This is a genomic window from Streptomyces sp. ADI95-16, from assembly GCF_003721495.1.
Lineage (GTDB): Bacteria > Actinomycetota > Actinomycetes > Streptomycetales > Streptomycetaceae > Streptomyces > Streptomyces goshikiensis.
Map to the genome: position 1 here is coordinate 3249577 of NZ_CP033581.1, position 55168 is coordinate 3304744.

58 protein-coding genes, 2 tRNA genes, 1 pseudogene and 1 riboswitch (1 of these 62 cut by a window edge) are annotated in these 55168 nt (G+C 72.3%); of the genes and pseudogenes, 16 read left to right on the top strand and 45 right to left on the bottom strand.

What is annotated here, in order from left to right; translation table 11 throughout:
• Positions 1 to 135 precede the first annotated feature (135 nt).
• Positions 136 to 1026 (bottom strand): annotated as a pseudogene (locus tag EES41_RS14215) (SPFH domain-containing protein); the annotation flags it as partial.
• 2543 nt (positions 1027 to 3569) lie between these two features.
• The gene (locus EES41_RS14220) at positions 3570 to 4895 is read right to left on the bottom strand and encodes a peptidoglycan-binding protein (protein ID WP_123082451.1); all 1326 of its coding nucleotides are present in this window, start codon (positions 4893 to 4895) and stop codon (positions 3570 to 3572) included.
• 226 nt (positions 4896 to 5121) lie between these two features.
• On the opposite strand from EES41_RS14220, the gene EES41_RS14225 reads away from it, so the two are divergent.
• Positions 5122 to 5195: transfer RNA gene (locus tag EES41_RS14225), tRNA-Lys, on the top strand.
• Positions 5196 to 5258: 63 nt separating this feature from the next.
• Here the strand turns inward: EES41_RS14225 and EES41_RS14230 are convergent.
• From EES41_RS14230 to EES41_RS14290, 13 genes are all read right to left on the bottom strand, one after another.
• The gene (locus tag EES41_RS14230; RefSeq protein WP_123078546.1) at positions 5259 to 5939 is read right to left on the bottom strand and encodes a class F sortase; all 681 of its coding nucleotides are present in this window, start codon (positions 5937 to 5939) and stop codon (positions 5259 to 5261) included.
• A 10-nt stretch (positions 5940 to 5949) separates the two neighbouring features.
• Entirely contained in the window at positions 5950 to 6651 is a 702-nt protein-coding gene (locus EES41_RS14235) for a hypothetical protein (RefSeq protein WP_123078548.1), read from the bottom strand.
• Between the two features lie 104 nt (positions 6652 to 6755).
• Positions 6756 to 7535 (bottom strand): HAD-IIA family hydrolase, encoded by a 780-nt coding sequence (locus EES41_RS14240; RefSeq protein WP_037797633.1) that lies wholly within the window; start codon positions 7533 to 7535, stop codon positions 6756 to 6758.
• Positions 7536 to 7671: 136 nt separating this feature from the next.
• Positions 7672 to 9210 (bottom strand): alkaline phosphatase family protein, encoded by a 1539-nt coding sequence (locus tag EES41_RS14245; protein ID WP_367995775.1) that lies wholly within the window; start codon positions 9208 to 9210, stop codon positions 7672 to 7674.
• A gap of 133 nt (positions 9211 to 9343) precedes the next feature.
• The gene (locus tag EES41_RS14250; RefSeq protein WP_123078552.1) at positions 9344 to 10420 is read right to left on the bottom strand and encodes a 2-aminoethylphosphonate ABC transporter substrate-binding protein; all 1077 of its coding nucleotides are present in this window, start codon (positions 10418 to 10420) and stop codon (positions 9344 to 9346) included.
• A gap of 25 nt (positions 10421 to 10445) precedes the next feature.
• The gene (locus tag EES41_RS14255) at positions 10446 to 11243 is read right to left on the bottom strand and encodes an ABC transporter permease (protein ID WP_123078554.1); all 798 of its coding nucleotides are present in this window, start codon (positions 11241 to 11243) and stop codon (positions 10446 to 10448) included.
• Complete coding sequence (locus tag EES41_RS14260) at positions 11230 to 12318, bottom strand: 2-aminoethylphosphonate ABC transporter permease subunit (RefSeq protein WP_254211439.1); 1089 nt, start codon at positions 12316 to 12318, stop codon at positions 11230 to 11232. Before EES41_RS14260 ends, EES41_RS14255 begins: the two co-directional genes overlap by 14 nt.
• Positions 12311 to 13360: an ABC transporter ATP-binding protein gene (locus tag EES41_RS14265; protein ID WP_123078556.1), complete on the bottom strand. Its 1050-nt coding sequence runs from the start codon at positions 13358 to 13360 to the stop codon at positions 12311 to 12313. Before EES41_RS14265 ends, EES41_RS14260 begins: the two co-directional genes overlap by 8 nt.
• Positions 13357 to 14067, bottom strand: a complete 711-nt coding sequence (locus EES41_RS14270; RefSeq protein ID WP_123078558.1) for a phosphonatase-like hydrolase — start codon at positions 14065 to 14067, stop codon at positions 13357 to 13359. Before EES41_RS14270 ends, EES41_RS14265 begins: the two co-directional genes overlap by 4 nt.
• Positions 14068 to 14072: 5 nt before the next feature.
• Positions 14073 to 15194 (bottom strand): TIGR03364 family FAD-dependent oxidoreductase, encoded by a 1122-nt coding sequence (locus EES41_RS14275; protein ID WP_123082453.1) that lies wholly within the window; start codon positions 15192 to 15194, stop codon positions 14073 to 14075.
• Positions 15195 to 15351: 157 nt separating this feature from the next.
• Positions 15352 to 16116: a GntR family transcriptional regulator gene (locus EES41_RS14280; RefSeq protein WP_123078560.1), complete on the bottom strand. Its 765-nt coding sequence runs from the start codon at positions 16114 to 16116 to the stop codon at positions 15352 to 15354.
• Between the two features lie 33 nt (positions 16117 to 16149).
• Positions 16150 to 16890 carry a hypothetical protein gene (locus tag EES41_RS41410; RefSeq protein WP_164495832.1) on the bottom strand — a complete coding sequence of 247 codons (741 nt, stop codon included), beginning with the start codon at positions 16888 to 16890 and terminating at the stop codon, positions 16150 to 16152.
• 524 nt (positions 16891 to 17414) lie between these two features.
• A complete protein-coding gene (locus tag EES41_RS14290) occupies positions 17415 to 18551 on the bottom strand; it encodes an ROK family transcriptional regulator (RefSeq protein WP_254211440.1) in 1137 nt (378 codons plus the stop codon).
• A 55-nt stretch (positions 18552 to 18606) separates the two neighbouring features.
• On the opposite strand from EES41_RS14290, the gene EES41_RS14295 reads away from it, so the two are divergent.
• A complete protein-coding gene (locus EES41_RS14295; RefSeq protein WP_123078564.1) occupies positions 18607 to 19734 on the top strand; it encodes a Gfo/Idh/MocA family oxidoreductase in 1128 nt (375 codons plus the stop codon).
• Between the two features lie 164 nt (positions 19735 to 19898).
• On the opposite strand, the gene EES41_RS14300 is transcribed toward EES41_RS14295, so the two are convergent.
• From EES41_RS14300 to EES41_RS14315, 4 genes are all read right to left on the bottom strand, one after another.
• The gene (locus EES41_RS14300) at positions 19899 to 20756 is read right to left on the bottom strand and encodes a fumarylacetoacetate hydrolase family protein (protein WP_123078566.1); all 858 of its coding nucleotides are present in this window, start codon (positions 20754 to 20756) and stop codon (positions 19899 to 19901) included.
• A 121-nt stretch (positions 20757 to 20877) separates the two neighbouring features.
• Positions 20878 to 21567 carry a YidC/Oxa1 family membrane protein insertase gene (locus EES41_RS14305; protein WP_123078568.1) on the bottom strand — a complete coding sequence of 230 codons (690 nt, stop codon included), beginning with the start codon at positions 21565 to 21567 and terminating at the stop codon, positions 20878 to 20880.
• A gap of 116 nt (positions 21568 to 21683) precedes the next feature.
• Complete coding sequence (locus EES41_RS14310) at positions 21684 to 21974, bottom strand: DUF6412 domain-containing protein (RefSeq protein ID WP_254211758.1); 291 nt, start codon at positions 21972 to 21974, stop codon at positions 21684 to 21686.
• A gap of 102 nt (positions 21975 to 22076) precedes the next feature.
• Entirely contained in the window at positions 22077 to 22904 is an 828-nt protein-coding gene (locus EES41_RS14315; RefSeq protein ID WP_123082456.1) for a class E sortase, read from the bottom strand.
• 56 nt (positions 22905 to 22960) lie between these two features.
• On the opposite strand from EES41_RS14315, the gene EES41_RS14320 reads away from it, so the two are divergent.
• A complete protein-coding gene (locus EES41_RS14320; protein WP_123078570.1) occupies positions 22961 to 23962 on the top strand; it encodes an SEC-C domain-containing protein in 1002 nt (333 codons plus the stop codon).
• Here EES41_RS14320 and EES41_RS14325 read toward each other — a convergent pair.
• From EES41_RS14325 to EES41_RS14335, 3 genes are all read right to left on the bottom strand, one after another.
• Positions 23959 to 24384: a very short patch repair endonuclease gene (locus EES41_RS14325; protein ID WP_123078572.1), complete on the bottom strand. Its 426-nt coding sequence runs from the start codon at positions 24382 to 24384 to the stop codon at positions 23959 to 23961. The genes EES41_RS14320 and EES41_RS14325 overlap by 4 nt on opposite strands.
• Positions 24385 to 24394: 10 nt before the next feature.
• The gene (locus EES41_RS14330) at positions 24395 to 25417 is read right to left on the bottom strand and encodes a hypothetical protein (protein ID WP_123078574.1); all 1023 of its coding nucleotides are present in this window, start codon (positions 25415 to 25417) and stop codon (positions 24395 to 24397) included.
• A gap of 71 nt (positions 25418 to 25488) precedes the next feature.
• Entirely contained in the window at positions 25489 to 26025 is a 537-nt protein-coding gene (locus EES41_RS14335; RefSeq protein ID WP_254211441.1) for an N-acetyltransferase, read from the bottom strand.
• Positions 26026 to 26197: 172 nt separating this feature from the next.
• Between EES41_RS14335 and EES41_RS41415 the strand changes: the two genes are divergently transcribed.
• Together EES41_RS41415 and EES41_RS14340 are read left to right on the top strand one after the other, a co-directional pair.
• Positions 26198 to 26374, top strand: a complete 177-nt coding sequence (locus EES41_RS41415) for a hypothetical protein (RefSeq protein WP_164495833.1) — start codon at positions 26198 to 26200, stop codon at positions 26372 to 26374.
• Positions 26375 to 26419: 45 nt separating this feature from the next.
• Positions 26420 to 26719 carry a hypothetical protein gene (locus EES41_RS14340; RefSeq protein WP_123078576.1) on the top strand — a complete coding sequence of 100 codons (300 nt, stop codon included), beginning with the start codon at positions 26420 to 26422 and terminating at the stop codon, positions 26717 to 26719.
• A gap of 46 nt (positions 26720 to 26765) precedes the next feature.
• Here the strand turns inward: EES41_RS14340 and EES41_RS14345 are convergent, their stop codons facing one another.
• From EES41_RS14345 to EES41_RS14370, 6 genes are all read right to left on the bottom strand, one after another.
• Positions 26766 to 27719, bottom strand: a complete 954-nt coding sequence (locus EES41_RS14345; RefSeq protein ID WP_123082183.1) for an IS481 family transposase — start codon at positions 27717 to 27719, stop codon at positions 26766 to 26768.
• Between the two features lie 123 nt (positions 27720 to 27842).
• Complete coding sequence (locus EES41_RS14350; RefSeq protein WP_254211759.1) at positions 27843 to 29099, bottom strand: DUF445 domain-containing protein; 1257 nt, start codon at positions 29097 to 29099, stop codon at positions 27843 to 27845.
• A gap of 572 nt (positions 29100 to 29671) precedes the next feature.
• Positions 29672 to 30478 (bottom strand): DUF1707 domain-containing protein, encoded by an 807-nt coding sequence (locus tag EES41_RS14355; RefSeq protein ID WP_123078580.1) that lies wholly within the window; start codon positions 30476 to 30478, stop codon positions 29672 to 29674.
• 81 nt (positions 30479 to 30559) lie between these two features.
• A complete protein-coding gene (locus tag EES41_RS14360; protein ID WP_123078582.1) occupies positions 30560 to 31552 on the bottom strand; it encodes an ATP-binding cassette domain-containing protein in 993 nt (330 codons plus the stop codon).
• Between the two features lie 15 nt (positions 31553 to 31567).
• On the bottom strand, positions 31568 to 32437 hold the full coding sequence (locus EES41_RS14365) for an ABC transporter permease (protein ID WP_254211760.1): 870 nt from the start codon (positions 32435 to 32437) through the stop codon (positions 31568 to 31570).
• 25 nt (positions 32438 to 32462) lie between these two features.
• The gene (locus tag EES41_RS14370) at positions 32463 to 33278 is read right to left on the bottom strand and encodes an ABC-2 family transporter protein (protein WP_123078586.1); all 816 of its coding nucleotides are present in this window, start codon (positions 33276 to 33278) and stop codon (positions 32463 to 32465) included.
• 175 nt (positions 33279 to 33453) lie between these two features.
• Between EES41_RS14370 and EES41_RS14375 the strand changes: the two genes are divergently transcribed.
• Positions 33454 to 35940 carry a transglycosylase domain-containing protein gene (locus tag EES41_RS14375; RefSeq protein ID WP_254211442.1) on the top strand — a complete coding sequence of 829 codons (2487 nt, stop codon included), beginning with the start codon at positions 33454 to 33456 and terminating at the stop codon, positions 35938 to 35940.
• Between the two features lie 22 nt (positions 35941 to 35962).
• Here the strand turns inward: EES41_RS14375 and EES41_RS14380 are convergent, their stop codons facing one another.
• The 3 genes from EES41_RS14380 to EES41_RS14390 all read right to left on the bottom strand — a co-directional run bounded on the left by EES41_RS14380 (position 35963) and on the right by EES41_RS14390 (position 37162).
• Positions 35963 to 36283, bottom strand: a complete 321-nt coding sequence (locus tag EES41_RS14380) for a multidrug efflux SMR transporter (RefSeq protein WP_030158619.1) — start codon at positions 36281 to 36283, stop codon at positions 35963 to 35965.
• A 35-nt stretch (positions 36284 to 36318) separates the two neighbouring features.
• Positions 36319 to 36398, bottom strand: a riboswitch (guanidine-III (ykkC-III) riboswitch).
• Between the two features lie 55 nt (positions 36399 to 36453).
• Complete coding sequence (locus tag EES41_RS14385; protein WP_123078588.1) at positions 36454 to 36798, bottom strand: co-chaperone GroES; 345 nt, start codon at positions 36796 to 36798, stop codon at positions 36454 to 36456.
• Positions 36799 to 36844: 46 nt separating this feature from the next.
• Positions 36845 to 37162 (bottom strand): DUF3618 domain-containing protein, encoded by a 318-nt coding sequence (locus tag EES41_RS14390; RefSeq protein ID WP_123078590.1) that lies wholly within the window; start codon positions 37160 to 37162, stop codon positions 36845 to 36847.
• Between the two features lie 118 nt (positions 37163 to 37280).
• On the opposite strand from EES41_RS14390, the gene bcp reads away from it, so the two are divergent.
• The 4 genes from bcp (at position 37281) to EES41_RS14410 (ending at position 39289) form a co-directional block, all read left to right on the top strand.
• Entirely contained in the window at positions 37281 to 37748 is a 468-nt protein-coding gene (gene bcp, locus EES41_RS14395) for a thioredoxin-dependent thiol peroxidase (protein ID WP_008742592.1), read from the top strand.
• Positions 37749 to 37877: 129 nt separating this feature from the next.
• Entirely contained in the window at positions 37878 to 38525 is a 648-nt protein-coding gene (locus EES41_RS14400; RefSeq protein ID WP_123078592.1) for an HNH endonuclease signature motif containing protein, read from the top strand.
• 293 nt (positions 38526 to 38818) lie between these two features.
• Positions 38819 to 39202, top strand: a complete 384-nt coding sequence (locus EES41_RS44175; RefSeq protein ID WP_355795918.1) for an HNH endonuclease — start codon at positions 38819 to 38821, stop codon at positions 39200 to 39202.
• A 12-nt stretch (positions 39203 to 39214) separates the two neighbouring features.
• Positions 39215 to 39289 (top strand) — tRNA-Leu (locus EES41_RS14410).
• 60 nt (positions 39290 to 39349) lie between these two features.
• Here EES41_RS14410 and rdgB read toward each other — a convergent pair.
• The 4 genes from rdgB to EES41_RS14430 all read right to left on the bottom strand — a co-directional run bounded on the left by rdgB (position 39350) and on the right by EES41_RS14430 (position 41581).
• Complete coding sequence (gene rdgB, locus EES41_RS14415) at positions 39350 to 39958, bottom strand: RdgB/HAM1 family non-canonical purine NTP pyrophosphatase (RefSeq protein WP_123078596.1); 609 nt, start codon at positions 39956 to 39958, stop codon at positions 39350 to 39352.
• A gap of 29 nt (positions 39959 to 39987) precedes the next feature.
• Positions 39988 to 40368, bottom strand: coding sequence for a hypothetical protein (locus EES41_RS14420; RefSeq protein WP_008742594.1), 381 nt, complete (start codon positions 40366 to 40368; stop codon positions 39988 to 39990).
• 144 nt (positions 40369 to 40512) lie between these two features.
• Positions 40513 to 41247 carry a ribonuclease PH gene (gene rph / locus EES41_RS14425; protein ID WP_123078598.1) on the bottom strand — a complete coding sequence of 245 codons (735 nt, stop codon included), beginning with the start codon at positions 41245 to 41247 and terminating at the stop codon, positions 40513 to 40515.
• Between the two features lie 100 nt (positions 41248 to 41347).
• A complete protein-coding gene (locus tag EES41_RS14430) occupies positions 41348 to 41581 on the bottom strand; it encodes a glucose PTS transporter subunit EIIB (RefSeq protein WP_073799335.1) in 234 nt (77 codons plus the stop codon).
• 227 nt (positions 41582 to 41808) lie between these two features.
• Here EES41_RS14430 and EES41_RS14435 point away from each other — a divergent pair, with 227 nt between their 5' ends.
• On the top strand, positions 41809 to 43110 hold the full coding sequence (locus tag EES41_RS14435; protein ID WP_123078600.1) for a PTS transporter subunit EIIC: 1302 nt from the start codon (positions 41809 to 41811) through the stop codon (positions 43108 to 43110).
• Positions 43111 to 43390: 280 nt separating this feature from the next.
• Positions 43391 to 44665 carry a PTS transporter subunit EIIC gene (locus EES41_RS14440; RefSeq protein ID WP_123078602.1) on the top strand — a complete coding sequence of 425 codons (1275 nt, stop codon included), beginning with the start codon at positions 43391 to 43393 and terminating at the stop codon, positions 44663 to 44665.
• Between the two features lie 62 nt (positions 44666 to 44727).
• Here the strand turns inward: EES41_RS14440 and EES41_RS14445 are convergent, their stop codons facing one another.
• Entirely contained in the window at positions 44728 to 45480 is a 753-nt protein-coding gene (locus EES41_RS14445; RefSeq protein ID WP_123078604.1) for an MBL fold metallo-hydrolase, read from the bottom strand.
• A 206-nt stretch (positions 45481 to 45686) separates the two neighbouring features.
• Here EES41_RS14445 and EES41_RS14450 point away from each other — a divergent pair, with 206 nt between their 5' ends.
• Positions 45687 to 46106: a hypothetical protein gene (locus EES41_RS14450; protein WP_123078606.1), complete on the top strand. Its 420-nt coding sequence runs from the start codon at positions 45687 to 45689 to the stop codon at positions 46104 to 46106.
• Entirely contained in the window at positions 46106 to 46468 is a 363-nt protein-coding gene (locus EES41_RS14455; protein WP_164495834.1) for a DUF488 domain-containing protein, read from the top strand. Before EES41_RS14450 ends, EES41_RS14455 begins: the two co-directional genes overlap by 1 nt.
• Before the next feature lie 105 nt (positions 46469 to 46573).
• Here EES41_RS14455 and EES41_RS14460 read toward each other — a convergent pair whose 3' ends face one another.
• From EES41_RS14460 to clpS, 7 genes are all read right to left on the bottom strand, one after another.
• Positions 46574 to 47524 (bottom strand): PLP-dependent cysteine synthase family protein, encoded by a 951-nt coding sequence (locus EES41_RS14460; RefSeq protein ID WP_123078610.1) that lies wholly within the window; start codon positions 47522 to 47524, stop codon positions 46574 to 46576.
• Positions 47524 to 47811: a MoaD/ThiS family protein gene (locus EES41_RS14465; protein WP_123078612.1), complete on the bottom strand. Its 288-nt coding sequence runs from the start codon at positions 47809 to 47811 to the stop codon at positions 47524 to 47526. Before EES41_RS14465 ends, EES41_RS14460 begins: the two co-directional genes overlap by 1 nt.
• 78 nt (positions 47812 to 47889) lie before the next feature.
• A complete protein-coding gene (locus EES41_RS44180) occupies positions 47890 to 48000 on the bottom strand; it encodes a putative leader peptide (RefSeq protein ID WP_008742605.1) in 111 nt (36 codons plus the stop codon).
• Between the two features lie 77 nt (positions 48001 to 48077).
• Positions 48078 to 48500, bottom strand: a complete 423-nt coding sequence (locus EES41_RS14470) for a Mov34/MPN/PAD-1 family protein (RefSeq protein ID WP_123078614.1) — start codon at positions 48498 to 48500, stop codon at positions 48078 to 48080.
• 117 nt (positions 48501 to 48617) lie between these two features.
• On the bottom strand, positions 48618 to 50075 hold the full coding sequence (locus EES41_RS14475; RefSeq protein WP_123078616.1) for an amino acid permease: 1458 nt from the start codon (positions 50073 to 50075) through the stop codon (positions 48618 to 48620).
• 332 nt (positions 50076 to 50407) lie between these two features.
• Positions 50408 to 51010 carry a DUF2017 domain-containing protein gene (locus EES41_RS14480; protein WP_123078618.1) on the bottom strand — a complete coding sequence of 201 codons (603 nt, stop codon included), beginning with the start codon at positions 51008 to 51010 and terminating at the stop codon, positions 50408 to 50410.
• Entirely contained in the window at positions 51010 to 51324 is a 315-nt protein-coding gene (clpS, locus tag EES41_RS14485) for an ATP-dependent Clp protease adapter ClpS (RefSeq protein WP_123078620.1), read from the bottom strand. The genes EES41_RS14480 and clpS overlap by 1 nt, the downstream gene beginning before the upstream one ends.
• Before the next feature lie 81 nt (positions 51325 to 51405).
• Between clpS and EES41_RS14490 the strand changes: the two genes are divergently transcribed.
• Together EES41_RS14490 and EES41_RS14495 are read left to right on the top strand one after the other, a co-directional pair.
• Positions 51406 to 52734, top strand: a complete 1329-nt coding sequence (locus EES41_RS14490) for a nicotinate phosphoribosyltransferase (RefSeq protein WP_123078622.1) — start codon at positions 51406 to 51408, stop codon at positions 52732 to 52734.
• A 146-nt stretch (positions 52735 to 52880) separates the two neighbouring features.
• Positions 52881 to 53480 carry a nicotinamidase gene (locus EES41_RS14495; RefSeq protein WP_123078624.1) on the top strand — a complete coding sequence of 200 codons (600 nt, stop codon included), beginning with the start codon at positions 52881 to 52883 and terminating at the stop codon, positions 53478 to 53480.
• Positions 53481 to 53510: 30 nt separating this feature from the next.
• On the opposite strand, the gene EES41_RS14500 is transcribed toward EES41_RS14495, so the two are convergent.
• Positions 53511 to 53816 (bottom strand): hypothetical protein, encoded by a 306-nt coding sequence (locus EES41_RS14500; protein ID WP_037794252.1) that lies wholly within the window; start codon positions 53814 to 53816, stop codon positions 53511 to 53513.
• A 112-nt stretch (positions 53817 to 53928) separates the two neighbouring features.
• Positions 53929 to 55168 carry the 3' portion of an immune inhibitor A domain-containing protein gene (locus tag EES41_RS14505; RefSeq protein WP_123082459.1) on the bottom strand. 1118 nt of this gene lie beyond the right edge of the window, so the window shows 1240 of its 2358 coding nt (coding positions 1119-2358); its start codon lies off the right edge, out of view — the gene reads right to left on this strand; it ends in the stop codon at positions 53929 to 53931.

Genomic DNA, 55168 nt, shown 5'->3' on the forward strand with positions numbered 1-55168 from the left:
CCAGGTCTAGACCAAGTACCACAGTATTGACGGGAGTTGGCCGTGTCTAGACCAATGCGAGAACGGGTGGTCCGGTCGGTCCCGGCCACCCGTTCGTTCGCTCGCCGCGCTCCCGCGCTCCCGCTCGTCGGCGCCCTACTCGGGGCGGCCCGTGTAGAAGGCGACGGTGAGGTCCTTCACCAGGGCCTTGCGCTCGTAGTCGTCCAGCTCCACGAGCCCGCGCGAGGTCAGCCGGTGCACGGTGTCGTCCACCGCGTCCACGACCGAGGTCAGCACGGCGTCCCGGTGCTTGGCGTCGATCGCCGCGACCCGGCGGCGGCGCATCGCCTCCGCGACCTCGGGCGCGTACTCGATGCGGGTCGGCTGCGCCGAGTACACCTCGATCCCCACCGCCTCCGTCTCGGCGGCCAGCATCCTGGTCAGCGCGTCGCCGACGGCCTCGGCGTCGCGCAGGGTCGGGGCGTCCTCGTGGAAGGCGTCGGCCGGGAGCCGGGACAGGACCCGGGCCATGGCCGATTCCACCTGCTCGGCGAGGTACTCGATGTGGTCCTCGACGGCGAGCGTGGCCCGGGCGGTGTCCTTCACCTGCCAGACGACCTGCACGACGGCCCGCAGGGCGAGGCCGCCGGCGTCCACGGCCGGCATGGGGTCGCTGCGCCAGTGGCGCAGCCGGACGTCGACGCGGCGGCGCAGCAGGAGGGGGCTGACCCAGGTGAGCCCGGTACGGCGGACCGTGCCGCGGTAGCGGCCGAACAGGGTGAGCACCCAGGCGTGACCGGCCCTGGCGCGGCCGAGACCGCCGAGGGCGACCAGCGCGACGACGCCGAGGAAGGCGAGCGGGGGCCAGTGCGTGACGCGGAGCCCCTGGTAGGCGCGGGGCGTCGCCCCGAAGGCCGCGACGACGACGGCCGGGACGACACCGGCCCGCCAGAGCACGGCCGCGCAGCCGGTGAGGGCGAGGGCGCCGACGAGCACGGCCACCCAGCCGGGCAGGACGGGCCCGCGGTGCTCCCGGAGCCGGTCGTCCCCGCGGGGGACGCGGCGGCCGGCGCCGGCACGCGGGCGCGCCGGCGCGGCGGGCCGGGGGGCCACGGGCGGCCGCGGCTGCGGCTGCGCCCGGAACGGGAGGCGTACGGGCACCTCCGCGACCCCGCTCCCACGGCCGGACCGGAGCCGGCTCCCGTCCCGGCCGTCCGCCACCTCCGGGTCCCTGATCCCCCGGGCCACGGCCCGCGCGACCAGGTCGACGACCCCGGGCCGGGGCGCGTCGACCCGGGCGGCCGGTACGTCACCCCGACCCGCCTCGTCCCCGTCCCGCGTATGCGGCACGCCCACCGCCGCCACCGCCCGCCCCTCCCCGACGACCGACGCCTCCCCCGACCCCTCGACCTCGACCCCGGTGGCCGACCCCTCCGACACCCCGACCTCGGCCCCGGAGGCGAAAGCCCCGGCCCGAACCTCCGCCGCAGGAGCCGGGACAGCGGCCCGGCCGCCCGGCACAGCGGCCTCGGCCCACCGCTGAGAATCGGCCTCGGCCCGGACATCAGCCCGGTCGTCCGGCACGCCAACCTCGGCCCACCGGCTGGACCCGTCCTCGGCCCGAACCTCCGACAGGCCGGCTTCCGCCCCGGGGGCCGGGACAGCGGCCCGGCCGTCCGGTACAGCAGCCTCGACCCACCGCTCGGAATCGACCTCGGCCCGAACCTCCGACACGCCGAGCTCCACCCCGGGGGCCGGGACAGCGGTCCGGCCGTCCGGTACAGCAGCCTCGGCCCACCGCTCGGAATCGACCTCGGCCCGAACCTCCGACACGCCGAGCTCCACCCCGGGGGCCGGGACAGCGGCCCGGCCGTCCGGTACGCCATCCTCGGCCCGGCTGGACCCGTCCTCGGCCCGGACATCCGACAGGCCGACTTCCGCCCCGGGAACCGGGACACCAGCCCGGCCGTTCGGCACGACCGCCTCGGCCCACCGCTCGGAATCGACCTCGGCCCGAACCTCCGACACGGGGGCCGGGGCCTCAGCCCGGCCGTCCGGTAGAGCGGTCTCGGCCTGGACATCCGCCACGGGGGCCGGGGCAGCGGGCTCCGGCCAATGGCAGGGACCGACCTCGCCCAGGGGCTCCGGGCCGCCCACCGGGGCCAACTGCCCTGGGTGGGAAGCCGGGGGGGCTTCCTCAGCCCACCGGCCGTGGCCGGGCTCGGCCTCCGGCCCGCCGACGGCGGCCAGCTGCCCCGGGCGGGACGCCTGGGCCTCCGCCGCAGGCCGTACGCCGACTACCTCCGCCCCGCGTCCGTGGCCGGGCTCCGCAACCGGCTCGGGGTGCTCACCCCGTGCCTCCGGCACGTCGGCCTCGGTCCGGGCGTCCGGCCGTCGGCCGGAACCGGACTCGGCTGCGGGCTCCCAGCGGCCGTGGCCGGGCTCGGCCTCCGCCACCGGGTGCTCGCCCCGGACTTCCGAACCGCCCACCGCGTCCGGCTGCGCCCCGGCCGCACCCCATCCGGCCGAGCCGTGCTCGGCCTCCGGTCCGCCGACGGCGGCCAGTCGCGCCGGGCGGGGCGCGGCAGTCTCAGTCCACGAGCCGGTACCCGATTCGGGCGCGACCGTCGGAGCGGGGACCTCGCCCCGGACTTCCGCCGGCTGCGCCGGGTGGGGCGCCGGGGTGTTGGCCGTAGGCCACATCGTGCCGACCTCCGCCCAGTGCCCCGGCTGGGAGGCCGGGGCCTGCCCCGCAGGAGTCCACGAGCCGGCGGGGCCGGGCTCGGCCGCCTCGACGGGGTCCGGGTGCTCGCTCCGCACCTCCGGCCCGCCAACGGCGGCCAGCCGCGCGGCATCGGCCACGGGGGCCGGCTCCGCCGCGCGCGACGGAGCGGCGGCCTCGGTCCACGGGCCCGGGCCCGACTCGGGCGCCGCCGCAGGGGCGGGGATCTCACCCCGGGCTCCCGGCGCGGACACCGGGGCCGGGTGAGCGCCACGGGCCTCCGCCGCGGGCAGCGGAACAGCGGCCTCGGTCCACGGGTCGGGCGCCGCCGCCGGAGGCCGGGCCTCGACCCGGGCGTCCCGCGCGGCGGACTCCGCCCAGCGGCCGGGGGCGGCCTCGGCTACGGAAGCCGGGTACCCGGGGCTGCCCTCCGCCGCGCGCGGCGGGGCGGGGTCGGGGTCGGCCCCGGTCTCCAGGGCCGGGTGGCCGCCCCGGGTCTCAGCCCACGGGGCAGGGACCTCGCGCCGGGTTTCCGGCGCGGCGGACCACGCCGGGACGCCGGCGCCCGCCACCGGCGACAGCGCGGCGGAGTCGGGCTCGGGCGCGGGCCCGGGCACCGGCGCCGCGGGCAGGGCATCGGCGGCCGCCGATACCGCCGCAGGTGACAGCGCGGCGGAGTCGGGCTCGGGCTCGGGCGCGGGCGCGGGGACCGCGTCGACCCAGCGTCCGGGGCGGGGGGCCGGCGACGGCTGGGGCGATGGCGGGAGGGTGCCCACCTCCTGCCAGCGGCCCGGGCGGGAGACGCGTGGGGGGACGGCGAAGGTTCCCGTCGCGAACGTGGTGCGGGTGGGGTACATGGTTGCCTCCGTCATGCGAACAGCCGGCGCCAGGTTTCCGGGCCCGGATAGCCGTCGGCCTCGGCGCCGCGCCAGCCCTGCGCGCGCTGGAACGCCTCGACGGCACGGCGGTCGGCCTCGCTCCAGCGCGAACCCGGGCCGGACGTGTAGTACTTGCCGAAGCCCTTCTGCGCCAGCCGGCGGCCGAGGGCGGTGATGGCCGCGTGGGACGTGCCCGGGCGGAAGACCGCCGCGCCCGGGTAGGCCCGTACCCCGCCCGGCCCGGCCGCGCCGCCGGCCGTCGGGCGGATGTCGCTGCCCGTCTTCTCCACCAGCAGCTGCCAGGTGTGCGCGCCCGGGATCCCGTCCGCGTCGGCGCCCGTCCAGCCCTGCGCCTGCTGGAACGCCTGCGTGGCCAGCTTGTCCGCGTCGCTCCACTTGGCGTGCGCGCCCTTGGGGTAGAAGCGGAGCCCGCCCCGGTCGATCAGCATCTCGCCGAGCTGCTTGACGTACTCGTTGTTCGCGCCCGGCCCGAACTTCGCGACGCCCGGGAACACCGTCGAGGTGCCCGGCTTCGCGCCCCCGGCCGGGTCGTCGGGAACGATGCCTCCCGTGACCCCGTTGAACCGGTACGGCAGGTACTTCGTCGCGTTGGTCCAGTACCCGTACGGCGTAGCCAGCTTGCGGGTGTTCGGCCGGGTCTGCTCGTAGGCGATGTAGTGCGTCTGCGTCTCGTCGGCCCAGCCGCCGAAGATGACGACGTGCGAGCCGTTGGTGGGGTCCGAGGGGTTGTGGAACAGCAGCATGTCCCCCGGCAGCAGCTCGGCCTTGGTGATCTTCGTGGCGAACGTGTCGAGGCTGCCGGTCCACTCGTTCGAACCGAGGTTCCAGGCCATCGAGACGTAGCCCGAGCAGTCCTGCCGGTAGCCGTCCGTCCAGTACTCGGACATGCTGTACGGGACCTCCGCGTCCAGCCACAGCTTCGCCCGGTTGATGATCGTCGCCCGGTCGATCCGCTTCACGGCGGGCGCCCCGGGTGCCCCGGGCACACCGCCCGGCTTGCCCTTCGGCCCGTGCAGCGGAGCACGGCCGCCCTGCGGGGTGCCGGGGGCGTCGTGCTCGACCGGGCCGGGAGCCGGGACCGGGCCGGCCGTCGCGAGCGCGACGCCGCCCCCGCTGAGGACCACTCCGGCGGCGGTGGCGAGCACCAGCGCCCGGCGGGCACCGCGCGCGGCCGGGTGGCCGCCGTCCCGGAGCGGTATGGCCCGCGCGCGGGCGAGGGTGCGACGGCGCTGCGCACACCCCGGGCACACGCAGTCGCCGGCGGGCTCGTACTCCTGGAAGACCGGCACAGGCATGGGCATCGGCGTCTGCACATGCGTCGGAGGCTGCATCGTCATGCGGTTCCGTCCACTCCCCTGCTCGTCCATTGATCGGCCTGCACGAATCTGGCGGGGCATCAGATTGCGCTCAGCCAGACATATCGTGCACGATAATCCCCTTAAACATGGGTTAATCGGACAAGGTGGGCGTGGCTGGTCACGAGCACCTCCACGGGTGGGGTAGAGTTTTCCCTGTCACCAAGCGCCGCTAGCTCAGTTGGTTAGAGCAGCTGACTCTTAATCAGCGGGTCCGGGGTTCGAGTCCCTGGCGGCGCACAGACGGAAGAAGCCCCTCGCAGCGAAAGCTGCGAGGGGCTTCTTCGTTGTCCCGGCATCCCGTCATACCGAGGCTCCGGTCCGGGCCCCCTCCCCCGTCAGGTACGCCGAGACCACCACGTTCGCCGAGTACTGCTTGGCCGCCTTGTCGTACGTTCCGCCGCAGGTCACCAGCCGTAGCTCGGCCCGGCCCGGGACCCGCGGCCCGTACGCCTTGTGGGGGTCGAAGCCCGCGCGCTCGTAGACCTGGACGTCCTCGACGGTGAACTCGGCGACGGTCCCGTCCGCGCGCACCACCCGTACAGAGTCGCCCGGTTTGGCGGAGCTCAGCCCGTAGAAGACGGCCGGCTTGGAGGCGGTGTCCACGTGGCCGACCAGCAGCGCGGTCCCGGCCGTGCCGGGCTGGGGGCCTCCGCCCCACCAGCCCACCGTGCCCGGCCGGTCGTACGGGGGCGGGTCGATCGCGCCGTCCTTGTCCAGGCCCCGGGAGACCACCGGGGCCTGGATGCCTATGGAGGGCACGTCGACACGGGCGGGCGGGGCCGCGCCGAGCGGGGTGTGCGCCGCGGGCAGCCGCAGGCCGGGCGCGCCGGCGACCGCGCCGCCGCCCAGACCGGGGAGCGGGGCGGGAACCCCGGTGATCTCCCGGCCCCACAGCCACAGGCCCAGGACCAGCACCGACCAGGCGGCGAAGGTCAGCAGCTTCGCGCCGCCGCTGGACCTCGGCTCGCCGGAGGCCGTCACCGGCCGGTCCTCACTCGCCGCTGCGGCGCCGGCGCAGGGTGAGCGCCCGGCCCGCGACCGCGAGCGTGGCAGCGGCGGCCAGGGCGGCGCCGATCAGCGTGTGCGGCAGGCCCGGGGCGCCTTCGCCGTGGTGCTTCTTCGCCGCCGCGGCCTCGGCCGGCGGGGCCGGCGGCGCGGCGAGCTCGGCGGCCATCCCGCCGCCGCCCGCGTGGACCGGCCAGACGGGGGTGTGGTGCGGGTAGGGGCGGGACGGTTCCCGGCGGTGGTGGCTGATCTGGATCGAGCCGCGCACCGCGCCTTCCCTGCCGTCGCACTTGACCCGGATGTCGTGCCAGCCCGGCTCGGCGCGGGAGCTGATCAGGGCGTCGCCGGTGAGCCCGCGACCGCCGTCACGGCCACCGTCACGACCGCCGTCCCTACCGCCGTCACGACCACCGTCCCTACCGCCGTCGCGACCGCCGTCCCTACCGCCGTCGCGGCCGGTCAGGTTGACGTCCGCCACGAACACGGCGGACTTGGCCGACGCCCAGTGGCCGCTACAGCCCTGAACGCGCAGCGTGACCCGCGCCCCCGGCTCCGCCGGATTCGGGTCTGCCGAGACGCTGCCGCGGTCGTCTTCACCGGCGAGGGCGACGGGCGCGGTCACGGCGGAGACGGCCGTCAAGGCGACGGCCACCCCGACGGCACGGAGAGCGATGAGAGCACTGCGCATGGTGAACCTCCTCAACAAGGAGCCTCACGCGCGGCGCGCCGCTCCGCATCCGGAGCGGCGCGCGCTTGGCCCGTACGTGTCGGAAGGTCGGACGGGCCGGAAGGTCAGACCAGATCGACGAGGTCCGCGATCGAGTCCACCGTCCTGGTGGGCCGGTACGGGAACTTCTCGGTATCGGCGACCGAGGTCAGGCCGGTCAGCACGAGGAACGTCTGCATGCCCGCCTCCAGTCCGGCGAGCACGTCGGTGTCCATCCGGTCGCCGATCATGGCGCTGCTCTCGGAGTGCGCGCCGATGGCGTTCAGCCCGGTCCGCATCATCAGCGGGTTGGGCTTGCCGGCGAAGTACGGCTGCTTGCCGGTCGCCTTGGTGATCAGCGCGGCTACGGCGCCGGTGGCCGGGAGCGGGCCCTCGGTGGAGGGGCCGGTCTCGTCGGGGTTGGTGCAGATGAAGCGGGCGCCGCCGTTGATCAGGCGGACGGCCTTCGTCATCGCCTCGAAGCTGTACGTCCGGGTCTCGCCCAGGACCACGTAGTCGGGCTCGTGGTCGGTCAGGATGTAGCCGATGTCGTGCAGGGCGGTGGTCAGTCCGGCCTCGCCGATGACGTACGCGGTGCCGCCCGGGCGCTGGTCGTCGAGGAACTTGGCGGTGGCGAGCGCCGAGGTCCAGATGTTCTCGACGGGGACGTCGAGGCCCATCCGGTGGAGCCGCGCCTGGAGGTCGCGCGGGGTGTAGATGGAGTTGTTGGTCAGCACCAGGAAGGGCTTGCCGGACTCGCGCAGCCGCTTGATGAAGGCATCGGCGCCGGGGATGGGGGTGCCCTCGTGGATGAGGACCCCGTCCATGTCGGTGAGCCAGGATTCGATCGGCTTGCGCTCTGCCACTGGACTGTTCTCCGCTCTCGGTGGTCAGACCTCTGACCTGTGACCTGTGGTCTCTACCACCCTATCGGGGCCGGGCTGTGGACGCGGAGGGCGTCCACAGCCCGGACCACGAGACGCCGGTCAGCCGGTGGGGCGGTCAGCCGAGGCGGACGTTGTCGACGGCCCAGAACCAGTTGTTGTTCCCGCTGTAGCGGAAGCGGATCTGGACGTCGGTGGCGCCGGCCGGGACCTGGAGGGTCAGGGCCTCGCTCTTGGCGAGCGCGTCGGCGGTGTAGGTCTTGACGACGGCCGGGGCGCCGCCGTCGTACGAGACCAGGACCTGGGCGGTCTGGCCCGCCTCGTGGCGGTAGTGCGACTGGTAGGTCAGCGTCTTCGTGCCGCCGCCGGTCACCGGCCACCTGGGCGTGACCAGGGTGGAGTCGAAGGTACCGGTGTGGCTCTTGTCGTCCCACTCGTCGGAGTCGGCGACGGCGAACACGTCACGGGAGCGGACGTTCAGCTCGCGCCACTGGTCGCGCTGCGACTGGCTCCAGAACTCGTCCGTCGCGAAGGCCCAGCCGGCCCACTCGGTGACGCCGCCGGTGCCCATCTTCGAGTTGTCCACGGCCCAGCCGGCCGGCGGGGTGTGCGTGAAGCCCTTGACGCCCGCCGGGATGCCCGTCTCGTCCACGCGCGCCCGGAGGTCCGGGCGCACGGTGTCGAACGGGTCGTTGTCGTCCGGCGCGTTCACCGGGACGCCGTCGATGGCGGAGCCGGGGTTGACTCCGAGCTGGGCGAGCGCGGTCGCGGCGACGTCGGTGAGCTTGACGTCCTCGCGTACCGAACCGGCGGGAATGCCGGCGCCCTTGGCGATGACGAAGGTGCCGCGCTCCTGGAGGGTGGAGCCGCCGTGGCCGCCGGCGTCGGTGTGGCCGTGGTCGGTGGTGACCAGGATCTTCCAGTTCTCCTGGGCGTACGTCGGGCGGCTCTGGACGGCGGTGAGCAGCTGGCCGACCAGGGCGTCGACGCGGCCGATGGCATCGAGGTACTGCTGGCTGGCGGCGCCGTAGGAGTGTCCGGCAGAGTCGACCTGGCCGAGGTAGACGAAGGAGGCGTCCGGGTTCTGGTCCCGCAGTTCGGCGGCGGCCGCGGTGGCGATCTTCGGGTCCTCGGCGCCGTAGCCGTCACGGTCGCCCTTGAGGCTCAGGCGCTTGTCGACCTTGGCGGAGAAGATCGGGCCGTTCTGGTCGGTGGAGGTGATGGGCTCCCAGTCGGCGGCCGCGTAGGTGTTGAGGGACGGCTTGGCGTTCTCGGCGCGGGTCAGGAAGTCCGGGTGGGCCGTGTAGTTCTTGCCGGTGAAGGAGTTGTCCTTCACGCCGTGCTTGTCGGGCCAGACGCCGGTGGCGATGGTGGACCAGCCGGGGCCCGAGGAGGTGGCGGCCATCGGGTTCGCGTACAGGGTGCTCTTCGCGGTCAGCCCCTGGGCCATCAGGCCCTTCAGGTGGGGGGCGTTGGCGGCCTTGACGCGGTCGAGGACCACGCCGTCCAGGCCGATGACGAGGACCTTGTCGGTGCCGGCCGCGGCGGCGGCGGTGGTGGTGGCGCCGGCGGCGGTCTGGGTGGCGAGTGCGGTGGCGAGCAGGGCCGTGGCGGTGGCGGTCACGGCGAGGGCGCGTCCTGACAGGACAGTGGGCACGTACTCCTCCGGGAGTAATCGTGGGAATGCGCGAGTGGACATGCGCCGGGGCCGGACCGAAGGTGCGGTCTTCGGTCCATACCCGTTATGCAAGTGTCACTGTCGCGGCCGAGAGTGGCCGCCGGGTTAAGGCTCAGCTGCCGGTCGCGGACTTCCACGCGTCGACGTAGCCGGTGAGGTTCTTGTCGATGTCGGCCCAGTCGGGCTCGAAGATCTCGACACCGGTCATCAGCTTGGTGAGTTCGACGGCGTTGGCGTCGGTCGGCTTGACGTCGGAGCGCGCCGGGAAGCCGCCGCCGACCTCGCTGACCAGCTTCTGGGCGTCCTCGCTGAGCAGGTAGTCGAGGAGCTTCTTGCCGTTCTCGGTGTGCGGGGCCTTGTCGACCAGGCCGGCGGCGTACGGGAGGGCGAAGCTGGTGGGCTTGGCGCCGTCCTTGGCGGGGAACCAGATGCCCAGGTTCGGCATGGACTTGGACTGCGCGAAGTTCATCTGGACGTCGCCGTTGGCGACGAGCAGCTCACCCTTGTCGGTCTTCGGCGCGAGCTTGCTGGTGGAGGAGGACGGGCCGACGTTGTTGGCCTGGAGCTTCCTCAGGTACTCCATCGCCGGCTCCTTCCCGCCGAAGTCGTGCATCGCCTTGACGAGCACGGCGGTGCCGTCGCCCGCGACGCCCGGGGTGGAGTACTGGAGCTTGCCCTTGAACCTGCCGTCCAGCAGCTCCTCCCAGGTCTTGGGGGCCTCGGGGAGCTCCTTCTTGTTGTGGACGAAGCCGAAGTAGTTGTTGACGACCGAGGTCCACTTGCCGTCGGCGGCCTTGTCGCCGCCCTTGACCTGGTCCGAGCCTTGCGGCTTGTAGGCCTGGAGCAGCCCCTTGCCGTCGGCCTGCTGGATGAACGGCGGCAGCGTGATCAGCACGTCCGCCTGGGTGTTGCTCTTCTCGCGCACGGCACGCTGCACCATCTCGCCGGAGCCGCCCTCGACGTACTTGACCTCTATACCGGTCTTCTTGGTGAAGGCGGCGAAGACCTTGTCGTACCAGCCGTCGCCCTTGTCGCTCTTGAGGCCGTCGGCGCTGTAGACGGTGACGACCTTCTCGGCGCCCTTGGAGTCGGCGGCGTTGGAGGAGCCGCCGCAGGCGGTGAGGCCGGTGGTGAGGGCGAGGCCGCCGGTGACGGCGGCCGTGAGGCGCAGGTACTTGTTGCTCGGCATGGAACTTCCTTACGGGGAAAGGGAGTCAGCGGTACGTGGCTCTGGTGCGGATGCGGGAGACGGCCAGCAGGACCAGCAGGGTGGCGGCCATCAGGACCACGGCGACGGCGGAGCCGCTGAAGAGCGAACCGCGGTCGGTGGCGGTGAAGATCCGGACCGGGAGGGGCATCCAGTCCGGCGGGTAGAGCATCATCGTGGCGCTCAGCTCGCCCATGGACAGGGCGAAGCAGAGTCCGGCCGCCGCGGTGAGGGACGGCAGCAGGAGGGGGAGCTTGACCCGCCACAGCACGTACGCGGGGCGGGCCCCCAGGGAGGCGGCCGCCTGTTCGTACGCGGGGTCGAGACGGACGATCGCAGCCGAAACCGACTGGTAGGCGAACGCCGTGACAAGAATGGTGTGCGCCAGGATCACGATCGAGCTCGTGCCGTTGAGCAGCAGCGGGGGCTTGCTGAACGCGACCAGCACGGCGAGGCCGACGACCACGGACGGCACGGCGACCGGGAGCATGAACAGGGCGTCCAGGCAACGCTTCCCGCGCCTCTTGAGCCCGGCGGCGGCCAGCGCCGCCCAGCTGCCGACGGTGAGCGCGAGCAGGCTGGCGACCAGGGCGGTGACCAGCGAGGTCGTCAGGGCCTGGAGGGACTCGCCGCGCACGGCGGAGGCGTAGTTCCCGGCGGTCGGGCCGGAGGGGAAGGCCCCGGACCAGTGGGTGGCGAAGGAGGCGGCCACCACGACGAGCAGCGGCAGCGCGAACAGGGGCAGGAAGAGGAGGCCGAAGAGGCTCCAGGCGGCCCAGCGGCCGGTCTTGCTATGCACCAGCACGCTTGCTCACCACCCGGTAGAGGCCGAACAGGCCGACGGAGATCGCGATGTTGACGACGGCGACCACGCAGGCGGCCGAGTAGTCGGATTCGAGGATCGCCTTGCCGTAGACGAGCATCGGAAGCGTGGTGACGTCCTTGGCCCCGGTGAACAGGACGATGCCGAACTCGTTGAGGCACATCACGAGGACGAGACTCCCGCCGGCGGCGAGGGCCGGCAGGGCCTCGGGGAGGATGACCCGCCGGATGATCCGGGCGGGCTTCGCGCCGAGGGAGGAGGCCACCTCCAGCTGGGCGGTGTCCAGCTGGGAGAAGGCGGCGAGCAGCGGGCGCATCACGAAGGGCGTGAAGTACGTGATCTCCGCGAGCAGGACGCCCCAGGGGGTGGCGAGGAAGTGGAACGGGCCGTCGGCGGCGCCGGTCAGATCGCTCCAGACCCCGTTGGCCATGCCCACCGTCCCGTAGATGAAGAGGAGGGCGAGGGTGATGAGGAAGGAGGGGAAGGAGAGGAAGACATCGATGAACTTCGCGACGCCCTTGGCCCCGGGGAAGGGGACGAAGGCGATGACCAGGGCGAGCGCGAATCCGAGGGCGAGGCAGCCGACGGTGGCGCCGACGGCCAGCCAGACCGTGGTCCCGAGGGCCTCGCGGAAACCGTGGGAGGCGAAGACGGAGGCGTAGGCGTCGAAGGCCCCGCCGCCGCCCCCGTTCTCGGGGGTGAGGGACTGCTGGACGACCAGCGCGAGGGGATAGAGGAACACCAGCGCGAGCACGACCACGGGCGGCACCCCCCACAGCCACGACGGCACGGCACGAGCCCCCGCGCGGGCGCGGCCCGTGGTGGCGTCGGCGGCGGCGCGGCCCGTAGCGGCGTCGGCGCCTCGGGCGGCGGGGCGATCCGTGGCGGCGGGGCCGCCGGGGCGGCCCGTGACGCCGAGGGCAGCCGCCGTCCCGGCGGCGGCGCGGCCCGTGGGCGCGGCGGCGCCGGGGGTGAATGGCCCGTCGGTGTGCGACGGGGCGGACGCGCCCGGGGCGGCCACCGCCCCGGGCGCGTCCAGGCGCGGGGCCTCAGCCATCCGACACCCCTGCGGCCAGCAGCACGGCGTCGCGGGGTTCGAAGTGCAAGGTCACCTCGTCGCCCAGCGCCGGGGTCTCGCGCAGCTCGGGCAGGTCCGCCTTGACCCGGTGGCCGTCGACGTTCACGTACAGCCGGTGCGTGGAGCCGCGCCACTGGACCTCGGCGATCGTGCCGCGCAGGGCGTTGGGGCCCTCGCCGAGGCCGATCAGGTGCGGCCGTACGCACAGCGTGGCGCGGGCCCCCGGCGCGGCGCCGCCCCGGTCGACCTCCAGGCCGCGGCCCTCGAACACCGCGCCGCCGTCGGCCACGGTCACCGGGAGCAGGTTGGCGTTGCCGACGAAGGAGGCGGTGAACTCGGTGCGCGGGGACCGGTACAGCTCCTGCGGGGTCCCGCAGTCCCGCAGCCGGGCCCGGTCCATGACGGCGATCCGGTCGGCCAGGGTGAGCGCCTCCACCTGGTCGTGCGTGACGTACAGGATCGACACGTCGGGCAGTTCGCGGTGCAGCCGGGCCAGTTCGGCGAGCATCCCGGAGCGCAGCTGCGCGTCGAGCGCGGAGAGCGGCTCGTCGAGCAGGAGCACCCCGGGGCGGATGGCGAGCGCGCGGGCGATGGCCACGCGCTGCTGCTGGCCGCCGGAGAGCTCGCGCGGGTAGCGCCCGGCGTAGGACGCCATCCCGGTCATCTCCAGGGCCTCGGCGACCCGGCCCGGGATCTCGGCCTTGGGGGCCTTCTGCGCCTTGAGGCCGAAGGCGACGTTCTCCTCGACCCGCATGTGCGGGAACAGCGCGTACTGCTGGACGACCATCCCGATGCCGCGCTTGTGCGGCGGGAGCGCGGTGACGTCCCGGCCGCCGATGAGCACCCGGCCGGCGACGGGCCGGACGAACCCGGCGACCGCGCGCAGCGCCGTGGTCTTGCCGGAGCCGGAGGGCCCCAGCAGCGCCATGACCTCGCCCGGCTCGACGGTCAGGTCGAGGGAGTCCAGGACGGTGTTGCCGGCGTAGGCGACCGATACGGAGTCGAAGCGGATCCCGCTCACGCGCCGGGCTCCCCCGCCAGCAGCGCGGGCAGGTCGGCGATGGAGGCGAGGACGTGGGTCGCGCCGTGCCCGTCGAGGGTCTCGCGGCCGTGGGCGCCGGTGAGGACGCCGGCCACGATCCCGGCTCCGGCGCGGCGGCCGCTGAGCATGTCGTACGCCGTGTCGCCCGACACCACGACCTCGCGGACGTCGGCGGCGGCGCCGGTGCGCAGGAACGCGGCGAGCACCATGTCCGGGTACGGTCGGCCGCGGCCGCCCGCGTCGGCGGGGCACAGCGTCAGGTCGGCCAGCCCCTGCCAGCCGAGGGCGTCGAGGATGGCGTCCTGGGTGACGCGGGCGAACCCGGTGGTCAGAACGACGGTGCGGCCTTCGGCGCGGAGCTTCTCGATGGCCTCGCGGGCGCCGGGTATCGGGGCGATCAGGCCGCCGTCGACGAGCTCCCCGTAGGCCTGCTCGAAGGCGGAGTTGGCGCGCCGGGCGAGTTCCTCCGTACCGAAGAGGTGGCGGAAGACCGAGATCTTCGACTCGCCCATGGTGTCGCGGACGTACTGGAGCTTGGCGGCGTGGTCGGCGCTGCCGGGCTCGACGCCGAGGCGTTCTGCGGCGCGCTCGAAGGCGCGCTCGACGAGGCCGCCGTCGGCGACGGTGGTGCCGGCCATGTCGAGGACGATCAGCGTGCGGGTGGTGTTGGCGGTGAGGTCGGTCATGTCTGTTACCAGCCCAGTTCGTTCGCGGTGGTCTCGGCTATGGCGGGCGAGCAGGTCATCCCGCGCCCGCCGGGTCCGGTCACCAGCCAGATGCCGTCGGCCACCTGCTGGCGGTGGACGACGCGGGTGGTGTCGGTGCACTGCGCGTACACGCCCGCCCAGCGGTGCCGGATCTTCGGCAGGGGGCGGCCCAGGAAGGACTCGACCACCCCGGTGAGGTGCTCGTAGGGGTCTTCGAGGGTGTCGAACGCGAAGGGGTGCTCGTACTCGTGGGTGTCGCCGATGGTCAGTCCGCCGTCCAGGCGCTGGACCATCAGGAGCTGCATCTTGTGCGCGGCGGCGGTCGGCGCCTGTGCCTGCTCGGCGTTGAGCTCGTCGAGGGCTCCGCTCCGGTACGCCGGGTAGTAGCGGAAGCTGTCGGCGTCGGCGACCGAGGTGGTCAGCGACTCGCCGAGCGGGGCGGTCTGCATCATCTGGAGCCGGACGCGGCGCACGGGCAGGTCGGGGACCAGCTCGCGGACCAGGCCGGACAGCCAGGCGCCGGTGGCGAGGACGACGGCGTCGCCGCGGTGGACGTCACCGTGGTCGTCGCGGACGGCGCCGGGGCCGACGACCTCGCGGACCTCGCGCCCGGGGAGGAAGGTGTACCGGCCGGTGGCGCGCAGGGCCTCGCGCAGGTGGAGCTGGGCGGTGCGCGGTTCTACGGCCGCGTCCCGCTCGCACCACAGGGCGGCCTCGAAGGCGCCGCGCAGCGCCGGGTTGATCTCCCGCGCCTCCGCGGCGCTGACCAGTTTGTAGCCGCGGGCGGCGGCGTCCGGGCAGGCGACGGCCGCCTCGGCGACCGCGTACTCGCGGGCACTGCGCACCGGGGTGAGGGAGCCGATGGCGCGGAAGCCCAGGCCGGGCACCTCCGCGCCGATGCGCTCCCACAGCTCACGGGCCCGCAGGGCGGTGTCGAGCTCCTCGCCCCCGGCCCGCCCGCTGACCCAGATCTGGCCGAAATTGCGCAGCGACGCGCCGCGGGCCTCCGCTTCTCGCTCGATCTGGACGACCTCGTGGCCGCGTTCGACTGCTTGCCAGGCGTGCATGGTGCCGACCACGCCGCCTCCGACGACTATGACTCTCACGGCGTCCACGGTGGGCGCGGTCGGTGACCCGAGGGGATCGGGGTGGCAACGGGCCGGTGAACAGCCCCCAACGCTTGGACTAGACCCGTTATCTTTTTGTGATGACATTGCGCCCCTTTTCATAGGTTTTGGGTGTGCCGGCTGTTCCTGCGCCCGGCTACTCCGACCTCAGGTGGGTCGTGAAACTGAACCGGTCACCACGATAAAGCGAACGCACCCGCTCCAGGGGACGGCCCTCCTGATCCCGCGAGAAACGGTGGATCAGCAGCATCGGCAGGGCCGGCGGGGTGCCGATCAGCAGGGCCTCTCGCGGGGTGGCCAGTACGGTCTCCAGCTTCTCGTCCGCGTCCCCGAAGGAAATGCCGAGGCTGTCGCGGAGGTAGCCGTAGAAGGAGGAATCCGGCTGGAAGTCGCGGTCCAGGCGGGGTGCCCGGGCCACCCGGATGTACGTGCTCTCCAGACCGACCCGCTCGTCGTCGGCCAGCAGGACGCGCTCCAGGTGCCAGACGGGCTCGCCCGCCTCCGCCCCGATGCCCCGGGCCAGCTCCGGCGGGCACGGGAACCGCTCCAGGCCGATCAGGTTCCGGCCGGGGCGGCGGCCCTGGCGGCGCACGCCCTCGGTGTAGCTCGCCAGCGCCAGCGGCTGCTCCAGCTTCGGCCCCGCGACGACGGTGCCCCGCCCGGCGCGGCGCAGCCGTCCCTCCAGGAGCAGCTCGCGCAGGGCCTGCCGTACGGTCTCGCGGGACACCTCGTACCGCTCGGCGAGGTCGCGCTCGGTGGGGAGCAGGCCGCCCTCGCCGAGTTCGTCGAGGAGCTCCGCGATACGGGCCTTGACGGCGTAGTACTTCGGGACGCGGCCATGCTCGGGGATGCCGGAACGGACGGGCGAGCCGGGGCGGTGAGGCTGGATCTGTTCTTCCACGCTCGGACCTTACGCGGGCCGGGTGAACGGAGATCAGCGCAGGCGGCGCGCCCCGAGCAGCAGCCCGCCGCCGGCGGCGAGGGCGGCGAGGGCGGCGCTCCCGTACGCCCACTCGCGGGGGCCGGTGTGGGCCAGGGCCCCCGCCTCGCCCGACGACTCCTCGTCCGGGCCCTCGACCGAGAAGAGGTAGCCGCCGGCCTCGCCGACCCAGTCGCCGTCGTCGCCCTTGCGCTGGACGAGCGCGGCGTCGGCGACGACCTCGCCGTGCGGGGCGTCGGGGGAGAACGCGAGGCGCACCTTGACGGTCAGCGAACCGCCGGCGCCGACGGAGAAGCCGGGGAAGGCGTCGCCGCCGTCGAACACGGCGATGATCTCGTCGCGGTCGGTCCGCTCCAGGCTGACGGGGAAGCTGCCGCCGGGGGCCTCGAACTCCATCCGGAGGTGGGCGGGGCGCAGGGCGTGGGCCTTGTCGGTGAACACGACGACCGGGTGGATGGCCGTGCAGGCGGAGCCGGTGGTGTTGGTCAGGTCCAGGAACCAGGTCTGCGCCCCGCCGCCGGTCCGGTAGACGGCCGGGCCGCCGCGGATCCGGGCCCCGATGGGGAACGCGGTGTTCTTCCCGTCCCCGCAGCTGGCCCGCGCCCGCGAGGGCAACGCGGGCGCGGGCCGGGCGCCGCCGCCGGTACCGATGTCCGCGGCGGCGCCGGGCGCGGTGGCGGCGAGGAGGACGCCGGAGAGGACGGCCGAGAGGGCAAGGGCTTTGCGCAGTCGCATGGAAGACCTTCGCTTGCTCGCCGGACGATGGACGGTTCGGGACGACCGGTCCCGGGACCGGGCCCGGCCCCTGAACCCGGGGGCCGCTGGCCGCGTAACGGGCCGGATAACCATGGGACACCACACAACCGGTATGACGAAATGAAGATCACCCCGGCCTTGCCCGCACCCTCCCACGCCCCCTCCCCACCCCCCACCCCACCACGCCCACCCCACCCCCCTTTACGCCTGATCGGCGCACCCCCAACCCCCCAGCGACGCCACTCCAGCCCCTTTCCAGCCTCGCCGGCGTTTGAGGCGCGGTGGTCCGGGGGCTGGCCCCCGGCAACGGCGCCGCACCCGGGCACGGACGCCGACCCAATCCAGCCCCGCAGGCGCTCAAGGCGCGAGGGCCCCGGGGCCGCACCCAACCCAGCCCCGCCGGCGTTTGAGGCGCGGGGGTCCGGGGGCTGGCCCCCGGCAACGGCGCCGCACCCGCCCGACCAGCCCGGGCGAAAACCGCGAGGCCCGGCCCCGCCCCAGGGTCAGGCCGGGCGGCCGAAGAACGGGCCCAGGACCAGCTCCGCCGCCCCTTCGGCCACCCCCCGCCCGGCCAGGGCAACGGTCGCGACGGCCCCCCGCCCCGCCAGCGCCCCCGCGACGCCCTCCACGAACACCCCCGCCGCCTCCTCAACGACGCGCCCGCCCAGCACCACCCGGTCCACGTCCAGCAGCGCGACCAGGTTCGCCGCCGCCTCCCCCAGCACCCGCGCCGCCTCCGCCAGGTCCCCCCGCGCCACCGCGTCCAGGCACAGCACCTCCACGCACCCCCGCCCCCCGCACCGGCACACCGGCCCGTCCAGCATCAGCACCTGGTGCCCGAACTCCCCGGCCGCCGACCGCACCCCCCGGTACACCTCGCCGTTCAGCCGCAGCCCCGCCCCGAGCCCGGTGCCGACGTGGAGGTACACCGAGGCCCCGAAATCCCCACCCCCACCCCCGCCGGCCCCGCCCGCACCCGCATTCGTGTCCTTGTCCAAGACCACCGCCACCCCCAACCGCCCCGCCAGCTCCTCCCGCAACGGGAACCCCTCCCACTCCGGGAACCCCGTCACCCGCCCCAGCACCCCGGTCCTCCAGTCGAGCGGGCCCGGCGCGGCGATTCCCACCCCCAGCACCGGCGACGCCCCCGCACCGGACTCCGGGTGCGCGAAGGCCCGTACGACCGTGTCCGCCACCGCATCGAGGACCGCCCCCGGCCCGGCGCCGAAGTCCAGCGGCTCCCGCCAGTCGGCGGTGACACGGCCGGCCAGGTCCACCCGGACCACCCGCAGCTCGTCGCGGTCGATGTGCGCCCCCACCGCGCACCGCGCCTCCGGCACCAGCCTCAGCAGCGTCCGCGGCTTGCCCCCGGTCGACGCGCCCCGGCCGGCCTCCGCGACCAGCCCCTCGCCGCGCAACCGCGCCGTGATCTTGCTGACGGCCTGCGGCGTCAGCCCCGTACGCTCCGCCAGCTCCGACCGCCCCAGCCCCGACGGCCCCGCCCCGCGCAGCAGGTGCAGCACCAGCGCGTCGTTGTGCCCGCGCAGCGCCGGCAGATTGACCCCGCCGCGCACCCCGCCGCGCACCCCGCCGTTCGCCGTCGCCGATTTCGCCGTGATCGCCCTGCTGACCGTGTCCACCCGCCCATTTTCCACCCTCCTTGCACTTAAGCAACACTGTTGCCAAAGTAGAGCCATGAACGCCATCGCCCCCGGTACCCCCCTCCGCGTCGGCCTCGTCGGCTACGGACTCGCCGGTTCCGTCTTCCACGCCCCCCTGGTCACCGCCACCCCCGGGCTCGTCCTCGACACGGTCGTCACCTCCGACCCCGGCCGCCAGGCCCAGGCGCGCGAGGCCCACCCCGGTGTCCGGATCTCGGCCGACGCCGCCGAGCTGTGGGAGGGGCCGGGCCGGCGCGTGGACCTCGTCGTCATCGCGTCCCCCAACAAGACCCACGTCCCCCTGGCCACCGCCGCGCTCACCGCCGGCGTCCCCGTCGTCGTGGACAAGCCGCTCGCCGCCACCGCAGCCGAGGCCGACGCGCTCGCCGACCTCTCCGAGCGGACCGGGACCTTCCTCTCCGTCTTCCAGAACCGCCGCTGGGACAACGACTTCCTCACCCTGCGCCGGCTCATCGCGGACGGCGAGCTCGGCGAGATCCAGCGCTTCGAGTCCCGCTTCGAGCGGTGGCGGCCGCAGCTGAAGGGCGGCTGGCGCGAGTCCGGCGCCCCGGAGGAGATCGGCGGCCTGCTGTACGACCTCGGCAGCCACGTCGTGGACCAGGCACTGGTGCTGTTCGGACCGGCGGTACGGGTCTACGCGGAGGCCGACGTACGCCGTCCGGGCGCCGAGACCGACGACGACACCTTCATCGCCCTCACCCACGCGAGCGGGGTCCGCTCCCACCTCTACGTCAGCGCGACCACCGCCCAGCTCGGCCCCCGCTTCCGCGCACTCGGCTCCCGGGCGGGCTACGTGAAGTACGGTCTCGACCCGCAGGAGGCCGCCCTGCGCGACGGGCTGCGGCCGGGCTCAGGCGCGGGTTCCGGCGCGGGCTCCGACCAGCCGTGGGGCGAGGAGCCGGAGCACCTGTGGGGGCGGATCGGCTCCGGGGAGTCGCCGCTGACCGGCGGCGGGACACCGGTGCCGACCCTCGCGGGCGACTACCCCGCGTACTACGCGGCGGTGGCGGCCGCCCTGCGCGAGGGCGGGCCGGCCCCGGTGGGCGCGCGCGAGGCGGCGCGCTGCCTGGCGGTGCTGGAGGCGGCGCGGATCTCCTCGCGCGACGGGGTGAGCGTGGACCTGCGCCCCGGCGGGGCGTAGTACGACGGGTGAGGGGCCGGCGCCGCTCCCCCGGCGGCCCCGCCCCCTCACCCCTCGCCCCTGCCCCTCGCGTCGCGGCGCCTGAACCGCGCCGACGCGAACGCCGGCGCGACCCCCCGGGACGCCGGACGCAAGACGCAGGACGCAGTACGCAGTACGGACGGTCAGACGCTCTTGAACTCCTGGCGCTGACGACCGAGGCCCTCGATCTCCACCTCGACGACGGCGCCGGCCCGCAGGAACGGCTTCGGCTCCGGCTGCCCCGCGGCCACACCGGCCGGGGTGCCGGTGACGATGACATCGCCCGGGTGGAGGGTCATGAAGTGGCTCAGGTACCGCACGACCTCGCCGACCGGGAAGATCTGGTCCGAGGTGTGGCCGTCCTGCTTGAGTTCGCCGTTGACCCAGAGCCGCACGTCCAGCGCCTGCGGATCCGGTACCTCGTCGGCCGTGACCAGCCACGGACCGAGCGGGGTGAAGGTCTCGCAGTTCTTGCCCTTGTCCCAGGTGCCGCCGCGCTCGTTCTGGAACGCGCGCTCCGTGACGTCGTTCGCCAGTACGTAGCCGGCGACGTGCGCGAGACCCTGCGCGGCGGAGTCCAGGTAGCGGGCGGTGGCACCGATGACGACGCCGAGCTCGGCCTCCCAGTCGGTCTTCACGCTGCCGCGCGGGATCAGCACGGTGTCGTCCGGGCCGACCACGGTGTCCGGGGCCTTCAGGAACAGGATCGGCTCGGCCGGCGCCTGCGCGCCGACCTCCGCCGCGTGCCCGTGGTAGTTCAGCCCGATGCCCACGATCTTGCCGATCCGGCCGACCGGGGCGCCGATGCGCAGTCCCTCCGCGTCGAGGACCGGGAGCTCTCCGGACTCGGCCGCGTCCCGTACCCGGGACAGCACGGAGTCGTCGGCGAGCAGGGCGCCGTCCACATCCGTGACCAGGGCGGAGAGGTCGCGGAGGGTGCCGTCCTGGTCGAGCAGCGCGGGGCGCTCGGCGCCGATCGGTCCGACACGCAGCAGCTTCATGGGCGTTCTCCCGTGGTCGTGGGTGGTCGGCCCATGGGCGTGCCCAGGGCCGGCCGATGGGTTGCGGCCATCGGAGATTGGTTGATCCTCCAAGAACTCCGATCAATCCGCAAGACCCTGTTCACAGACTGGAACGCACGCCCTCGCCCGCGCGGTCCTTGCGGTGCTGGAGCCAGGCCCGCTCCGCCACCGACCAGGCGGTGGTGGTCAGCAGGTAGAGCCCGGCGGCCAGCGGCACCACGGCGGCGGTGACCAGCGTCCCGAACGACAGCAGCGGCAGCACGCCGCCCAGCTTGCGCATCGCCTCCACCTGCTCGGGACTCACCACGGCCTGCGCCGCCCCGCCCTTGCCGGCCAGGGCCGCGGGCAGCACGGGGGCCGGGACCGGGGCGTTCGCCGCGGCGCGCCGCCCCCGTACCGCGCTCCACGCGGCCACGACCCCGATCGCCGCGAACAGCCCCAGGAACACCAGCCCCTGCGCTCCGAACAGGCCGCCGTCCCCCAGGGCCTCGGTCCACCGGGCCCCGAGCGGCGCGGCGAAGAGCCGGTGCCCGAGCAGCTCGTTCGCCGCCCCGCCGACCTCCGCGGAGGAGAACGCCCGGTACATGACGAAGAACACCGGCAGCTGGAGCAGGACCGGCAGGCACCCGGCGACCGGGGTCGCGCCCCGGAACGCCGCACGGCTCAGCGGGTGCAGGGCGAGCCGTACGAGCACGGTGAACAGCACGATCGCGGCAGCGGTCGCGGACTCGGCCAGCACCGGCTCCAGGAGCCGGCCCAGCTGGGCAACAAGATGAGTGAAAACGGACACGCGGGCCCTCCGAGGGGTCTCGTCGAACGTCGAAAGAAATGCGTTTCGGCGCGACGACCCGCGAGGGGCGACGACAGTGATCAGAGATGTGGTACGTGCGGAAGTACTGCGCGCCCCTACGCGGCCGTCAGGACGAGACGGCCGGGTGCCCTCGGCCGCGACCGGCCCGAGGCGTCGGGATCGCGCTGCGGCAGGAAGGCCGTGCGCTGCTCGCGATCACGGATCGCGGTGCGTATTCGGTGCGGCGGCACAGGCCGTACGAGACGGGCCGCCAGAGCGGCCGTGCCCACGGCGACGGTGGCGGCGAGGACGACCACGGCGGCGGCCAGCCCGCTCTCCCCCAGAATCAGCCCGAGGAACCCGCCGAGCAGAAGCAGCGAAACGAGAAGGGAGCCAAGAGGGCCCAGGGATCCCGGGGAACTCACGGAAAACCGCGAAACGCGCAGCCCGCCCATCGGTCCCTCCCCCTTCCACACGAACTCGTGCTCGATCCTGCTTCTGCCCCGATCCTAACCGCCCCCACTGACAGAGCGGGTGGGCAGCCGGCTCTTGAGAGTGCCCCACACCACGAGCCGGTACCGGGAGCTGTACTCGGGCGTGCAGGTGGTGAGCGTGATGTACGCGCCGGGCTCGCCGTACCCGGCGTCCGGCTTCACGAGGCTGCGCGGCACCGGCGCGATCACCCCGGTGTCCCGCTCGGTCGTCTGCGCCAGCGTCTTGCCCACGACGTACACGAAGCGCTGCCCCCTGACGTCGACGATCAGCTCGTCCCCCGCCCGCAGCCGGTTCACGTACCGGAACGGCTCCCCGTGGGTGTTGCGGTGCCCGGCCAGCGCGAAGTTCCCCGGCGCCCCGGGCGCCGCCGTCCCCGGGTAGTGCCCGGCGTACCCCTTGTCGAGGACGCCCCGCTTGTCGATCCCCTGCGCGACGGGCACGACCAGTCCGAGACGCGGGACACGCAGCACGGCGTACGCGTCGCCGCCGACGGCCCGCGCCGGAGCCTCCCGGGGCACGCCCCCGGCCGTCCGGCTCCCGCCCGAAGGCACCCCCGGGGACTCCGCCACCACCCCACCACCCTCAAGATCACCATCCCCAGAAACCGGAGCCTCAGCCTCAGCCTCAGCTTCAGCCCACTGACTCTCCAGCTCCTGAACCTCCTCCCGGGCGGCAGCCGCGGCCTGCCGGTTCGTCCACCACACCTGGTGCACCACCAGCAACAACACCACCACGCCCACCGTGACCGTCAGCTCGGCGGCGGCCCACAGCACCCGCGCGAGCCCGGCCCCGCGCCCCCGCCGGCCACCCCCCTGCACCACCACCCGCACCTGATCGCGCACGGGCGGCACCCTAAGTCCTCCCCCGTCAACTGACCAGCAGCAGTACGGTGTGAACCATGCGCCCCGACACGCCTGCCGAGCACATCGCCGAAGCCGAACGCCTCATCCGCACGGCGACCCGCTACCCCGAGGACCAGGAGCCATTGCTCCTCCAGGCCGCGGCCCACCTCGAACTGGGCGACGCACGCGAACGGGCGAGTACGCTCTACGACCAACTCCTCGCCGGCGAACCGGCGGACCCGCACCTCATCAAGGCCCTACAGGCCGCGAACCTGTGGGAGTACGGCCACGAGGCCGAGGCCCGCGCCCTCATCCAGGGCATCCGCGCGGCGGCCCCCGCCGACCCGGCCCCCTGGGAGGTCATCGCGGAGGCCCTCGAAGCGCACGACGAGTTGACCCTCTCCGAGGAGTGCTTCACCGAGGCCGTCGTCCTCCTCATCCCGGACAGCACGCCCCTCACCCAGTCCACCACCGCGCTCCTGACGGGCCGCCACCGCGTCCGCCGCCTCCTCGGGCTGCCGCACGACGACTGGGACATGGTCGCCGACACCCGCCACATCGGCCCGATCCCGCTGGACGAGCTCCACGACCCCAAGCGCATCTGGGCCCTCGGCTCCGACGACCCGGCCGAACTCCGCGCCGAGATCGCCCGCCTCCGCGCCGAACTCGGCGACCGCCGCGCCGCCCTCTCCCGCCCGTTCCCGGTGGCCGTCCTCCACTGGCCCCAGCGCGAACTGGCGGAACTCGTCACCTCGTACCCGACCCTGGCGGCCGAGTACGCCTCGCACGAATCCCACCTCCGGGACATCGAAACGTCCCTCCGCGCCCTCGCCGCCTCCGGCACCACCAACCTCGGCATCGTCACGGCGAGCGTCCCCAGCTACGAGGCCTTCGCCGCCTCGGAGAAGACCTCCCCGGCCTCCCCGTCCCTCCTGGCCGAATACGCCACCACCCTCGCCGCCCGCGGCAAAGCCACCCCCTGGCCCCCCACCCCCAACTCCCCCTGCTGGTGCACCTCAGGCAAGCCCTACTCGGAGTGCCACGGCACCGCCCACTAGGAAGCCGGAGTTCGACGCGCCAGCACGATCCGGCGTACGCGCACCGCGGCTTCGTCCACGGCCTCGTGTTCCCAGACACGGACGGCCAGCCAGCCCGATTCCGCGAGGCGCGCGTCGGTGTCGCGGTCGCGGGCCTGGTTGCCCTCGATCTTCCCGCGCCAGAACTCCGCGTTGCGGCGGGGCCATGTCGCGTGCTCGGGGCATCCGTGCCAGAAGCAACCGTCCACGAAGACGGCGACGCGCGCCGGACCGAAGACGATGTCGGCCTCGCGCCGTACGCCCTTCACGGGGCGGCGGTGCACCCGATAGCGCAAGCCCGCCGCGTGCAGCGCACGTCGCAAGGCAAGTTCGATCCGGGTGTCCTTGCTCTTCTGCCGACTCATCCGAGCGCGGACGGCAGGAGTGCTCTCGAAGGCTTCCACCCTGCCATTGTCAGGGAGCCGGAAGCTTCAGTTGGACGTGGCCGCGGGCGTGGGCTGTGGGTGGGGTGGGGCGGGAGGTGGCCAGGGTGAGGAGGGTGCGGAGGGCGGCGAGGACTTCCGTCGGGGTGTCGCGGATCATCGACGGGGTCGCGCTGATCACCAGGATGCCGTGGGACTCCAGGCGCAGGCGGCGGCGGAGGGTGGCGTGCCAGGCGTCGCGGGTGTAGTGGTACTCGGCCGAGTCGATCTCCAGGGCCACGCCCTCGTCGGGCCAGTAGGCGTCCGGGGTCGCCAGGAAGGCGCCGGCCGGGGTGTAGAGGCGGGCGTTCCACAGCGGGGTCGGGAGGTCCGTCGCCTCCAGGGTGTCACGGGCCCGGGCCTCGGCGACCGAGCGGACGCCGGCCAGGAGTTCCGCCGCGGCGGCGCGGATCGCGGGGCGGGCCAGGAGGCGGGAGCCGCGGAGTTCGGCGTGCAGGTCCTGCGGGTGGCACCAGCCGGTCTGGACGACGCCGGCCAGGACCGAGCGGACCAGCTCCGGGTCCTCGGCGCGCGCGGCGAAGTCGGCCGCCGCGCGGACCGGGCGGGTGCTGGGGATGCCCGAGACGGTGATGGTGGGCGGCCAGCGGGTGGTGGGCAGGGGGCGGACCTCCGGGGTGCCCGCCGGCCGGCGCGGGGCGCGGACCAGGACGTCCGCCGGGGTGTACGGGGCGTCGCGGATGCCGAGGAGGGCCAGGGCGGCGCCGCCGGTGAGGGCGGCGGTGTCCCCGGACAGCGGGTCGGAGGTGGGCTCGGCGGCGTAGAGGACGGCGGCGAGGGCGCGTTGGCGGTGGTCCGGGGGGCCGGTCTGGAGCAGGTACACCCGGGGCAGTAAGCGCTGCCAGGGGCCACCGGTGCGGGAGGTGCGGGAGGTGCGGGAGGTGATGGTGCCCGGGGCGATTCCGGCGGCGGTGAGCTGGTGGCGGGTAGCGAGATTGAGCTGCCTGCGGGCCACCTGCGCGGCCCGGCCGCCGACCCCTGCCGAGTTCGTGATCATGCCGCCGGTATGCCCGGGGCGGGCCCGCCGGCAACCTCCCGGACCCGACCGCGCCGGGGGCCGCCCTGGCCCTAGCGGCCCGGGTGTTCCGGGGCCAGGAAGACGACGACGCCCGTCTCGGTGCCGGGCCGGGCCGCGACCTCGTGCCAGCCCAGCCGCCGGTACGTCGCCACCGTGTCCGTGGCCAGCCGGGACGTCAGCAGCCAGGCCCGTCCGTCCGGGGCGTCGGCGGTGATCTCGGTCAGCAGCGCCCGTCCGGTGCCGCGGCCGCGCGCGTAGGGACGTACCGCGAGCTCGTCTATCTCCAGCGCGCCGCTCAGGAGCTCCCGTACGCGCGGCGCGCCGAGCTGCGCCGCGACCTGGGCGTACGCACGGTTCTTCGGGAAGGAGGCCGGGGTGATCCAGCCGGTGGCGAAGCCGTCGATGCCGGTCGCGGACTGGGCGAGGGCGGTACGGAATCCAGCGCGACGGGAGTCGGCCTGGAGGCGGGTGGCGAACTGGCGAATGGTTTCTTCACCTTCGTTCCACGGGGGGCCCGAGAAGACCTCGGCGTAGGCGTCGACCAGTTCGTCCGCGAGGTCGAGGACGGCCTGTCCGTAGCAGATCACGATGTGACGGCTCCTGATGTAGGGGTGTGTCGGTGATTTTCCCGTTTGGGTGGGAGAGCGAATTTATGGGCTCCCGGTTCCCGGAGCACGCATCGCACGGATCCGGCGAGTGTGCGACAAATCCCCTCAGCGCCTTCCGTGTCGGGACGCCCGGCGGGCGCGTTGAGCAGGCGTGGACAGACTGCTGCGGGCGGTCGGCCGGTGCGGCCTCGCGTTCCTCCTCGTCCTCGGCGTCGTGGCGGCGCTGCCGCGCACCGTACGGGACGAGCTGCCGGACGCGGTGATCGGCGGGGCCGTGATCGTCCTGGGGGCGCTGGGCGCCCGTCGGGTGGAGCGGCGGCCGCGTTAGCCTCGTAGGACGTGAACGACAGGACGAGTTGAGGGAGTGGGCGGCATGGAGCGGGTACCGACCTCGGTGGTGGCGGCGGCCGGCCTGGTGGGCGGTTACGCCGTCGCCCGGTGGACCAAGGTGCGGCCGCTGGGCGGTGTCGTCCTCGGCGCCGCCGGCATCGCGGCCGGACGGGAATGGCACCGGCGGGCCGGCGCGCCCGCGGCGGCCGGGCTCGGCGCGCTGTACCTCGCCGGGTTCGCGGGCTCGCACCCGCTGGCGAAGAAGGTCGGGGCCTGGCCGGCGGTGTTCGGCGCGGCCGGGGTCGTCGCGGCGGCGGCGTGGGCCGTCGCGGACCGCGGCTGACCCCTCCCCTGGCCGGGGGGCGGTCTGGGGTCGGTCCCGGCGCGGTCTAGGTGTATTGCCCTGTGAGGTTGTGGACGCGGCTGGCGGGTGGTTTGCCCGCGAGGGCGGTGTGTCCGCGGTGGTGATTGTAGGTGTGCAGCCAGTGCGGGAAGGCGTCGCGTCGTTCTTGTTCTGACTGGTAGGGGCGGGCGTATGCCCATTCCTCCGTGAGGGTGCGGTTGAGGCGTTCGACCTTGCCGTTGGTCTGGGGTCGGTAGGGCCGGGTTCGCTTGTGGGTGATCCCGGCCGCTGCCAGCAGGTCGCGCCAGGCGTGGGATTTGTAGCAGGATCCGTTGTCGGTCAGGACGCGCTCGACGGTGATTCCGACGCTGGCGTAGTAGGCCTGGGCCCGCTGCCAGAAGGCGGTGGCGGTCTCCTTCTTCTCGTCGGTCAGGATCTCGCTGTAGGCGAGGCGGGAGTGGTCGTCGACGGCGGTGTGGATGTAGCTGTAGCCAAGGCGGGGCCGCTTCCTGCGGCCGGCCTGGCGCCCCAGGGCTCTGTGGCCGCCGCCGTCGGGGATGTTGCCCAGCTTCTTGATGTCCACGTGGACCAGTTCGCCGGGGCGTTCGCGTTCGTAGCGGCGTATGACCCGGCTGGTGGCCCGGTCCAGGTGGGAGAGCCGGGCCAGCCGGTAGCGGACGAGGACGCGGTGCACGGTTGAGGGCACCAGGCCCAGCAGGTGGGCGATGCGGGCCGGCCCCCACCGGCGGGCGAGGCGGACTTTGATGATCCGCCGTTCGGTGCGGGTCGGGGTCCGGCGCGGGCTCTGACGCGGGCGCGAGGACCTGTCACGCATGCCCGACTCGCCGTGATCGCGGTAGCGGTCGGCCCACCGCTGGGCCGTGGTCGGTGAGACGTGGAAGCGTTCGGCGGCCCGGCGCAGCGGCCAGCCGTCCTCGACCACGCAACGGGCCAGGCGAAGGCGACCGGTCTCGGTCAGGGGTGCATTACGGTGGGGCATGAGGGCCTTCTGTCGCTCGGTGTAGACGTCGCAATCCACACCGAACCCGGAAGGCCCTCACCCGTTCAAGACGCCTCAGCCGAGACCTGCATCACCCGTCCACAACCTCCCGGGGCAATACATCTAGGCGCCGAACGCCCTCGACACCGAGTAGATCAGCAGGCCGGCCAGCGCGCCGACCACCGTGCCGTTGATCCGGATGAACTGCAGGTCCCGTCCGATGTGGGCCTCGATCTTCCGCGAGGTGTGTTCGGCGTCCCAGCCCGCCACCGTGTCCGTGATCAGCGAGGTGACCTCGGTCCGGTAGGTGGTGACGACGTACACCACCGCGCCCTCGATCCAGCCCTCCAGCTTGTCCTGGAGCCGGCCGTCCGTGGCCAGCCGCGCGCCGAGGGAGATCAGCGAGGACCGGACGCGCAGCCGCAGCTCGCTCTGCTCGTCCTCGGCCGCCGAGAGGATCATGGACCGGATCGCGGTCCAGGCGGAGGCGATCACCTCCTGCACCTCGCCCCGCGCGAGGATCTCCGACTTGAGCCGCTCCACCTTCGCGCGGGTCTCCGTGTCGGACTGGAGGTCGGCGGCGAAGTCGGTGAGGAACCGGTCCACCGCGCCGCGCGCCGGATGCTGCGGCATGTCGCGCATCTCCGTGACGAAACGGAGCAGCTCCTTGTACACGCGGTCGCCGATCTTGCGGTCGACGAAGCGCGGGGTCCAGCCGGGGGCGCCGCCCTGCACGGCGTCCATGACCGACTCCCCGTGGGTGACCAGCCAGTCGTGGGCCTTGGCGCAGAGCAGGTCGACGGCGCGGTGGTGCCCGCCGTCCGCCACGACCCGCTCCAGGGTCTTCCCCATGCCGGGCGCGATCTCGGCGGATTCGGCGCGTCGCGTGATCGCCTCGCCCACGACGGCCTGCACGTCGGAGTCGCGCAGTACGGTCAGGGCTCCGCGCAGCGCGGCGGCGAGTTCCGCCGTGACGCGGTCGGCGTGCGCGGGCTCCGCCAGCCAGGCGCCGAGGCGGCCGCCGATGCCGAGGGCGTGGAGGCGGGCCTTGACGACGTCGGCGGAGAGGAAGTTCTCGCCGACGAACTCTCCGAGGGAGACGCCGAGCTGGTCCTTCTTGGTCGGGATGATCGCGGTGTGCGGGATGGGCAGGCCGAGGGGGCGCCGGAAGAGGGCGGTGACGGCGAACCAGTCCGCGAGCGCGCCGACCATGCCGGCCTCGGCGGCGGCCGCGACGTAGCCGGCCCAGGGGCCGGCGCCGGTGTCCTGGGCCCACTTGGCGAGTGCGTAGACCAGCGCGACCAGGACGAGCAGCCCGGTCGCGGTGGCCTTCATCCGCCGGACGCCGCGGCGGCGCTCCTCGTCGGCCGCGTTGAACACGAACCCGCCGGTGCCGAGGCCGGTGGCGGTGGCGGTACCGGTTCCCGTGCCGTTTCCGGTGGGTAGCGGTGGCGGGGCTGTGCCGCCTCCTGCTGCGCTGCGGTGATCCACGTGCTCCTGCCTTCCCCCGGGGGCGCCGGTTTTGTCTGCATAGCATCCGACTCCCGGGAGCCCCGAGGAGTTCCCGGCACGCCGATACGCCTCGCCGGCGAGCACCCGGCGTACGCCGCCGGTCCCTGCCGGGAGCGACGCCGTACGTCGGCGACGCCGGCCAAGCCGGGGCCCGGCGGGCGCGGACCGCCGAGCGCGGACCCGGCCGCCGGGCACGCCCAGGCCCGCCAGACCCGCAGGATCGCCCGGCGCGGGCGGGACCGCGCCACCAAGCCGCAGGCGGCCGGCGAGGGGCGGGGCCGCGGCGCTCGGCCATCAGGCCCCAGCGTCGCCCGACGGGGGCGGGGCCGCGCCGCCAGGCCGCCCAGCGTGGCGCGGGGTCGGGTCGCCGGGGCCGACGCGCGGGCACGGCCCCGGCCGGGGGCGGGGGCGTCGGGCCCGTGGTGTGCGGCAGGGGCTCGTCAGAGTTCCTTGCGGCGGCGGGGTTTTTTCTCGCGGTCGGACTTGAGGGGTTTGACGCGGATCTCCACTCCGCCCCACATCGCGAAGCCCGTCACCACCACGCGCGGGGCGCCCGGCTGGAGGGGGCCCGGGTTGCCGCGCTGGTCGAAGGCGCCCATCACGCCGATGCCGCGGACGTCGACCTCCACGCCCGGCGGCACCGTGATCTGGATGCCGCCCATCACCGCGATGCACGTGATCACCACCTCGCGCTGCGAGAAGTTCGCCTCCCGCAGGTCGAGGTCACCGCCGCCCCAGAAGGCCACCGCGTTGAAGCGCGCGGGCACCGTCCACTGGCCCTTGCGCTGGAACCCCGACATGACGGCCACGGCCGTGGACGAGGTCCCCGCACCGCCGATCCGCTCGGGCCAGGCGGCCTGCTCCTGCCCGGGCCCGGCCACGGCCGCGGCGGCGCCCGCCGGGACCCCGCCGACGGCCGGCAGGTCGCGGGTCAGCGGTTCGAGCTCGGCGTACGTACGCGAGGCGTACGCCGCCTCCAGCCGTTCCTGGAACTCCTCCATGTCGAGCCGGCCCTCGGCGACGGCGTCGCGCAGCCGCTCCACCACCCGCTCCCGGTCGGCGTCCGAGGCGCGCAGTGCGGGCGCCGCGACCGGCTGCCCGGGCAGCACGGGCGGCACGGGCGGCACGAAGGCGCCAGGACCGGACACCGACGGCGCCTTCTCCAGCGACGTCGCCCGCTCCGGCGACGCCGTCTCCCGCGACAACTGCTCTTCCGGCAACGGCTTCTGCGGCCGCTCGTCACTCATGTGGACCACCCTATGCAGTCATACCGCGCAGGAGTGCGCCCTACCCCGAGCCGGCCCCCGGGCCTGTCCCTGATTTCTCCCTCATCCCCGCCCCGCGTACATCCGCGCGATCACGTCCTCGATGTCCGGCTCCCGCACCGACAGGTCCACCAGCGGATAGTCCGCCGCCACCGCCGCCACCAGCGGCGCCGCCGACGCCCCCGCCGGGAACGCCAGCCACTGCCGCGGCCCCTCCACCTTCACCACCCGCGCGCCCGGCACGCTGATCGCCGGAAGCTCCCGCTCCAGGTCCACCACCAGCGTCCGCTCGCTCTCCGCCACCCCGCCCGCCGCGTGCAGCCCGCGCAGCGGCCCGTCGTACATCAGCCGCCCGTGGTCGATCACCATCACCCGCTCGCACAGCTGCTCGATGTCCTGGAGGTCGTGCGTGGTCAGCAGCACCGTGGTCCCGAGCTCCCCGTTCAACTGCCGCAGGAATCCCCGTACCTTCGCCTTGCTCACCACGTCGAGACCGATCGTCGGCTCGTCCAGGTACAGCACGTCCGGATCGTGCAGCAGCGCCGCCGCGATGTCACCGCGCATCCGCTGCCCGAGCGACAGCTGCCGCACCGGTACGTCGAGCAGTTCGGCCAGGTCCAGCTGCTCCACGCAGCGCTCCATGTTCCGGGCGAACCGCTCCGCCGGAATCCGGTACATCCGCCGCATCAGCCCGTACGAGTCCTTCAGCGGCAGATCCCACCACAGCGTCGTGCGCTGCCCGAACACCACGCCGATCCGGTGCGCCAGCCGCATCCGCTCCCGCGCCGGATCGATGCCCGCGACCCGCAGCCGGCCGCCGCTCGGGGTCAGGATCCCGGTCAGCATCTTGATCGTGGTCGACTTCCCGGCGCCGTTCGGGCCGATGTAGCCGACCATCTCGCCCCGCGCGACCTCGAAACTGATCCCGTCCACCGCTCTCACCTGGCGTTTCTCCCGCCGCATCAGGCTCACCCGGCGCCGTACGTCAAAGACCTTCTCGACCCCGTCCAACGAGATCAGCACTTCTCCGCCACCCATGCCCACACCCATGCCCATGCCCATGTCCTCCGCTCAGCTCCCCGTGCTCCGGTACGAACGAACCCCCGCGCGCCACGCCAGCGACGCGGGCAGGAACGCCACGAACGCCACGAGCGGGCTCAAGTACCCCACCCACCCCGGCAGCCCCAGCGGATCGGGCCGCCCCAGCACGTGCAGCGCGGGCAGCCAGTTGACGAAGGCCAGCGGCACGATGAAGGTCACCCCGCGCAGCAGGTCCTTCCCGAACACCGTCGGCGGGTACTGGAGCATCGTGTTCCCCCCGTACGTGAAGGAGTTCTGCACCTCCGCCGCGTCCCCGGCGACGAACTGGAACGCCGCCCCCGCCAGCATCACCGCCGCGAAGATCGCCGCCCCGGCCACGATCATCACGGGCACCAGCAGCACCTTCCCGGGCGTCCAGGCCACGTCCAGCGCCCACACCGCCCAGCCCAGCACCCCGAGCCCCTGCACGATCCGCCCCAGCCGGCGCAACGCGAAGCGGTCGGCCGCGACCTGCGCGAGCAGCGGGACCGGGCGCACCAGCATCGTGTCGAGCGAGCCGTCGCGGACGCGGACGCCGATCCGGTCGGTGTTGCCGAGCAGCAGGTCCGCCAGGCCCAGCGAAGCCGAGCAGGACCCGTACAGCAGGGCGATCTCGGGCAGCGAGAAGCCGCCCAGCGCCTCCACGTGCGAGAACATGATGTAGATCGCGACGAAGTCCAGCAGCTGGACCGCCGCGTTCCCGAACGTCGCGAGGAAGAAGGAAGTCCGGTACGTCATCGTCGACCGGATCCACATCGCCACGATCAGCCCGTAGCCCCGCACCCCCTCCAGTGCCCGGCTGCGCTCCGGCACCTCCGGCGGGCCCGGCACTCCCGGCACCTCCGGCACGCCCGGGGCCACCCCCGCGCCGGCCTCCGCCACCGCCTCAGCCACCCTGCACCACCACCTTCCGCGTCGCCGCCGACTGCACCAGCCGGCCCAGCCCCAGCAGTACGAGCGCCCAACAGGCCTGGAAACCCAGCGCCCCGGCCGCTCCCCCGGCTCCGGCGTGCTTGCCGAGCAGCACGTCCATCGGAACCTGGAGCATCGCCGCCCACGGCAGGGTCCGGACGAACTCGCCGAATCCGCCCGGGAACACGGTCAGCGGCAGCAGCATCCCGGAGAAGAAGATCGTGACGACGACGGCCATCATGTTGACCCCCGTCCCGTCCATCAGCCAGAACGCCGACAGCCCCACCAGGTAGCGCACCGCGAAACCCACCACCAGCGCGAGCGCGACGGACACCAGGAACAGCAGCCAGCGCACCGGGTCCACCGGCAGCGCCAGCGGGAACGCCAGCGCGCCCGCCAGCAGCGGCACCACCCCGCGGCCCAGCAGCTGGAAGCCGGCCCGGCCCAGATCGGCGGCGAGCCACCACGCCTGGAGGTCCGCCGGCCGGTACAGGTCGACGGCGATGTCCCCGGTCCGGATCCGCTCCTGCATCTCCTCCTGGAACCCGCCCCCGATGAGCGACCCGGCGGCCAGCAGCGACTGGCTGACCCACACGAACGTCAGGGCCTGCGCCTGGTCGTATCCCCCGAGCCCCGGCCGCTCGTCCCACAACGCGATGTACGTGTACGCGAGGATGAAACCGAAGACGGTGTTGGTGAACACACCGGCCGCGGTCGCCGTCCCGTAGGTGGCGTACCGGCGGAAACCGCCCGCCGCCACCGCCGCGTAGAGAGCAGCTCTCTGACGCACCGTATCCCTCCGTTTCCCCACGTCGTTCCTACGTCGGCCAAAGCGCGCGAGCTTAGTGCGGAGGGGCGAGCCACGCGAACGATTTACGCCCGTCCGGGGCGGAATCACCTGGCATCGGGTAGACACCATGAGGTACAGAAGTGGATATTTCGCACGGCGCCGAGGAGTTCCGGAGATGAGCGACCAGTCACCACCCCCGGGCTGGACCCCTCGCGATCCGGACACTCCCGAAGGACCCGGCCCCGAACACCGGCAACAGCAGCCCGGCGAGAACGGCCAGAACGGCCAGAACGGAAAGAGCGGCCAGAAGGGAAAGACCCCCAAGGCCCGGCGCCCGCGCACCGGCTGGCGCCGCTTCGTCCCCGGCTGGCGCCTCGTCCTCGGCTGCCTGCTGCTCTTCGCGCTCCTGCTCGGCGGCGCCCTCGTCGCCGGCTACCTGCTCGTCGACATCCCGTCCGCCAACTCCGCCGCGACCGCGCAGTCCAACGTCTACCTCTACTCCGACGGTTCCCAGCTCGCCCGCGACGGCGAGGTCAACCGCGTCAACGTACCGCTCTCCCAGATCCCCCGGACCGTCCAGGAGACCGTACTGGCCGCCGAGGACCGGGACTTCCACTCCGAACGGGCGGTGGACCCCAAGGCGATGCTGCGCGCCGCCTGGAACACCCTCATGGGCAAGGGCAAACAGTCCGGCTCGACGATCACTCAGCAGTACGTCAAGAACTACTACTTGGGCCAGGAGCAAACGGTCAGCCGGAAGGTCAAGGAGTTCTTCATCGCGATCAAACTCGGTCGCGAGGAGTCCAAGAACCACATCCTCGAGGGCTACCTGAACACCAGCTACTTCGGCCGCAACGCCTACGGCATCCAGGCCGCCGCACAGGCCTACTACGGCAAGGACGTCGGCAAACTCACCACCGCCGAGGGCGCCTACCTCGCCACCCTCCTCAACTCCCCCAGCGCCTTCGACGTCGTCGCCCACCCGCAGAGCCGCGCCCGCGCGGTCGCCCGCTGGAACTACGTACTCGACGGCATGGTCAAGAAGGGCTGGATGAGCCAGGCCGAGCGGGCGGCCACCCGCTTCCCCGAACCCGGCAAGATCCGCCCCGCCGCCGGGCTGTCCGGGCAGCGCGGCTACCTCGTCGAGGCCGTCAAGGACTACATCCTCGACCGGAAGATCCTCGACGACACCACCCTCGCCGAGGGCGGCTACCGGATCACCACCACCATCGACAAGCGCCGCCAGAACGCCTTCGTGGACGCCGTCGACGAGGAGATGGTCTCCGAACTCGAACCCGGGACGCGCAAGGCGGACCGCCTGGTGCGCGCCGGCGGGGCCTCCATCGACCCGGCAACCGGCAAGGTCGTCGCCATGTACGGGGGCATCGACTACACCAAGCAGTACGTCAACAACGCGACCCGGCACGACTACCAGGTGGCCTCCACCTTCAAGCCGTTCGTCTTCACCTCCGCCGTCGAGAACGGCTCCCGCACCCGGGACGGCCGCCGGATCACCCCGAACACGATCTACAACGGCGACAACAAACGCCCGGTGGTCGGCAGTTCGGTCCCCTTCGCCCCGGAGAACGAGGGGCGGCTCTCGTACGGCGACATCACCGTCAACACCGCCACCGACCTCTCCGTCAACACCGTGTACGCGCAGATGGTCGTCGACGTCGGCACGGGCAAGGTCAAGAAGACCGCCATTTCCCTCGGCATCCCCGAGAACACCCCGAACTTCGTGTCGGGCCCGGCCATGGCGCTCGGCACCATGCAGGCCAGCGTCCTCGACATGGCCCAGGCCTACGCGACCCTCGCCGACCACGGCCGCTACACCCCCCACACCCTCGTCGAGAAGATCACCAAGGAGGGGGGCACGGTCAAGCTGCCCGACCGCACCCCGCTCCAGGTCGTCTCCCGCGAGGCCGCCGACACCACCACGTCGATGCTGGTCAGCGTCGTCGACAACGGCACCGGTACGGCGGCCCTCGCCGCCGGGCATCCGGCGGCCGGCAAGACCGGCACCGCCGAACAGGACCGCGCGGCCTGGTTCGCGGGCTACACCCCGGACCTGGTCACGGTCGTGTCGATGATGGGCCAGGACCCGGACACCGGCACCCTGCAATCCCTCTACGGGGCGCTGGGCGAGACCCGGATCGGCGGCGGGGGCTACCCGGCCCGGATCTGGGCGGCCTACACGAAGACGGCCCTGGAGGCTTCCGACCCGCTGGACTTCGACCTCGAACTCGAACCGGGCGCGGCCCAGTCACCGCCCCCGCCCCCGGACACCCCGGAGCAGTCCCCGGACGACGAACAGAGCCCCGGGCCGCCGGTACGGCCCTCCCGGCCGACGGGCGGCCAGAACAACGGCGGGCAGTCACAGGGCGGCCAGAGCCAGGGCCAGAACAACGGCGGCCAGAACCAGGGCGGTCAGAACAACGGAGGCGCCACCGCCCAAGGCGCCGACGCCGGAACCTCCCGGGGCACCGACCAAGGCTCCGCCCAGGGCGCCGACCAAGGCACCGCGCAAGGCGCCGACCAGGGCTCCGCCCAGGGCGCGGACGCCGGTGCGGACGCCGCCGGCACCACCGCCGGCCCCCAGGGCCTCACCCAGGGCGGCACGACGGCGGGCCGACGCCCGCTCCCCGAATTCGTGGAATAGCGGAACGGAACAGCGGAACGGATCAGTGACCGGAAGTCGCCTTCAGCCCCACCACGGCGACCAGCAGCAGACAGATGAAGAAGATCCGGGCGGCGGTGACGGGCTCCCCCAGCACCGCCATGCCGAGCACCGCGGCCCCGGCCGCACCGATGCCCACCCACACCCCGTACGCCGTACCGATCGGAAGGGTCTTCGCGGCGTACGACAGCAGCACCATGCTCGCGACGATGCCGGCGCCCGTGAACACACTGGGCCACAGACGGGTGAAACCCTCGGTGAACTTCATGCCGATCGACCAGCCGACTTCGAGCAGACCGGCGACGAGAAGCAGAACCCAGGCCATGACGGGCACCTCCGGAACGAGAGCGAGAGCTACGGGGTGCGTCGTCTTTTCAGCCAGCTACCCGGTACGGCGCGTCTCGTCGGGGGTTCCCCTCCACCGTAGCAAAAGGGCATGCGAAGGGCCGGTGACCTCGGTCACCGGCCCTTCGCACCGTCCTACGTCCTACGGGGTCACAGGTAGAGCCCGGTGGAGTCCTCGGACCCCTCCAGCCGCTCGGCGGCCACCGCGTGCAGGTCCCGCTCGCGCATCAGCACGTACGTCGCCCCGCGCACCTCGACCTCGGCCCGGTCCTCGGGGTCGTACAGCACCCGGTCGCCCGGCTCCACGCTGCGTACGTTCTGCCCGACCGCGACCACCTCGGCCCAGGCCAGCCTCTTGCCCACGGCGGCCGTCGCCGGGATCAGGATGCCGCCGCCGGAGCGGCGCTCGCCCTCCGGCGAGTCCGACTTCACGAGCACGCGGTCGTGCAGCATGCGGATGGGCAGCTTGTCGTGGGTGGTGGTGTTCTCGCTCACCCCTCGAACCTACCCGCCCGCGCCCGCCCCGGACCGCGCAGGGTCATCAGCGCTTGCGGCGCGCCGACACGACCACCAGGCCGACCACACCGACGGCGAGCAGCGCCACCGGCACGATCCGCTCGGGACGCGGGCTGCCGTCCTCGTTGCACAGGCCCGCCTTGACGTCGGTCACGAGGCGGTTCACGGCGACGACGACGCGCCCGGCGGTCTGGTCGACGGTCGAGGCGACCTTGGCCTTGGCGTCCCCGACGATCGTCTTCGGATGCATGCGCACACCGATCTCGTCGAGCGTCTCGGCGAGCTGCTCGCGCCTGCGGACGATGTCCGCCTCGATCTGTGCGGGGGTCCTGGCTTCCGGCACCGCGCTGCCTCCGTCGTCGTGTCGTGCGAGTGGTCGCATGGCGGGCGTGATCCGCCCCTGGACAGTCTGTCAGCTTAGTCTCGTGCGGTACCGATCCCCTCCCGAGGAGACTGTTGAGATGAGCGAGCGACTTCAGCCGGGCGACACCGCCCCTGCCTTCACCCTGCCCGACGCGGACGGCAACGAGGTCTCGCTCGCCGACCACAAGGGCCGCAAGGTCATCGTGTACTTCTACCCGGCCGCCCTGACGCCGGGCTGCACGAAGCAGGCCTGCGACTTCACGGACAACCTGGCCGTACTGGCCCAGGCGGGTTACGACGTCATCGGCGTCTCCCCGGACAAGCCGGAGAAGCTGGCGAAGTTCCGGGAGCAGGAGCACCTGTCGGTCACCCTGGTCGGCGACCCGTCCAAGGAGGTCCTGACGGCGTACGGCGCGTTCGGCGAGAAGAAGCTGTACGGCAAGACGGTCACCGGCGTCATCCGCTCCACGGTGATCGTCGACGAGGAGGGCAAGGTCGAGCGCGCCCTCTACAACGTCAAGGCCACGGGCCACGTAGCCAAGATCATCAAGGACCTGGGCATCTGACCGCGCCCCCTCCCGAACGGCCCGCACCAAACTGGTGCGGGCCGTTCCGTTTATCGGACGTAACTGGCCGAATATCGATTCGTTAGCCCGTACGGGCCGCGAACGCGCGGCCGGGACGGAGGGGCGGCGATGGCGGTGAGCCCGTACACACGGGAGCGACTGGCGCAGGCGGCGAGCACGTCGCGGACGCTGACGGAGGCGCTGGAGAAACTGGGGGTGGACCCGAAGAGCGGCTCGCGGGAGTACATCCGTAGGCGCATGGGACTGCTGGGAGTCGAGACCTCCCATTTCGAGCGCGACGGGAACCGCTGGACGCGCGCGATCCTGGAGGACGCCGTGAAGGCCTCCAGCAACATGTACGAGGTCCTGAGGCGCCTGGACATCGAAGCCGTGGGAGGGAACCACGCCCACATCAGTCGCCGAGTACGCGCGCTGGGCATCGACATGTCCCACTTCACCGGCCCCGCACGGACTGAGCGCATGCGGGACAACCGCCGACGGCGTTCCGCGGACGAGATTCTCCGTGAGACCCCCGCATCCCACGCCACACGCACCCCGAACCGCATGCTCCGGCGCGCGCTGCTGGATCTCGGGGTCGAAGAGCGCTGCGCCGAGTGCGGCATCGAGCCGATCTGGCGGGGGGAACCGCTCCCGCTGGAGATCGACCACGTCAACGGCGACTGGCGTGACAACCGCCGGGAGAACCTGAGGTTCCTCTGCCCCAACTGCCACTCCACGACGGACACGTATCGAGGTCGAGGGAAGGGACGTCGATGAGTCGTGGTCACGTCTACACGCGAGAGCGCCTGGCGCGAGCAGCCGAATGCTGCACGTCCATCGAAGAGGTCATCGCCCACTTCGGCACGGACCCGTACGCGCACCTCACGTCCTATCTGAGGCGCCGGTTCGCGCGGTTCGACATCGACATATCGCACTTCCGCCCCGGCCGGAATCACACGAAGAGGTTCCCGCCGGAGCCTGCTGCCCTTCGGACTGCTGTGGCCGAGTCGCATTCGCTGGCCGAAACCCTTCGAAGCCTGGGAAGACCGGACAACGGAAGCCAGCGCGCGATGCTTCGCGCGTGGATCAGCGAACAAGGCCTGTCGACCGCCCACTTCCTGGGGCAAGCCCACCAGCGAGGGAAGCGCACAGGTGTCGCGAAGCCCGCGGGCGAGATCCTCGTCCGGCGCAGTGGCGGGAACCGCACCCATTCGCTCCGCTTGCGCCGGGCACTCCACGAGGTCGGCATCCCCGAAGTGTGCGCATCCTGTGGAACGCCTCCAGAGTGGCGCGGGCTCCCGATGACGCTGGAGGTGGACCATGTCAACGGTGACCGGAACGACGACCGCCGCGAGAACCTGCGGCTCCTATGTCCCAACTGTCACGCGATCACCAACACATGGTGCCGGGGAAGAGTGAGAACCTCATCGCAACGCCCCCGGGGCGACCAGTAAAGTAGGCGCCGCGGGCCCGTATCCCAGCAGGCTAGAGGATGCCGGTTTAGATCCGGTATGTCGTGGGTTCAAGTCCCACCGGGCCCACATCAACGGCCGGTGACCCCTATCTGAGGGGTCACCGGCCGTCGGCGTCGTTCGGCCCGCTCAGCCCAGCAGGGCGCGGATGAAGGGGACCAGGGCGCGGAAGGCCTGGCCGCGGTGGGAGATGGCGTTCTTCTCCGCCGCCGTGAGTTCGGCGCAGGTGCGGGTGTCGCCCGCAGGCTGGAGGATCGGGTCGTAGCCGAAGCCGCCGGTGCCGGCCGGGGTGTGGCGGAGGGTGCCGAGGAGGCGGCCCTCGACCACGCGCTCGGTGCCGTCCGGGAGGGCGAGGGCGGCGGCGCAGGCGAAGTGGGCGCCGCGGTATTCGTCGGCGATGTCCCCGAGCTGGGCCAGGAGCAGGTCCAGGTTGGCCTTGTCGTCGCCGTGGGTGCCGGCCCAGCGGGCGGAGAAGATGCCGGGGGCGCCATTGAGGACGTCCACGCACAGGCCGGAGTCGTCGGCGACGGCGGGCAGGCCCGTGGCCTGGGCGAGGGCGTGGGCCTTGAGGAGGGCGTTCTCGGCGAAGGTGACGCCGGTTTCCTTGACGTCGGGGATCTGCGGGTACGCGTCCGCGCCGACCAGCTCGTGCGGCAGGCCGGCGTCGGACAGGATGGCGCGGAGTTCGGTGACTTTGCCCGCGTTGCGGGTGGCGAGGATCAGGCGGCTGGTCGTCATGCGTCCATTATTCCGGCCGCCCCGCGCGCTCAGCCCGGGGTGCAGACCTTGGAGATCTCCGACGCCGCGTCCGCGACCGGGGTGATGTCGGGGGCGGAGTTGCCGCCTTCGATGGACGTGCGGACGTTCTTGACGGCCGTGTTCATCGAGTCGATCGCCTTGCGCAGGTCGGCGTTGTCCGTCTGGTCGCCGATCTTCTTGAGGTTCTGGTCGATCTGGCTGAGGGCGTTCTGCGCGTCCTGGGGGCTGTTGCCGGCCTGCGAGACGGCCTGCTGGAGGTCGTTCGCCCCGTCCGTGATGGCCACCGCCGTGTTGGCGCAGTCCATCGCCGTCGAGATCGCGTCGCAGGAGGTGAGGGCGGGGACGGTCAGGACGGCTGCCACCGCGACGGCGGCTATGCGGAGCTTCATGCGGATCCCCCAGGGGCGAGACGGGCGTACGGACGTACGGACGTACGGGAGTACGAGGTGACGTGGAAGGGCGCACGGTAGTGACTACCGTGCGCCCGTGTCTACGAGGACGCCGGGGCGGGCCCGGCGGTTGCCGTCGTACCGCTACGGGGCCTGGAGGTCGAGCGCGCTCAGCTGGAGGGCCTGGAGGTCGGCGCAGCCGCCGGCGGCCAGGTCGAGGAGGGCGTTGAGCTCCTTGCGGTCGAAGGGCTCGCCCTCGGCGGTGCCCTGGACCTCGACGAAGCGGCCGTCGCCGGTGCAGACGACGTTCATGTCGGTCTCGGCCCGCACGTCCTCCTCGTAGCAGAGGTCGAGGAGCGGCTCGCCGTCGACGATGCCGACGCTGACGGCGGCGACGGTGCCGGTGAGCGGCTTGCGGCCGGCCTTGATCAGCTTCTTCCGCTGGCCCCAGGCGACGGCGTCGGCGAGGGCGACGTAGGCGCCGGTGATGGCGGCGGTGCGGGTGCCGCCGTCGGCCTGGAGGACGTCGCAGTCCAGGACGATGGTGTTCTCGCCGAGGGCCTTGTAGTCGATGACGGCGCGCAGCGAGCGGCCGATGAGGCGCGAGATCTCGTGGGTGCGGCCGCCGATCTTGCCGCGGACGGATTCGCGGTCGCCGCGGGTGTTGGTGGAGCGGGGCAGCATCGAGTACTCGGAGGTGACCCAGCCTTCGCCGCTGCCCTTGCGCCAGCGCGGGACGCCTTCGGTGAAGGAGGCGGTGCAGAAGACCTTGGTGTCTCCGAAGGAGATGAGGACGGAGCCCTCGGCGTGCTTGCTCCATCCGCGTTCGATGGTGACCGGGCGGAGCTGTTCGGGCGTACGGCCGTCGATGCGAGACATGGCTCCGAGCCTAGTCGCTGCGGGCGAACGCGAAGACCCCGTCCGGGTGCTCGCGGGACGGGGTCTGCGGGGTGGTGCTAGGGGGTCCGGTCGGTCCGGATCACATCATGTCTTCGATGTCGGCGGCGATCGGGTCGGCGTCGGTGCCGATGACGACCTGGATCGCGGTGCCCATCTTGACGACGCCGTGGGCGCCGGCCGCCTTGAGCGCGACTTCGTCGACGAGGTCGGGGTTGACGACCTCGGTGCGCAGGCGGGTGATGCAGCCCTCGACCTCTTCGATGTTCTCGATGCCGCCGAGCCCGGCGACGATCTTCTCAGCCTTGGTGGCCATGGTTTCTCCCTGAGTGATACGAAGAACGAGTCTCAGCGGCCGGAACATGGATTCCCACCGGCGCGGTCCGCATTGTCACGGTAACGCACGGTTGGCCCATCTACGCGAGCGCGTGTCCGGTCCCTGCCGAATCATGACGATCAGCAGCAACCTACCCACAACTGGTCTACACCAGTGTGCCGTAAGTGTTGCGGCAGCCAAAAACGGGCCGGTCAGGGAGGACACCGATGAGCGCGACCAGCGCCACCGCAGTGCCGCAACCGAATTGGCGGAACCACCTGTTCCAGGCGTTGCAGAAGATGGGCCGGAGCCTTCAGCTGCCGATCGCGGTCCTCCCCGCGGCCGGCATCCTCAACCGCTTCGGCCAGCCCGACATGTTCGGCGCGGACGGCCTCGGCTGGACGGACGTCGCCAGGGTCATGGCCGCCGCGGGCGGCGCGCTGCTCAACGCGGACCTCGGCCTGCCGCTCCTCTTCTGCGTCGGCGTCGCGATCGGCATGGCCAAGAAGGCGGACGGGTCGACCGCCCTGGCCGCGGCGGTCGGCTTCCTCGTCTACCGGAGCGTGCTGCGGGTCTTCCCCACCCCCTGCCCCACGGGGACGAAGGACATCGGGGGCGGCTGCCTGGGGCCGGACGACACCTTCGCCGAGTACACCTTCCAGAATCCGGGGGTCTTCGGCGGCATCGTCATGGGCCTGCTGGCCGCCTGGTTCTGGCAGCGCTACCACCGGGTCAAGCTGGTGGACTGGCTCGGCTTCTTCAACGGCCGCCGGCTGGTCCCGATCATCATGACCTTCGTCGCGATCGCCTTCGCCTCGCTCTGCCTGTGGATCTGGCCGCCGATCGGCGACGGGCTGGAGAGCTTCTCCGACTGGCTGGTCGGCCTGAGCTCCCTGGGGTCCGGCATCTTCGGCGTCGCGAACCGGGCCCTGCTGGTGATCGGCCTGCACCAGTTCCTGAACGTGCCGGTGTGGTTCCAGTTCGGCAGCTACACCAAGCCGGACGGCCAGGTCGTGCACGGTGACATCCCGATGTTCCTGGCGGGCGATCCGAACGCCGGGCTGTTCCTCTCCGGCTTCTTCCCGATCATGATGTTCGCCCTGCCCGCGGCGGCGCTGGCCATCACCCACTGCGCGAAGCCGGTGCGGCGCAAGGAAGTGGGGGGCCTGATGCTGTCGGTGGCCCTGACCTCGTTCGTCACGGGGATCACGGAGCCGCTGGAGTACTCGTTCCTCTTCGTGGCGCCGGCGCTGTACGCGGTCCACGCGCTGCTGACGGGTGTGTCGATGGCGGTGACCTGGGGGCTGGGCGTGCACGACGGCTTCAGCTTCTCGGCCGGTCTGATCGACTACGTCATCAACTGGGGGCTGGCGACCAAGCCGTGGCTGATCATTCCGATCGGGCTGTGCTTCGCCGTCGTCTATTACGTGGTGTTCCGGTTCGCGATCACGAAGTTCGACATCCCGACTCCGGGGCGGGAGACGGACGAGGAGATCGCGGCGATGGAGGCGGACAACACCAAGGCCTGAGCCGGCCTCCACACCGCGCCCCGGACCGGGTCGCGCACCGCTCCGTCAAGGGCCCCCGGATCACGATCCGGGGGCCTTCGGCACGTCCGGGAAAATGTGACCCAGGCCACAGGAAATCGAAGGTTCCTTATCTAACCCTCACCGTGTTACAACTGGTCTACACCATGCATTGGTGTAGACCACGACCGCTTCCCCCGGCGGCGTGTGCCCCCCTTTTCGAGACGTCGCCGTCCCTCTTGGTTCCACCCCCCTGGCGGCGCCTTGCTCCCCGGAGGAAGTTATGAGTACGGCTACTGACGCCGCCGCACCGCCCGCCAAGAAGCGGGGGGCCGGTCTGATCCAGGGTCTGCAGAAGGTCGGCCGCAGCCTCCAGCTGCCCATCGCCGTCCTGCCCGCCGCCGGCATCCTGCTGCGCCTCGGCCAGCCCGACGTCTTCGGCAAGGACGGTCTCGGCTGGGGCAAGGTCGCCACGGTGTTCGCCACCGCCGGTGACGCCGTCTTCGCGAACCTGCCGCTGCTGTTCTGCATCGGCGTCGCGATCGGCTTCGCGAAGAAGGCGGACGGTTCCACGGCGCTCGCCGCGCTCGTCGGCTTCCTCGTCTACAAGAACGTCCTCACCGCCTTCCCGGTGACCGAGGCCGTCATCAACACCACCGAGAACAAGGGTGTCGACGTCGCCGCGACGTACAACAACCCGGGCGTCCTCGGCGGCATCATCATGGGCCTGCTCGCCGCGGTCCTGTGGCAGCGCTACCACCGCACCAAGCTGGTGGACTGGCTCGGCTTCTTCAACGGCCGCCGTCTCGTCCCGATCATCATGGCCTTCGTCGGTGTCCTGGCCGGTGTGTTCTTCGGTCTGGTCTGGGAGCCGATCGGTGAGGTCATCTCCCACTTCGGCGAGTGGATGACCGGACTGGGCTCCATCGGCGCCGGTCTCTTCGGTGTCATCAACCGCGCGCTGATCCCGATCGGCATGCACCAGTTCGTCAACACCGTCGCCTGGTTCCAGATCGGTGACTTCACCAACGCCGCCGGCGAGGTCGTCCACGGTGACCTGAACCGCTTCTTCGCCGGTGACCCGGACGCCGGTCTGTTCATGACGGGCTTCTTCCCCATCATGATGTTCGGCCTCCCGGCCGCCGCCCTGGCCATCGCGCACACCGCCCGCCCGGAGCGCCGCAAGGCCGTCACCGGCATGATGGTCTCGCTCGCGCTCACCTCGTTCGTCACGGGTGTCACCGAGCCCATCGAGTTCTCGTTCATGTTCATCGCGCCGGTGCTGTACGCGATCCACGCCGTCCTGACCGCCGTCTCGATGGCCGTCACCTGGGCGCTCGGGGTCCACGCGGGCTTCACCTTCTCCGCGGGTCTGATCGACCTCGGCCTCGGGTGGAACAAGGCGACCAACCCCTGGATGATCATTCCGATCGGTCTGGTCTTCGGAGCTGTCTACTACTTCGGATTCCGCTTCGCGATCACGAAGTTCAACCTCCCGACGCCGGGCCGCGAGTCCGACGAGGAGCTCGCCGAGATGGCGAAGGCCGACGCCAAGTAGGTCCTCCGCCAACGCGGAAGCCCCCGCTCTTCCTTCCGGAAGGGCGGGGGCTTCCGCGTGCGTCAGACCTCGTGGACGGCGCCGGGGTGTGCGAGCCCGACCGGGCCGTCGTACACCGCGCGGGCGTCGGCGAGGTTCTGCTCGGCGTCCGTCCACGGCGGGATGTGGGTGAGCAGCAGCCGCCCGACGCGGCTGTCGCGGGCGTACTCGCCGGCCTCGCGCCCGTTGAGGTGGAGGCCGGGGATGTCCTCCTTGCCGTGCGTGAAGGAGGCCTCGCAGAGGAAGAGGTCGGTGCCCTCGGCGAGCAGCCCGAGCTCGGGGCAGGTGCCGGTGTCCCCGGAGTACGTGAGCGAGCGGCCGCCGTGCTCGACGCGGATGCCGTAGGCCTCGACGGGGTGGCAGACCTTCTCCGTGCGCACCTGGAACGGGCCGATCTCGAAGCTGCCGGACTTCAGGGTGCGGAAGTCGAAGACCTCGCTCATCGAGCGCTCGTCGGGGACGTCCTCGTAGGCGGTGGTCAGGCGCTTCTCGGTGCCCTCGGGGCCGTAGACGGGGATGGTTCCGCAGCGGCCGCCCTCGTGCCGGTAGTAGCGGGCGACGAAGTAGGCGCACATGTCGATGCAGTGATCGGCGTGCAGATGGCTCAGGAAGATCGCGTCGAGGTCGTAGAGACCGATGTGGCGCTGGAGCTCGCCGAGGGCGCCGTTGCCCATGTCGAGGAGCAGCCGGAAGCCGTCGGCCTCGACGAGGTAGCTCGAACAGGCCGAATCCGCGGACGGGAACGACCCCGAACAGCCGACGACGGTGAGCTTCATGGAGCGTGAACCTCCGTGGACGGTCCGTGGACGGAATGCGGGCCGTGCGTGCGTCGAGCGTAAGGCGCGAAACGTCCGGTCGCTCCTCCGCGGCGGGCCGTTGTGGGGGGAATCACCTGTGCTGTCACCCGGGGGAGCGACGGCTGGTACGGACGTTGCCATGCCGTGGCCGTGCCGGGCGGTGGCGGCGCGGCTACGGTCGGAGTATGGACACGTCCTGGTGGCCTGCCGTCGCCGCGGTCGTCGCGGTGGCGCTGGTGGTCCTGGTCGCGGGGCGTCGGCCGGAGGCCGCGCGCCGGGAGCCGGCCGCGCGCGGGACCGGCCCGCCGCCGCGGCCGCGGGCGGGTGAGCTGTGGTCCGTCGCGGACGGGCGGCCGTGCCTGGTGCTCGCGGTGGCGTCGGTACGGGGCCACCGGGCGCGGGTCGCGTGGATCACCGGGAAGTACGACGACCGGCGCGCCGGGGTCATCCCGCTGTCACCGGGTACGCCGGGGGTGCGGGGGCGGGCGGGTTTCCTGGAGGCGGACCGGCCGGCGGAGGTGTCGCTGTGGGACTTCCGGCGCAGGCTCGGCGTACTGGATCCGGCGGTGTGGGACGAGGCCCGGGGCCTGGGCGGAGGCACGTGATGACGGCGGCGGCGGTACGGGTGCGGCGGGTCTACGATCCCCCCGAGCCGGGGGCGGACGGCGTACGGGTCCTCGTGGACCGGCTGTGGCCGCGCGGGCTCGCGAAGGCGGTGGCGGCGGTGGACGAATGGCCGAAGGAGCTGACCCCGTCGTCGGCTCTGCGCAAGGAGTTCCACGCGGGCGGGCTCTCGGCGGCGGAGTTCCGCGCCCGGTACGAGGCGGAGCTGGCCGAACCCGGGGCGGCGGCCGCGCTGTCCCGTCTGCGCGCGCTGGCGGCGTCGGGCCCGGTGACGCTGCTGACCGGCGTCAAGGACCCGGCCGCCGGACACGCGGCCGTCCTGGCCGCCCTCCTGCTCAGCTGACCGGGCCGCCCGGCCCGCACCGCCCGGCCCCGGGCCGCCCGGCCCCGGCCCGCGCGCCTCGAACACCGGCGGGGGCGGGGGCGGAGGCGGCGGGGGCGGCCGGGCTCAGGCCCAGAGCTGTCCCTGGAGGACCTCGATGGCCTCTTCCGTGGTCGCCGCCGTGTAGACGCCGGTCGAGAGGTACTTCCAGCCGCCGTCGGCCACGACGAACACGATGTCCGCCGACTCCCCCGCCGCGACCGCCTTGCGGCCCACGCCGATCGCCGCGTGCAGCGCCGCTCCGGTGGAGACGCCCGCGAAGATGCCCTCCAGCTGGAGGAGTTCGCGGGTGCGCGTCACCGCGTCCGCGGAGCCGACCGAGTACCGCGTGGTCAGCACCGACGCGTCGTACAGCTCGGGGACGAAGCCCTCGTCCAGGTTGCGCAGCCCGTAGACCAGGTCGTCGTAGCGCGGTTCGGCGGCGACGATCCTGACGCCCTCCACGTGTTCGCGCAGGTAACGGCCGACGCCCATCAGGGTGCCCGTCGTACCGAGGCCCGCCACGAAGTGGGTGATGGAGGGGAGGTCCGCGAGGATCTCCGGGCCCGTCGTCGCGTAGTGGGCGCCCGCGTTGTCCGGGTTGCCGTACTGGTAGAGCATCACCCACGAGGGGTTCTGCTCCGCCAGCTCCTTCGCGACGCGCACCGCGGTGTTCGAGCCGCCCGCGGCGGGCGAGGGGATGATCTCGGCTCCCCACATCCGCAGGAGGTCACGGCGCTCCTGGGAGGTGTTCTCCGGCATGACGCACACGATCTTGTAGCCCTTGAGCTTCGCCGCCATGGCGAGCGAGATGCCGGTGTTGCCCGAGGTGGGCTCCAGGATCGTGCAGCCGGGGTACAGCCGGCCGTCCTTCTCCGCCTGCTCGACCATGTGGAGCGCGGGGCGGTCCTTGATCGAGCCGGTCGGGTTCCGGTCCTCCAGCTTCGCCCAGATCCGCACCTCGGCGGAGGGCGACAGCCGGGGCAGCCGCACCAGCGGCGTGTTGCCGACGGCGGCCAGTGGGGAGTCGTAACGCATTACTTCGATCCGCCGGCCACGGCCGGGAGGATGGTGACGTTGTCGCCGTCCTTGAGCGCGGTGGAGATGCCGTCGAGGAAGCGGACGTCCTCGTCGTTGAGGTAGACGTTCACGAAGCGGCGCAGCTCGCCGCCCTTGGAGTCGTCGACGATGCGCTCCTGGATGCCCTTGTGGCGGGTCTCCAGGTCGGCGAACAGCTCGGCCAGCGTGGCGCCCTCACCGTTGACGGCCTTCTCGCCGTCGGTGTAGGTGCGGAGGATGGTGGGGATGCGGACCTCGATGGCCATGGCTGGCTCCAGTGTCGTGAAGGGGCTTGGGGGCGCGCGGCGTGAAGGGCCCCCGCGCGAGGTGGGCTCTGGCTGTACTCAGGCGGCGGCAGGACAGATGGCGCTGGCGAGCCGGCACAGGTCGACGTGCAGCCGGGCCACGAGCAGCAGGCTGCTGGGCGTCTCGATGCTCACGTCGTGGGAAACCATGCGGTCATGTTAACGATTCCCGGTCCCCCGTTTGGAGTGTAGTTCCACATCGTGGACCAAAAGCGCTCACATGCTGGTCAGTAGCCCGCTACGACCTGCACTTCTTCCTCTGTGATCACTCCGTCGACGATCCGGTAGGAGCGGAACTGGAACTCCCCGGGGCCGTCCTGGTCGGCGGTGGAGACGAGCACGTAGTGCGCGCCGGGCTCATTGGCGTACGTGACGTCCGTGCGCGAGGGGTAGGCCTCGGTCGCGGTGTGCGAGTGGTAGACGATGACGGGGTCCTCGTCCCGGTCGTCGAGTTCGCGGTAGAGCTTCAGCAGGTCCTTCGAGTCGAACTCGTAGAACGTGGGCGAGCGGGCGGCGTTGAGCATCGGGATGAACCGCTCCGGGCGGCCGGTGCCCGCCGGGCCGGCCACGACTCCGCACGCCTCGTCGGGGTGGTCCTTGCGGGCGTGCTCGACGATCTGGTCGTACAGGGCCTGGGTGAGGGTCAGCATGAGCGACAGGATAAGCAGACGGGCCCTCCGGTACCGAGGAGCGGTACGGGAGGGCCCGGATGCTGGACAGGAGCCTGTCGGGGGCCCGTCGTGGGCCCGTCGTGCTCCGGCGGGCGCTTAGTTCGAGACCTCGCTCGGGGCGGCCTTGGCGAACGCGTCGCCGCGCGGGTCGCGGGACTTCATCACCAGGTACGAGACGCCCAGGATGACGCCCCACAGCGGCGCGCAGTAGAGCGAGACGCGCGAGTCCTTGTCGGCGCCCATCATCACGATGACCATGCCGATGAAGAGCAGCGCGAACCAGCTCGTCCACGGGGCGCCGGGGGCGCGGAACGCGGACTGCGGCAGCTCGCCCCGGTCGGCCTTGGCGCGGTAGCGGATCTGGCAGACCAGGATCATGATCCAGGCCCACATGCCGGAGATGGTGGCGAAGGAGACGACGTAGTCGAAGGCCTTGCCCGGGGCGACGTAGTTGATCCAGACGCCCACCAGCATCAGCGCGGCGGAGAACGTGGTGCCGACCAGCGGGGTGCCGCTCTTGGTGAGCTTGGTGAAGAACTTCGGGCCCTGGCCGTTGAGCGCGAGGTCGCGCAGCATGCGGCCGGTGGAGTACATGCCCGAGTTGCAGGAGGACAGGGCGGCCGTCAGGACCACGAAGTTGACGATCGCGGCGCCGACGCCGAGGCCCATCTTCTCGAAGGCGGCGACGAACGGGCTGACGCCGGGCTGGAACTCGTGCCACGGGACGACCGACAGGATCATGATGAGCGCGCCGACGTAGAAGACGGCGATGCGCCACGGCACGGTGTTGATGGCCTTGGGCAGGGTCTTCTCGGGGTCCTTGGACTCGCCGGCGGTGACGCCGACCAGCTCGACCGCGAGGAAGGCGAACATCACGATCTGCAGGGTCATCAGCGTGCCGCCGATGCCCTTGGGGAAGAAGCCGCCGTCGCTCCACAGGTTGGCGACGCTCGCCGTGTCGGCGGCGTCGGAGAACCCGATGGTGAGGATGCCGGCGCAGATCAGGATCATGCCGACGATGGCGGTGACCTTGACCATGGAGAACCAGAACTCCAGCTCACCGAAGAGCTTCACGGAGATCAGGTTGGCGGCGTAGAGGATGACGGTGAAGATCAGCGCGTAGGCCCATTGCGGGAAGCTGTCGTGGGTCCAGTACGACATGTACTGCGCGGCCGCGGTGACCTCGGTGATGCCGGTGACGACCCAGAAGAGCCAGTACGTCCAGCCGGTCACGTAGCCCCAGAAGGGGCCGAGGAACTCGCGGGCGTAGTCCGAGAAGGACCCGGACACGGGGCGGTACATGAGCAGCTCGCCCAGGGCCCGCATGATGAAGAAGATGACCAGGCCCGCGATGGCGTACGCCAGGATCAGGCTGGGGCCCGCCTTGGAGATGGCCTTGCCCGCCCCCAGGAAGAGGCCGGTGCCGATGGCTCCGCCGATCGCGATCATCTGGATCTGGCGGGCGCCGAGCGCGCGGTGGTAACCCTCGCCGCCCTCGCCCTCGATGCCCTCGCCGGGCTTCTTGCCGTCCTGCTCGACCTGCACAGAGGTCATGTTTTGGTGCGCCTTTCTCCACGCCGACCCGCGCCTTGGACTGGCTGCGGATCGGGTCCTCGATCCCCCCGGATACGGATGGAGTTGCACGCCGGCGGTCAGCCGGTTCAAGCGGGCCGGGGGACATGGGTGGCGTCCCCGCGGCAGTCGTGAAGATTTATCACGTGCTTATGGGTGCGCGCGCGGGGGTGAAGTGACGCGGGTCACAAGGAATTACGGACAAAGGTCCTGGAATAGATCAGATCACCGTATGACGGTGATCTGATCGTTATCCGGATTTGAGCGTCCGCTGAGCGAACGCCGTGGGTAGCCGAGGTTTTCCCGGCGTGTCCTCAGAGGGTTTCGATCAAGGTTTCCTGGAGGCCGCCCAGCCACAGGTACGCCATCACCATCGGCTTGCGCGGGTCGTCGTCCGGCAGCCGGAACAGCGCCGCGCTCTCGTCGTCCTCCGTGATGTCGAGGCGGGCCGCGATGGTGAGGCGGAGGTCGTTGAGCGCGCCGAGCCAGCGCAGCGGCAGCTCCCCGGTCAGCTCCAGGACCGCCACACCCTCACCGGCCGGACCGAGGCCGCTCAGGCTGTGCACGACGGCCAGCGCGTCCTCCCGCTTGCGGGTGCGCAGGTCTTTCTCCGTGAACCGGCGGAACTCCGAGGACCGGGCGGCCAGCTCCTCGGGGTCCACGCCCTCGTCGCCGGCGCCCGGGCCCCCGTACGCGTCGGGGAAGAGGCGGGCCAGCGCCGGGTCGGACGGCGGCTCGGTGGGGCCGTCGGAGGCGAACAGCACGGCCAGCGGATCGGCGTCGGCGGCCGGCTCGGGCTCGCCCGGACCGATCAGCTCCAGCAGCTGGACGGCCAGGGAGCGCAGGATCGAGATCTCGATCTCGTCCAGCGCGATGGCGGCGCCGCCGCCCTTGAGGGACTCGAAGGTGCCGCCCATCAGAAGCGGTCCTGCGAGAGCGTCGCCCACAGGCCGTAGCCGTGCATGGCCTGCACGTCGCGCTCCATTTCCTCACGGGTGCCGCTGGAGACCACGGCCCGTCCCTTGTGGTGCACGTCGAGCATCAGCTTGTGCGCCTTGTCCTTGGAATAGCCGAAGTACGCCTGGAACACGTACGCCACGTAGCTCATGAGGTTGACCGGGTCGTTGTGCACCAGGGTCACCCAGGGGACGTCGGGTTCGGGGACCGCGTAGGTCTCTTCGGCCGACTCGGTGCGTTCGATCTCAATGGGAGCAACACTCACTTGTCCCATGCTGCCACTGCGACCGGCCCGTCGCACAAACGGGTCCCGACATCTCGTCAGTCTGACGAGATGTGCGCTAGCATCCGTGACATGAACCCTGCGGACCTGGGCCTGCCGGTGGACGTGCCGTCGACAGCGCTCTTCACGGACCATTACGAGCTCACGATGTTGCAGGCGGCCCTGGCCAACGGCACGGCCGACCGCCGATCCGTCTTCGAGGTGTTCACCCGGCGGCTGCCCGAGGGACGGCGCTACGGCGTCGTCGGCGGGACCGGCCGGGTGCTCGACGCGGTCGAGAACTTCCGCTTCGACGGCGCGGTGCTGGAGTTCCTGCGCGAGCGGGCCGTCGTCGACATGCGGACCCTGGACTGGCTGGCCTCGTACCGCTTCTCGGGCGACATCTGGGGCTACCCGGAGGGAGAGGTCTACTTCCCCGGCTCCCCGGTCCTGCGGGTCGAGGGCAGCTTCGCCGAGTGCGTGCTGCTGGAGACCGTGGTCCTGTCGATCCTCAACCACGACTCGGCGATCGCGGCGGCCGCCTCCCGGATGGCCTCGGCCGCCGGCGACCGGCCGCTGATCGAGATGGGGGCGCGGCGCACCCACGAGCTGGCGGCGGTCGCGGCCTCGCGGGCGGCGTACGTGGGCGGCTTCACCTCCACCTCGGACCTGGCGGCCGGCTTCCGGTACGGGATCCCCACGGTCGGGACCTCCGCGCACGCCTTCACCCTCCTGCACGACACCGAGCGGGACGCGTTCCGGGCACAGGTGGCCTCGCTGGGCGCCGGAACCACCCTGCTGGTGGACACCTACGACGTCGCCGAGGCGGTACGGACGGCCGTGGAGGTCGCCGGGACGGAGCTGGGCGCCGTCCGCATCGACTCCGGGGACCTGCTGCTGGTCGCGCACCGGGTGCGGCAGCAGCTGGACGACCTGGGGGCGACCGCGACGAAGATCGTGGTCACCTCCGACCTGGACGAGTACGCCATCGCCTCGCTCGCGGCGGCGCCGGTGGACGCCTACGGGGTCGGGACGCAGCTGGTGACGGGCAGCGGGCACCCGACGTGCTCGATGGTCTACAAGCTGGTGGCGCGGGCGGCCTCGGCGGACCCGAAGGCGGCGCTGGTGCCGGTGGCGAAGAAGTCCACGGGCGGCAAGACCTCCGTCGGCGGACGCAAGTGGGCGGCCCGGCGCGTGGACGCGGAGGGCGTCGCCGAGGCCGAGGTGCTCGGCACCGGGCCGGTGCCGGCGGCGCTGGCGGACCGGCAGCTGCTGGTCCAGCTGGTCAAGGCGGGCGAGGTCGTGGCCCGCGAGCCCCTGGAGGCGGCCCGCGACCGCCACCGCGAGGCCCGCGAGGCCCTGCCGCTGTCCGCGACCCAGCTCTCGCGCGGCGAGGCCGTCCTCCCGACCGAGTACGTGTAGCGCCCCCGGCCCGGCCCCCGGCCAGGTCCCCCTGCCCCGCCCGGTGCGGCGCCGCGGCGGGTGCGGACCCCCGGTTTCGGGAAGGGGCGGGGTGGGGCAAGAGCCCGCGCAGCGGCAACCACGACACCGACCGAAGGACACGCGACATGCACCGCGCACTGATCGTCGTCGACGTACAGAACGACTTCTGCGAGGGCGGCAGCCTCGCGGTCACCGGCGGAGCCGACGTCGCGGCCGCCGTCACCGAGCTCATCGGCCAGGCCACCGCCGGCTACCGGCACGTCGTCGCCACCCGCGACCACCACGTCGACCCCGGCGCGCACTTCGCGCACCCCCCGGCGGAGCCGGACTACGAGTCCTCGTGGCCCGTGCACTGCGTGGCCGGCACCGAGGGCGTCGGGTTCCACCCGAACTTCGCCCCCGCCGTGGCGTCCGGCAGCGTCGCCGCCGTCTTCGACAAGGGCGCGTACGAGGCGGCGTACAGCGGATTCGAGGGCCAGGACGAGAACGGCCTGGGCCTGGCCGACTGGCTGCGCCGGCGCGAGGTCACCGAGGTCGACGTGGTCGGCATCGCCACCGACCACTGCGTCCGGGCGACCGCCCTCGACGCCGTCCGCGCGGGCTTCCGTACGCACGTCCTGCTCGACCTGACCGCGGGCGTCGCGCCGCACACCACCGCCCGGGCCCTCGAGGAGCTCCGGGAAGCCGGGGTGCACCTGTCCGGCACCCCGGTCGTCGGCGGCTGACGCGGGCGCCCCACGCGCCCCTGCGCGCCCCTACGCGCCCCGCAGGAGCGCCCGGATCGGGTGCCAGAGTTCCTGGGCGTGGTCCGGCGCGCCGCGCCAGAGGAGGCCGTCCGGGTGGTGCAGGACGGCGGTCACCTCGTCCGGGGTCGGCGGCTGGGCGTTGCCGCGCAGGTAGACCGCCCGCATCCCGAGGTTCCGCAGCCTGGTCAGGGCGCGGGCGCGGTTCGCGGCGTGTACCAGTACACGGACGTTTCCCAGCTCACCGGACGGCCTCGGCAGCGTGAGCGCGACCACCACGCTGCCGCCTGGCAATCTGACGAAACCTCCACCGGGCATGATCTTCAGCTCCCCCGTCAATAAGACAACTCGCACCCGCATCTAAACGCGATCGGCCGCCGCCCGCTAGAGGGCGACGGCCGATCATGCTTTGACCTGCGGCTTTTCCGGATTACTTACCGGAGGGGCCGACCTCGATCGTCATCTGAAGACCGTCGTAGGTCTCCTTGGCGATCTTGATCTTGGTGTTGGTGTCAGTGACCTTCACCGAACCGGTCGGGTTCTCGTCGTAGAAGTACTTGCCCTTGTGGTCGTCGAAGACCATGTTGGCCGCCTTCGGCTTGACGAAGAGCGCCTCACCGTTCTTGTGCAGCGTGAAGGCGTCCGTCGAGTACGCGCTGAAGGTCGCGTCGTACGGCTGGATCTTGTTCCGCAGCAGGGTGCCGTCCGCCCACTTCATCGGCTTGGCGTTGGCGTCGATCGGAAGGATCAGGCCGGCACCGGGGTGCTGGCTGGTGTTGTTGTCCTTCTGGGAGAGGTCCCACTGCCAGATCAGCAGACCGTCCTGGTACGGGTAGTGCTCCACCCAGCCCGGCTTCGTGTTGGTGAAGCCGAAGTTGTACGGGCCGACCTGAAGGGTCGAGTCGTACGAGACGTAGCGGCGGTTCTCGGCCAGGTAGTACTGCTCGTACTCCTTGGTGAAGCCGGCGCCGATGCGGGAGAAGCCCTTGCCGGTCCAGCCGTTGTCGCCGTTCTCGGCGCCGTCGGTGAACAGCGCGGAGCCGTCCGCGGTCAGGGTGACGGCGTCGGCGGTGAAGCCCTTGCCGCCCGCGCCGCCGTCCGTCTGGTAGCGGAAGCGGAGGTCGATCTTCTTGCCCGCGTAGGCGTCGAGCGGGAAGTTCAGCGCCTGCCAGGCACCGGAGACACCGGTCAGCGACGGGCTGCCGGAGGCGTCGGCCGGGATGGCCTTGCCGTCGGCGGTACCGGCCAGCGCGGTCCAGTTGGCGCCGCCGTCCGTGGACACCTCGGTGTAGAGGTAGTCGTAGTCGGCCTCGATGTCCCACCAGCCCTTGAGGGACAGGGCGGCGGACTTCTTGCCGGTCAGGTCGACCGAGCGGGTGAGGGTGTTCTTGAGGTCGTCACCCATGTTGCTCCACCACTGCGAGGAACCCTCGGCGGGAGCGACGATGTCGGTCTTGACCTGCTTCTTCGGCAGCTCGACGAGCAGCGCCTGCTTGTCCTTGGTGTTGTACTCCGAGACGCCCAGCTTGTGGGTGGACTTCGTCGCGGCCTTGGCCGAGTCGTAGTTCAGCCAGCCCAGCTGGAGCTTGTCCCAGGCCGTCATGTCGCCCGGGAGGTCGCCTATGGAGTCCTTGCCCTCGCCGAGCCAGGAGCCGGCCGACATCAGGGAC

Coding starts and splice junctions, on each gene's coding strand:
- EES41_RS14220 (WP_123082451.1), bottom strand. CDS start 4,895: ATGCCTGTGCCGGTCTTCCAGGAGTACGAGCCCGCCGGCGACTGCGTG.
- EES41_RS14495 (WP_123078624.1), top strand. CDS start 52,881: ATGCACCGCGCACTGATCGTCGTCGACGTACAGAACGACTTCTGCGAG.
- EES41_RS14430 (WP_073799335.1), bottom strand. CDS start 41,581: ATGGCCACCAAGGCTGAGAAGATCGTCGCCGGGCTCGGCGGCATCGAG.
- EES41_RS14235 (WP_123078548.1), bottom strand. CDS start 6,651: ATGCGCAGTGCTCTCATCGCTCTCCGTGCCGTCGGGGTGGCCGTCGCC.
- EES41_RS44175 (WP_355795918.1), top strand. CDS start 38,819: ATGCTTCGCGCGTGGATCAGCGAACAAGGCCTGTCGACCGCCCACTTC.
- EES41_RS14355 (WP_123078580.1), bottom strand. CDS start 30,478: ATGAGTGACGAGCGGCCGCAGAAGCCGTTGCCGGAAGAGCAGTTGTCG.
- EES41_RS14360 (WP_123078582.1), bottom strand. CDS start 31,552: ATGGGCATGGGTGTGGGCATGGGTGGCGGAGAAGTGCTGATCTCGTTG.
- EES41_RS44180 (WP_008742605.1), bottom strand. CDS start 48,000: ATGGTTTCCCACGACGTGAGCATCGAGACGCCCAGCAGCCTGCTGCTC.
- EES41_RS14340 (WP_123078576.1), top strand. CDS start 26,420: ATGGAGCGGGTACCGACCTCGGTGGTGGCGGCGGCCGGCCTGGTGGGC.
- EES41_RS14460 (WP_123078610.1), bottom strand. CDS start 47,524: ATGCGTTACGACTCCCCACTGGCCGCCGTCGGCAACACGCCGCTGGTG.
- EES41_RS14465 (WP_123078612.1), bottom strand. CDS start 47,811: ATGGCCATCGAGGTCCGCATCCCCACCATCCTCCGCACCTACACCGAC.
- EES41_RS14260 (WP_254211439.1), bottom strand. CDS start 12,318: ATGGCTGAGGCCCCGCGCCTGGACGCGCCCGGGGCGGTGGCCGCCCCG.
- EES41_RS14295 (WP_123078564.1), top strand. CDS start 18,607: ATGAACGCCATCGCCCCCGGTACCCCCCTCCGCGTCGGCCTCGTCGGC.
- EES41_RS14345 (WP_123082183.1), bottom strand. CDS start 27,719: ATGCCCCACCGTAATGCACCCCTGACCGAGACCGGTCGCCTTCGCCTG.
- EES41_RS14480 (WP_123078618.1), bottom strand. CDS start 51,010: ATGGGCGGCACCTTCGAGTCCCTCAAGGGCGGCGGCGCCGCCATCGCG.
- EES41_RS14300 (WP_123078566.1), bottom strand. CDS start 20,756: ATGAAGCTGCTGCGTGTCGGACCGATCGGCGCCGAGCGCCCCGCGCTG.
- EES41_RS14380 (WP_030158619.1), bottom strand. CDS start 36,283: ATGGCCTGGGTTCTGCTTCTCGTCGCCGGTCTGCTCGAAGTCGGCTGG.
- EES41_RS14490 (WP_123078622.1), top strand. CDS start 51,406: ATGAACCCTGCGGACCTGGGCCTGCCGGTGGACGTGCCGTCGACAGCG.
- EES41_RS14475 (WP_123078616.1), bottom strand. CDS start 50,075: ATGACCTCTGTGCAGGTCGAGCAGGACGGCAAGAAGCCCGGCGAGGGC.
- EES41_RS14450 (WP_123078606.1), top strand. CDS start 45,687: ATGGACACGTCCTGGTGGCCTGCCGTCGCCGCGGTCGTCGCGGTGGCG.
- EES41_RS14445 (WP_123078604.1), bottom strand. CDS start 45,480: ATGAAGCTCACCGTCGTCGGCTGTTCGGGGTCGTTCCCGTCCGCGGAT.
- EES41_RS14270 (WP_123078558.1), bottom strand. CDS start 14,067: ATGACCGACCTCACCGCCAACACCACCCGCACGCTGATCGTCCTCGAC.
- EES41_RS14470 (WP_123078614.1), bottom strand. CDS start 48,500: ATGCTGACCCTCACCCAGGCCCTGTACGACCAGATCGTCGAGCACGCC.
- bcp (WP_008742592.1), top strand. CDS start 37,281: ATGAGCGAGCGACTTCAGCCGGGCGACACCGCCCCTGCCTTCACCCTG.
- EES41_RS14330 (WP_123078574.1), bottom strand. CDS start 25,417: ATGATCACGAACTCGGCAGGGGTCGGCGGCCGGGCCGCGCAGGTGGCC.
- EES41_RS14435 (WP_123078600.1), top strand. CDS start 41,809: ATGAGCGCGACCAGCGCCACCGCAGTGCCGCAACCGAATTGGCGGAAC.
- EES41_RS14455 (WP_164495834.1), top strand. CDS start 46,106: ATGACGGCGGCGGCGGTACGGGTGCGGCGGGTCTACGATCCCCCCGAG.
- EES41_RS14500 (WP_037794252.1), bottom strand. CDS start 53,816: ATGCCCGGTGGAGGTTTCGTCAGATTGCCAGGCGGCAGCGTGGTGGTC.
- EES41_RS14320 (WP_123078570.1), top strand. CDS start 22,961: ATGCGCCCCGACACGCCTGCCGAGCACATCGCCGAAGCCGAACGCCTC.
- rdgB (WP_123078596.1), bottom strand. CDS start 39,958: ATGACGACCAGCCGCCTGATCCTCGCCACCCGCAACGCGGGCAAAGTC.
- EES41_RS41410 (WP_164495832.1), bottom strand. CDS start 16,890: ATGCGACTGCGCAAAGCCCTTGCCCTCTCGGCCGTCCTCTCCGGCGTC.
- EES41_RS14250 (WP_123078552.1), bottom strand. CDS start 10,420: ATGCCGAGCAACAAGTACCTGCGCCTCACGGCCGCCGTCACCGGCGGC.
- EES41_RS14420 (WP_008742594.1), bottom strand. CDS start 40,368: ATGAAGCTCCGCATAGCCGCCGTCGCGGTGGCAGCCGTCCTGACCGTC.
- EES41_RS14440 (WP_123078602.1), top strand. CDS start 43,391: ATGAGTACGGCTACTGACGCCGCCGCACCGCCCGCCAAGAAGCGGGGG.
- rph (WP_123078598.1), bottom strand. CDS start 41,247: ATGTCTCGCATCGACGGCCGTACGCCCGAACAGCTCCGCCCGGTCACC.
- EES41_RS14375 (WP_254211442.1), top strand. CDS start 33,454: ATGAGCGACCAGTCACCACCCCCGGGCTGGACCCCTCGCGATCCGGAC.
- EES41_RS14400 (WP_123078592.1), top strand. CDS start 37,878: ATGGCGGTGAGCCCGTACACACGGGAGCGACTGGCGCAGGCGGCGAGC.
- clpS (WP_123078620.1), bottom strand. CDS start 51,324: ATGGGACAAGTGAGTGTTGCTCCCATTGAGATCGAACGCACCGAGTCG.